Source organism: Pseudomonas sp. MWU13-3659 (assembly GCF_023757525.1).
Lineage (GTDB): Bacteria > Pseudomonadota > Gammaproteobacteria > Pseudomonadales > Pseudomonadaceae > Aquipseudomonas > Aquipseudomonas entomophila_E.
In genome coordinates, this window is record NZ_JAMSHW010000022.1 from 1 (window position 1) to 56867 (window position 56867).

At 63.0% G+C, this 56867-nt stretch carries 51 protein-coding genes, 1 tRNA gene and 3 pseudogenes (1 of these 55 running past the window's edge); 21 read left to right on the forward strand and 34 right to left on the reverse strand.

All coding sequences use genetic code 11. The features are described 5' to 3' along the window. The 15 genes and pseudogenes from NGM28_RS21610 to NGM28_RS21685 all read right to left on the reverse strand — a co-directional run. Positions 1-237 (reverse strand): annotated as a pseudogene (locus NGM28_RS21610) (IS256 family transposase); the annotation flags it as partial. 15 nt (positions 238-252) lie between these two features. Then, entirely contained in the window at positions 253-864 is a 612-nt protein-coding gene (locus NGM28_RS21615; protein ID WP_252091357.1) for a prepilin peptidase, read from the reverse strand. Between the two features lie 4 nt (positions 865-868). After that, complete coding sequence (locus NGM28_RS21620; protein ID WP_252091358.1) at positions 869-2176, reverse strand: STY4528 family pathogenicity island replication protein; 1308 nt, start codon at positions 2174-2176, stop codon at positions 869-871. Further along, positions 2173-2868, reverse strand: a complete 696-nt coding sequence (locus tag NGM28_RS21625; RefSeq protein WP_252091359.1) for a DUF2857 domain-containing protein — start codon at positions 2866-2868, stop codon at positions 2173-2175. Before NGM28_RS21625 ends, NGM28_RS21620 begins: the two co-directional genes overlap by 4 nt. A 31-nt stretch (positions 2869-2899) precedes the next feature. After that, entirely contained in the window at positions 2900-4603 is a 1704-nt protein-coding gene (locus NGM28_RS21630; RefSeq protein WP_252091360.1) for a ParB family protein, read from the reverse strand. A 1-nt stretch (position 4604) separates the two neighbouring features. Then, a complete protein-coding gene (locus NGM28_RS21635) occupies positions 4605-4940 on the reverse strand; it encodes an Arc family DNA-binding protein (protein WP_252091361.1) in 336 nt (111 codons plus the stop codon). 10 nt (positions 4941-4950) lie between these two features. After that, the gene (gene yejK / locus NGM28_RS21640; protein ID WP_252091362.1) at positions 4951-5955 is read right to left on the reverse strand and encodes a nucleoid-associated protein YejK; all 1005 of its coding nucleotides are present in this window, start codon (positions 5953-5955) and stop codon (positions 4951-4953) included. Between the two features lie 225 nt (positions 5956-6180). Continuing rightward, the gene (locus tag NGM28_RS21650) at positions 6181-6708 is read right to left on the reverse strand and encodes a hypothetical protein (protein WP_252091364.1); all 528 of its coding nucleotides are present in this window, start codon (positions 6706-6708) and stop codon (positions 6181-6183) included. Next, entirely contained in the window at positions 6698-6886 is a 189-nt protein-coding gene (locus tag NGM28_RS21655) for a hypothetical protein (RefSeq protein ID WP_252091365.1), read from the reverse strand. The genes NGM28_RS21650 and NGM28_RS21655 overlap by 11 nt, the downstream gene beginning before the upstream one ends. After that, positions 6883-8229 (reverse strand): replicative DNA helicase, encoded by a 1347-nt coding sequence (dnaB, locus tag NGM28_RS21660; protein ID WP_252091366.1) that lies wholly within the window; start codon positions 8227-8229, stop codon positions 6883-6885. The genes NGM28_RS21655 and dnaB overlap by 4 nt, the downstream gene beginning before the upstream one ends. Continuing rightward, entirely contained in the window at positions 8226-8924 is a 699-nt protein-coding gene (locus tag NGM28_RS21665; RefSeq protein ID WP_252091367.1) for a DUF2786 domain-containing protein, read from the reverse strand. The genes dnaB and NGM28_RS21665 overlap by 4 nt, the downstream gene beginning before the upstream one ends. Positions 8925-9162: 238 nt before the next feature. Further along, entirely contained in the window at positions 9163-9534 is a 372-nt protein-coding gene (locus tag NGM28_RS21670; RefSeq protein WP_252091368.1) for a hypothetical protein, read from the reverse strand. Beyond that, complete coding sequence (locus NGM28_RS21675; protein ID WP_252091369.1) at positions 9531-10280, reverse strand: hypothetical protein; 750 nt, start codon at positions 10278-10280, stop codon at positions 9531-9533. The genes NGM28_RS21670 and NGM28_RS21675 overlap by 4 nt, the downstream gene beginning before the upstream one ends. Further along, entirely contained in the window at positions 10273-11160 is an 888-nt protein-coding gene (locus tag NGM28_RS21680) for a ParA family protein (protein WP_252091371.1), read from the reverse strand. Before NGM28_RS21680 ends, NGM28_RS21675 begins: the two co-directional genes overlap by 8 nt. Positions 11161-11434: 274 nt before the next feature. Beyond that, positions 11435-11632 carry a hypothetical protein gene (locus NGM28_RS21685; RefSeq protein WP_240063765.1) on the reverse strand — a complete coding sequence of 66 codons (198 nt, stop codon included), beginning with the start codon at positions 11630-11632 and terminating at the stop codon, positions 11435-11437. A gap of 252 nt (positions 11633-11884) precedes the next feature. Between NGM28_RS21685 and NGM28_RS21690 the strand changes: the two genes are divergently transcribed. From NGM28_RS21690 to NGM28_RS21710, 5 genes are all read left to right on the forward strand, one after another. Further along, positions 11885-13141, forward strand: coding sequence for an HlyD family secretion protein (locus NGM28_RS21690; protein ID WP_252091373.1), 1257 nt, complete (start codon positions 11885-11887; stop codon positions 13139-13141). Continuing rightward, positions 13138-15264 (forward strand): peptidase domain-containing ABC transporter, encoded by a 2127-nt coding sequence (locus NGM28_RS21695; RefSeq protein ID WP_252091375.1) that lies wholly within the window; start codon positions 13138-13140, stop codon positions 15262-15264. The genes NGM28_RS21690 and NGM28_RS21695 overlap by 4 nt, the downstream gene beginning before the upstream one ends. Next, positions 15261-16610 carry a TolC family protein gene (locus NGM28_RS21700; RefSeq protein ID WP_252091377.1) on the forward strand — a complete coding sequence of 450 codons (1350 nt, stop codon included), beginning with the start codon at positions 15261-15263 and terminating at the stop codon, positions 16608-16610. The genes NGM28_RS21695 and NGM28_RS21700 overlap by 4 nt, the downstream gene beginning before the upstream one ends. 159 nt (positions 16611-16769) lie before the next feature. Further along, entirely contained in the window at positions 16770-17654 is an 885-nt protein-coding gene (locus NGM28_RS21705) for a glycosyltransferase family 2 protein (protein ID WP_240063761.1), read from the forward strand. Positions 17655-17742: 88 nt separating this feature from the next. Then, the gene (locus tag NGM28_RS21710) at positions 17743-18321 is read left to right on the forward strand and encodes a CatB-related O-acetyltransferase (RefSeq protein ID WP_252091424.1); all 579 of its coding nucleotides are present in this window, start codon (positions 17743-17745) and stop codon (positions 18319-18321) included. A gap of 90 nt (positions 18322-18411) precedes the next feature. Here the strand turns inward: NGM28_RS21710 and NGM28_RS21715 are convergent, their stop codons facing one another. The 4 genes and pseudogenes from NGM28_RS21715 to NGM28_RS21725 form a co-directional block, all read right to left on the reverse strand. Beyond that, on the reverse strand, positions 18412-20178 hold the full coding sequence (locus tag NGM28_RS21715) for a phosphoethanolamine transferase CptA (RefSeq protein ID WP_252091379.1): 1767 nt from the start codon (positions 20176-20178) through the stop codon (positions 18412-18414). Between the two features lie 229 nt (positions 20179-20407). Beyond that, positions 20408-20950 (reverse strand): annotated as a pseudogene (locus NGM28_RS29040) (methyl-accepting chemotaxis protein); the annotation flags it as partial. A 315-nt stretch (positions 20951-21265) separates the two neighbouring features. Beyond that, positions 21266-22474: pseudogene (locus tag NGM28_RS29045) on the reverse strand (cache domain-containing protein); the annotation flags it as partial. A gap of 66 nt (positions 22475-22540) precedes the next feature. Beyond that, positions 22541-23893 carry an APC family permease gene (locus NGM28_RS21725; protein WP_240063758.1) on the reverse strand — a complete coding sequence of 451 codons (1353 nt, stop codon included), beginning with the start codon at positions 23891-23893 and terminating at the stop codon, positions 22541-22543. Between the two features lie 669 nt (positions 23894-24562). On the opposite strand from NGM28_RS21725, the gene NGM28_RS21730 reads away from it, so the two are divergent. Both NGM28_RS21730 and nadA read left to right on the forward strand, forming a co-directional pair. Next, positions 24563-26074, forward strand: coding sequence for a YdgA family protein (locus tag NGM28_RS21730; protein WP_252091383.1), 1512 nt, complete (start codon positions 24563-24565; stop codon positions 26072-26074). Between the two features lie 253 nt (positions 26075-26327). Then, a complete protein-coding gene (nadA, locus tag NGM28_RS21735; RefSeq protein WP_252091385.1) occupies positions 26328-27386 on the forward strand; it encodes a quinolinate synthase NadA in 1059 nt (352 codons plus the stop codon). A gap of 112 nt (positions 27387-27498) precedes the next feature. Here the strand turns inward: nadA and NGM28_RS21740 are convergent, their stop codons facing one another. Then, positions 27499-28935, reverse strand: coding sequence for a M48 family metalloprotease (locus NGM28_RS21740; RefSeq protein ID WP_240063755.1), 1437 nt, complete (start codon positions 28933-28935; stop codon positions 27499-27501). A gap of 106 nt (positions 28936-29041) precedes the next feature. Here NGM28_RS21740 and NGM28_RS21745 point away from each other — a divergent pair, with 106 nt between their 5' ends. Next, on the forward strand, positions 29042-29281 hold the full coding sequence (locus NGM28_RS21745; RefSeq protein WP_240063754.1) for a sulfurtransferase TusA family protein: 240 nt from the start codon (positions 29042-29044) through the stop codon (positions 29279-29281). Positions 29282-29302: 21 nt separating this feature from the next. After that, positions 29303-30373, forward strand: a complete 1071-nt coding sequence (locus tag NGM28_RS21750) for an AI-2E family transporter (RefSeq protein WP_252091387.1) — start codon at positions 29303-29305, stop codon at positions 30371-30373. A 129-nt stretch (positions 30374-30502) separates the two neighbouring features. Here the strand turns inward: NGM28_RS21750 and NGM28_RS21755 are convergent, their stop codons facing one another. Continuing rightward, positions 30503-30976, reverse strand: a complete 474-nt coding sequence (locus NGM28_RS21755) for a peroxiredoxin (protein ID WP_240063752.1) — start codon at positions 30974-30976, stop codon at positions 30503-30505. A 10-nt stretch (positions 30977-30986) separates the two neighbouring features. Beyond that, positions 30987-31547, reverse strand: coding sequence for a glycine cleavage system transcriptional repressor (locus NGM28_RS21760; RefSeq protein WP_011535133.1), 561 nt, complete (start codon positions 31545-31547; stop codon positions 30987-30989). Between the two features lie 259 nt (positions 31548-31806). Here NGM28_RS21760 and dapA point away from each other — a divergent pair, with 259 nt between their 5' ends. The 5 genes from dapA to NGM28_RS21785 all read left to right on the forward strand — a co-directional run bounded on the left by dapA (position 31807) and on the right by NGM28_RS21785 (position 35507). Then, positions 31807-32694, forward strand: coding sequence for a 4-hydroxy-tetrahydrodipicolinate synthase (gene dapA / locus NGM28_RS21765; protein WP_011535132.1), 888 nt, complete (start codon positions 31807-31809; stop codon positions 32692-32694). 17 nt (positions 32695-32711) lie between these two features. Beyond that, positions 32712-33827 (forward strand): NlpB/DapX family lipoprotein, encoded by a 1116-nt coding sequence (gene bamC / locus NGM28_RS21770; RefSeq protein WP_252091389.1) that lies wholly within the window; start codon positions 32712-32714, stop codon positions 33825-33827. Continuing rightward, complete coding sequence (locus tag NGM28_RS21775; protein ID WP_240063750.1) at positions 33828-34586, forward strand: MBL fold metallo-hydrolase; 759 nt, start codon at positions 33828-33830, stop codon at positions 34584-34586. Positions 34587-34615: 29 nt separating this feature from the next. Further along, on the forward strand, positions 34616-35326 hold the full coding sequence (gene purC, locus NGM28_RS21780) for a phosphoribosylaminoimidazolesuccinocarboxamide synthase (protein ID WP_011535129.1): 711 nt from the start codon (positions 34616-34618) through the stop codon (positions 35324-35326). Positions 35327-35417: 91 nt separating this feature from the next. After that, positions 35418-35507: transfer RNA gene (locus NGM28_RS21785), tRNA-Ser, on the forward strand. Between the two features lie 99 nt (positions 35508-35606). Here the strand turns inward: NGM28_RS21785 and NGM28_RS21790 are convergent. Both NGM28_RS21790 and NGM28_RS21795 read right to left on the reverse strand, forming a co-directional pair. Beyond that, complete coding sequence (locus NGM28_RS21790) at positions 35607-36089, reverse strand: hypothetical protein (RefSeq protein WP_252091391.1); 483 nt, start codon at positions 36087-36089, stop codon at positions 35607-35609. A 339-nt stretch (positions 36090-36428) separates the two neighbouring features. Next, positions 36429-36719, reverse strand: a complete 291-nt coding sequence (locus tag NGM28_RS21795) for a DUF3077 domain-containing protein (RefSeq protein WP_252091393.1) — start codon at positions 36717-36719, stop codon at positions 36429-36431. Positions 36720-37712: 993 nt separating this feature from the next. On the opposite strand from NGM28_RS21795, the gene NGM28_RS21800 reads away from it, so the two are divergent. After that, complete coding sequence (locus NGM28_RS21800) at positions 37713-37904, forward strand: DUF4223 family protein (protein WP_023630554.1); 192 nt, start codon at positions 37713-37715, stop codon at positions 37902-37904. A 347-nt stretch (positions 37905-38251) separates the two neighbouring features. Further along, positions 38252-39889, forward strand: a complete 1638-nt coding sequence (mqo, locus tag NGM28_RS21805) for a malate dehydrogenase (quinone) (protein WP_240063704.1) — start codon at positions 38252-38254, stop codon at positions 39887-39889. A gap of 268 nt (positions 39890-40157) precedes the next feature. Here mqo and NGM28_RS21810 read toward each other — a convergent pair whose 3' ends face one another. Further along, positions 40158-40493: an ArsR/SmtB family transcription factor gene (locus NGM28_RS21810; RefSeq protein ID WP_213657902.1), complete on the reverse strand. Its 336-nt coding sequence runs from the start codon at positions 40491-40493 to the stop codon at positions 40158-40160. 51 nt (positions 40494-40544) lie between these two features. Here NGM28_RS21810 and xenA point away from each other — a divergent pair, with 51 nt between their 5' ends. Continuing rightward, positions 40545-41636, forward strand: a complete 1092-nt coding sequence (gene xenA / locus NGM28_RS21815) for an NADH:flavin oxidoreductase/NADH oxidase (RefSeq protein ID WP_240063703.1) — start codon at positions 40545-40547, stop codon at positions 41634-41636. A gap of 173 nt (positions 41637-41809) precedes the next feature. Here the strand turns inward: xenA and NGM28_RS21820 are convergent, their stop codons facing one another. From NGM28_RS21820 to NGM28_RS21840, 5 genes are all read right to left on the reverse strand, one after another. Then, complete coding sequence (locus tag NGM28_RS21820; protein ID WP_252091395.1) at positions 41810-43054, reverse strand: FAD-dependent oxidoreductase; 1245 nt, start codon at positions 43052-43054, stop codon at positions 41810-41812. Next, a complete protein-coding gene (locus NGM28_RS21825) occupies positions 43051-44631 on the reverse strand; it encodes an aldehyde dehydrogenase (NADP(+)) (protein ID WP_252091397.1) in 1581 nt (526 codons plus the stop codon). The genes NGM28_RS21820 and NGM28_RS21825 overlap by 4 nt, the downstream gene beginning before the upstream one ends. A 153-nt stretch (positions 44632-44784) precedes the next feature. Then, complete coding sequence (locus tag NGM28_RS21830; protein ID WP_240063700.1) at positions 44785-45732, reverse strand: dihydrodipicolinate synthase family protein; 948 nt, start codon at positions 45730-45732, stop codon at positions 44785-44787. 41 nt (positions 45733-45773) lie between these two features. Further along, the gene (locus NGM28_RS21835) at positions 45774-46700 is read right to left on the reverse strand and encodes a 4-hydroxyproline epimerase (protein ID WP_252091399.1); all 927 of its coding nucleotides are present in this window, start codon (positions 46698-46700) and stop codon (positions 45774-45776) included. A gap of 121 nt (positions 46701-46821) precedes the next feature. Continuing rightward, positions 46822-48438 (reverse strand): APC family permease, encoded by a 1617-nt coding sequence (locus tag NGM28_RS21840; protein ID WP_240063698.1) that lies wholly within the window; start codon positions 48436-48438, stop codon positions 46822-46824. A 378-nt stretch (positions 48439-48816) separates the two neighbouring features. Between NGM28_RS21840 and NGM28_RS21845 the strand changes: the two genes are divergently transcribed. Then, positions 48817-49599 carry an AraC family transcriptional regulator gene (locus tag NGM28_RS21845; RefSeq protein ID WP_240063697.1) on the forward strand — a complete coding sequence of 261 codons (783 nt, stop codon included), beginning with the start codon at positions 48817-48819 and terminating at the stop codon, positions 49597-49599. Here the strand turns inward: NGM28_RS21845 and NGM28_RS21850 are convergent. Continuing rightward, complete coding sequence (locus tag NGM28_RS21850; RefSeq protein WP_252091401.1) at positions 49587-50474, reverse strand: LysR family transcriptional regulator; 888 nt, start codon at positions 50472-50474, stop codon at positions 49587-49589. The genes NGM28_RS21845 and NGM28_RS21850 overlap by 13 nt on opposite strands. Before the next feature lie 203 nt (positions 50475-50677). Here NGM28_RS21850 and moaB point away from each other — a divergent pair, with 203 nt between their 5' ends. After that, a complete protein-coding gene (gene moaB / locus NGM28_RS21855; protein ID WP_011535114.1) occupies positions 50678-51217 on the forward strand; it encodes a molybdenum cofactor biosynthesis protein B in 540 nt (179 codons plus the stop codon). A gap of 102 nt (positions 51218-51319) precedes the next feature. On the opposite strand, the gene NGM28_RS21860 is transcribed toward moaB, so the two are convergent. Continuing rightward, positions 51320-52219, reverse strand: a complete 900-nt coding sequence (locus tag NGM28_RS21860; RefSeq protein WP_240063695.1) for a bestrophin family protein — start codon at positions 52217-52219, stop codon at positions 51320-51322. A 21-nt stretch (positions 52220-52240) separates the two neighbouring features. Then, the gene (moaA, locus tag NGM28_RS21865) at positions 52241-53245 is read right to left on the reverse strand and encodes a GTP 3',8-cyclase MoaA (protein WP_240063694.1); all 1005 of its coding nucleotides are present in this window, start codon (positions 53243-53245) and stop codon (positions 52241-52243) included. Between the two features lie 254 nt (positions 53246-53499). On the opposite strand from moaA, the gene NGM28_RS21870 reads away from it, so the two are divergent. Continuing rightward, positions 53500-55827 carry an FdhF/YdeP family oxidoreductase gene (locus tag NGM28_RS21870; RefSeq protein ID WP_252091403.1) on the forward strand — a complete coding sequence of 776 codons (2328 nt, stop codon included), beginning with the start codon at positions 53500-53502 and terminating at the stop codon, positions 55825-55827. Between the two features lie 147 nt (positions 55828-55974). On the opposite strand, the gene NGM28_RS21875 is transcribed toward NGM28_RS21870, so the two are convergent. Further along, entirely contained in the window at positions 55975-56433 is a 459-nt protein-coding gene (locus tag NGM28_RS21875) for an Lrp/AsnC family transcriptional regulator (protein ID WP_252091405.1), read from the reverse strand. 152 nt (positions 56434-56585) lie between these two features. Here NGM28_RS21875 and NGM28_RS21880 point away from each other — a divergent pair, with 152 nt between their 5' ends. Further along, positions 56586-56867, forward strand: partial view of a trans-sulfuration enzyme family protein gene (locus NGM28_RS21880; protein ID WP_252091407.1) — the beginning only. 894 nt of this gene lie beyond the right edge of the window; the window shows 282 of its 1176 coding nt (coding positions 1-282); its start codon is at positions 56586-56588; its stop codon lies off the right edge, out of view.

Sequence of the window (56867 nt, forward strand, 5' to 3'; positions counted from 1 at the left end):
TGTCTTTCCACTCTTGCCGTTACGCTGGTTGGTTTCATCCTCTGGGCGCTGCGCGCCCGGCGGATAACCCAGGTGGTGGCCGAGTTCGGCACTCAAAGCGCGTTCGATCAGGGCCTTCTTAAACGCCGCAGAAGCATCCTCGATAGCCTCTGCGGACATCAGGCCCTCACCGAACTGCTCCAGCAGCTCTTTGGGGATTTTGGGCAGGTCACGCAAGGGTTTCTTTTTGGTTGGCATACATGCACCTCTTACTCATGTTATGCCCGAACACAAAATTTCTGACACCCTCCAAATCAGTGTCCAGCCAAGTACCTGTATGCCGCCCCACGCGCCAATCAAAGCCAATAACTTAAAGTCACCTCTGCCTACGCACTCTCGTCCAGTGATTAGCCGGGTTAGTTGACCAGCTGACCAGAAGCTCCCAAAGCCAATGACACATCCCCATAGTGCGTCCTGCAGTGCCGTGAACAAACCGAAAGAGTTCAGGATTAGGCCGCCCCATAGTCCTGGCACCACCAGCGTGTCCGGCAGCAAGTGGTGCTCACTGTCGATCAAGCTCAAAGCTAGAAGGGACCAGGTGAACAGCAGGGCATAGAAGGCCTGCATAGTTGGACCAAAATGCAGCGTCACCATGAGCGACAATGCACCACAGCTGATCTGCGCGAGCCAGATTTTTCGCGGAGAAAATCTCGCCGGTCGAAGGTCATAAGGCTTGTCAACATCCAGCCCCAGTAGTTCCTGCGCCTCTCTCTGCCACTGGTTCTCAAGGAGCGCCGGCAGCCAGCAGGCGCTCCACGCGCATAGGCGGCCGGCAAGCATGCCAATCACGATAGAGCCAAACTTCAGGGCGAGCTCATAACCCATCCAATCACTCATTGGTGGAGTCCACGCGGCGTCGAGGGTCAAGCAAGGCTTGCAACGAGGACAGGGCGGAATTCGCTGTCTGCATCGCGTTCGCTGTCGGTGCAGGCTTGTGAGCTGGTGGCTGGGAAGGCCGTGCAACCGCACTTGCCGCCGGGGGAGTTGGGGTTGGCATCGGAGTTGGAGCGGGCGCTGAAGGGCTCCACTCGGCATTGAAGTCACCTCGTATGGCCTTGCCAGCAAGGCTCGTGAGGTATGCAAGGGGCTTGGCCACGCTCCCGCTTGTGCAGCGATGCTTCCATTGGTTGATCACCGCCTCTCGGAGACCCTCCGGTACCGGCCCCATGATCTCGCGTGCCTTGACACGGTCCTCTGGCTTGAGGAGTTCAAGGGCAAGCAACCAGTTCACACCTGCACTCTCGCGCGGTTGTACAGAGCTTTTAGATACAGACCTGTTTGTATTTGTATACGTACTAGCTGAGTTCGGACTCCGAACTGTGGGTGTACTCAGTGAGTTCAGGCTGAGTTCGGAGTCCGAACTGAGGGGGAGATCCCCTTGTTTCGCTGAGTCTGTGCTGAATTCGGAATCCGAACTCAGTTCATCCACGGCCAAGTCTTGCTGAGTTCGGATTCCGAACTCAGGCGCGGTCAGTGCATTTTGCTTGGTCTCGACCGCCCAGGTCTGGGCATTCAGACGATCGCTAATCGTGTCGATGCGAGAGGGAAGTCGTCGTCCTACGTCGGGATCGCTGGTGAATTCTCGCCAGGTGATCGCCGCGATGTCCCTGATTGCTTTGTTCTGATGATCCATAGACTGCATCAGCAAGGTCATGTAGTCCTTGTCGAACTCCAGGGCCTCAGCCGGCGTGACAGGCTCGTCGTGTAGGAGATAGACGTTCCCCTGAACCTGGCCGTTGATCTCATTGCGCACGGTTCGGCCAAGGCTTAACCAGCGGGTTATGCGGAGCACGGTCAAGGCTTTTGCCACGGTTTCTCTGGAGGCAGGCTTCCCTGGATTCATACCCAGATACGGCCGCAGTTGATCGTAGGTGGGGAACGCTGTGATCCCATCTTCGTTGACAAGCAGTCGAAAGACTTGCCAGCAATTGCGCTCCAGGGGGGTCAGCCGGTTGTCGAGCAGGAGTTTACGCGGGACCGTTTCATGCGGATTTCCGCTGAATATGATCCCGGCGTAGGGGGTAGCAGGCGCTGCAGTAGGGGCGGTGTCCTCAGCTCTCTTCTTCTGTACGTGGGCCTCGAGTTGCCCCGAGGCCGAATCTAGGAGCGTGGAAATCGGGAACCGTGTGAGCTTCATCTTCTATGATCGCCTTCTCCAAGATGGGTAGGGGCGACGCAGCTTTCATCGACACGACGTAGGCCGCCCTCGTCCAATAGAGTGAGCTGTCGTCGCTCAGTGGCTTGGGGCCGTTCCTTGCTGCTGGGATACAAGCCGTGTTCGACCCACTGGGTGATCCGAGACCAGATCTGCGCAAGTGTTAAGCCGTCTGTGCTCAGTTCCTCGGCAACCAGCATGGCCACGTCGAGCATGGCCATGCTGTCCTGGAGCTCGACGGCGTGTGCATCCATCAACTTGGTCCAGCGGTACCAAATATGGTGTTCCTGGTCCTCCGAGAGCTCTGGCCATCGGCCGCGCGGCGCGCGCACCCCAATGACGGTACGCTGCAAAGCGATCTCTTGAGGCGTGAGCCCGAAGAACTTGCCGAGCAGGCTGGTGGTGGCCCCCAGTCGGATCGCGCGCTCAATCAGTCGAGCTTCCTCTTCTGTGCGCGCAGCACCGGTCAGCAGCTTGAGGATCATCGAACTGTTGATTGACACATTGACCCATGAAACAGGTGTGTTGCGTAGCAAGCTGAGGACTGTTGGGTGCTGGATCTGGCCCAGCACCTCAGGTTCAACTCCCATCTCTACACAGCGCTGAAGTTGCCCATTACGCATGAGGTCAAGCAGCTGTGACAGGACCGCTTCGTTAAGTGTTGACTTGGACATTGAGACTCCTCCCGTTCATCTCATCGAGTGTTCAGTTGTCCTGGACTGGCGAGGACCGTCTGAACTCTTCGATTTCCAAGTCGATCAACCGACGAGCCAGCCGAATGATGCGGAACAGTTTGACCAGCGCACCGTCGCTCAAACGGCCTTCGTCAGCTGGTGCTTGTCCAGCGCTCATGGGCTGGCCCAGCAGCAGTTGGCCCAGGCCAGCTGCGAATTCAAATTCAGCCAATGCACTGGCAGGATCTGGTTGCTCGTTCAGCATCTTCAGAGCGATGGCCATGGCACCGCTCAATGACTGAAGCAGTGTCAGCGTGTGTTGAGCTGTTGCAGTAACTTCAACGTCGGTGTCCGGCTGTTTGTACTTGAACCCGATACCGCCATCGATCGCCTGGATATCGCCAGGTCCGTTGACGGATTCGAGAACCTCCACGGCCAGCTGGGCCACCTGTCTGCGCAACTCGCCAGGTTGGTCAATCTGGCGCTCGATGTACCAGAGGTCTGTGACGGGGTGCAGTCCACCGGCTTGCACGGGGATGGCGACCAAGCAGTTTGAGTTGAAATCGGGCAGCGTTTCCCCATTGATGGCGGCAACCTTCGCTTTGGTCTCGATCACCCGCTGGCTGAGGTTCGCAGGGGACGCAATATGCCCTGCAATCCGTTCCTGCTGTTGCTCTGGTGTGAGCGAAGCTTCCGGCGCTGGATTAACTGGCTGTGGGGGCGTCTGCGAAGCATGCTGCGACCGCCCCGTACCTTCAGATGGTTGTTGCGATGGTGGAGGGGTTGAGGGTGCCCCTGTGCCTGGCGCAGGCGCGGGCGGAAGAGCCGAACCAGTTATCGGCAATTCAACCACCGGCGTCGAGCGACGGAGCTTGTCTTGCTGCTGGGTGATCTCTAGCAGGATGTCCTCGTAGCCGAGCGGCAGCGACTTTTTCATCGTGCCGATAAGCTCGTCCTGGAAGCGCTGGAACAGGAACTCTTCTGCTTCGCCTTCGAACTGGGCAAGGACGTCCTGGAACAACATTTCGAAGTCGACGCCTTCACTCGTGTAGTGCTTGTCCCAGCAGGCCAGCGCGGACTTCCTTAAAGCAAGAATTTTCTCGATCTGTGGCTTGCCGAGTCCGTTGTAGAGGAGGGCCGGTACGGCTGGCAGCAGGTGCTGAACCGTGTCCAGCATCCTGCTGATATGAGATGGGGAAATTGGATATCCGTCTTTCGTCAGACGGCGAGAGAGTTCTCGAATCCCAATCTCTTCCCCGCCTTCGGACTCATACAGCGCTTTGGCATTACCCACGCCCACTGCACGTTCGATGAACTTGAGCTCACCTTTGAGATCCTCGGCCAGGTGGCCGGTCAACATGATGATCTCGCCGCGGGCTTGGTCCCAAGGGCGGAACAAGAAGTTGATCGTCTGGAACTTGGGATCACCAGTCTCCTGGAACAATTCCTTCAGAATCGTGAGTCGCGTGTTGCCACCGTTACGGATCCGGAACTTTTCCTCACCCGGACGGCGCGTAATCGGCGGAGGAGTGTCGAGGCCTCGATTGCGAATCGACTCTTTGAGCTCGTCGTACCGAGGGTTGCGGGTGGTCCGAGGGTTGTCCTCCCAAGGGAGGACAACGTCGATGCTTAGCACCATTGGTGTATCAGCGATAGGATCGCTCATGGTTACGGTGGAGCCAGTAGGGCTGAAGCCGGGAGCCAGGAGCTTGGATTTGAGGTCTATAGCGGCCATATCAAGCTCCAACTGCAGCGTGGGACTGAGCCAGAGGAGAGCGGCGAACCAGGTACAACACTTCCTGGATGTCGTCCTGGGTCGGAACGGCGTTTTGCAGCAGGCGATCAATGATTTTGTAGGCGCGAACCAGCTCGGCCTTCATGTGGTCATGAGCCGAGATCATCTGGCCGTCGTCATCGTGCTTATCGCTCAACAAGGTTTGCTCCAGGCGCTCGATGATTTCGCTGTTCATCGACCGATGGTTCTGGCGAGCGACTTCTGCGACACGCTCACGCATGCCGTCTGGCAGGCGAACCACGAATTTGTCTGCGGTGCGGGAATTGGTTGCGTTCATGATGTTCTCCTTACTGGCTGCGCTTGAGTTGGTCGGTTAGCTGAGTGGGCAGGTTCTTGATCGTCAGGGAGCCGGTGTCGGCGTCGTAGGTGACGTTGGAGCCGAGAAGGTGCGCTTCAAAGCTGATTGACAGACCCTCGGCGCGGCCGGTGAAACGGCGGAATTGATTGAGCGTGCGTTTGTCGGCCGGGATCTCGGATGACAAGCCGTAGTCGCTGTTGCGGATGTGGTCGTAGAACGCCTGGGGCCGATCTTCATCGAGAACCTCTGACAGTTCCTGCAGATGGATCGGCTGGCCGAGCTTCGTTTGAGTGGTGGCGTAATCGAGCAGTGCGTGGGTCTTCTCCCGCGCGCTTTCTTCAGGGAGGTCCTCTTTCTCGACGTACTCGGTGAATGCCTCCAGCAATGTGCGGGTTTCACCTGGGCCATCGACGCCTTCCTGGCACCCGACGAAGTCGCGGAAGTAGTCCGAGCTCTTCCTGCCGGTTTTGCCTTTGACGATGGAGATGTACTGCTTCGAGTTCGGATTGTTCCGCCACTCGCTCAGGTTGATCCGGGCTGCGCAGGAGATGTTGCTGGTGTCCAGGTAGTGCGAGACGACAACGTTGAGCTCACTGTCCAGGCCAACGGTCTTGATCTGCTGGAGGACAGCGATCATCAGGTATTCGGTCATACCCTGCTGGTAGTGGGTGAAGAGCACCTGACCACCGACGGATAGTTGGACTTCTTCCATCAGCTTCTGCAGATGTTCGACTGCCATACGGCTGAAGCTGGTGAAGTCTTGCTGCTCCTCCAGATACTGCTTCAACCAGCCGCTGAACGGGTAGGCTCCCGACTCCCCATGGAAGAAACCCCAAGCTTTGCCTTGCTTAGCGTTGTAGCTGTCGTTCAGATCGGCCTGTAGATTCTCGATGACATCGGTAGGCGGTAGCTCAGTGTCTCGGGCATGTAGAACGGCCGGGCTGCCATCAGGTTGCTTGTCGACCAGGTGAACAATCGCGTGACGAATGGGCATTACTGAATCCCCCGAGAGGAGCTGTTATGGGCTTCTGCACGGCGGAAAAGAGCCCGAGCATTACGCTCGGTGCGATGGTCGCTCGGTGTGCAAGAAGTAAAGATTGGTGTGAAACCAGCCTTGGTGAACTTCAGGTGGCCGCTATTGGAACGGGTAAGGCTCCAGCCTTCGGCCAAGGCGAACTCGGCGAGCCGGCGAACGCTGGCATGTGCTCCGCGAAGGAGATTACGCATTACTGACCTCCTGGGCGGGGCAAAGGGCGTTGCCAGCTTGAATGGCCACGATCTCCGGGCTGCAGCCTGGGTAGTGGGTGGCCAGGTCGGTGAGGAACTCACGAGCTGTCTCCCGCGATCCAGGAATACGGAACACGACGGTGCAGTGATGGGCATCGTCTCCTGCCATGCTCAGGCTTGGCGCCACGTTGACTTTCAAACTGCTGCTCAGCAGGTGGTGAGGAACCCAGACGGACCAGAAGTAACTCGTCAGCTGGGCCGGCTGGGAGAGGAGAGTCACAGCCAGCGTGCCGCTACCGCAGGGCTCGACTTCGAGGTACTGCAGCCGCGCGAGCTCATGCAGAGGCGCCACCAGCTCCTGGCTGGCCACGGTCTGGCCAAACTGAGCGAGCCTGGTGATCACCTGGCTTACGGCATCGAGCCAAACCGGGTTGAGACCAGATTGGTGCGCGAACGCCAGGGCCGAATGCTCGGTGCCGGCGATTGCCGGTATCGATGGATAGGTGCGCTCAGCGTCCACTGGCGACCTCCTCGAGCAACTCAATGTCGTAGCTGTTGCATACCGGGCACACCAGCACCTCGGCTTCACCCTCCGGGGTGTGCTCCGCAGGGTGCACCTGGCGAACCAGGTGCAGCGGGAAGTGACGGTCACAGCCGAGACAGATATGGGTAACTAACTGGGATTGCATGGGCGTCATGCGGCAACTCCTTGCCAATGGTCAGCAGTGAGGTTTGCGAAGCGCGTCTGGTTGGCGATGAAAGCCGCACGGACATAGCCCGTTGGGCCCTGCCGCTGCTTGCCGATAATCAGTTCGGCAACGCCCTTATGCTCGGTGTCCTGGTTGTAAACCTCGTCCCGATAGACGAAGAGGATCACGTCTGCGTCCTGTTCGATTGCGCCGCTATCGCGCAGGTCGGCGTTTACAGGCCGCTTGTTCTGCCGTTGCTCCAGCGCGCGATTCAGCTGGGAAAGCGCGACGAACGGGCAGTTGAACTCCTTCGCGATACCCTTGAGGGACCGGGAGATCTCGCTGATTTCATTGGCTCGGTTCTCTTGGCCAGGGCAGCGCATCAGTTGCAGGTAGTCCGCCATGATCAAGCACGGCTTACCGAAGCGGCGGGCAGCCCGGCGCACCTTCGCGCGCATCGCGGCAGGAGTGAGGTTCGCGCTGTCATCGATGACAAGGCGGTTGCCATATGCGTTCATTCGGTGGACGGCGGCGGACAGCTTGGGCCAGTCCTCATCCTGCAGCTGTCCTGATAGGAGCCTGCCCAGATCGATATGGCCCAGAATCGCCAGCATCCGGTAGATCAAGGCCTCGGTCGGCATCTCCATGCTGAATACCAGCACGATCTCGTCAGGGGCTTTGGTCAGCGCCGCGTCGACGATGCTCAAACAGAACGAGGTCTTGCCCATGGATGGGCGCGCGCCGACGATGATCAGATCAGCTGGCTGCAAACCTCGCGTCATGTCGTCGAGGTCGGTGATCCCTGTCGGTACGCCTGTCACGGTAACGTGGCCGTTGAAGTTGGCGTCGATCTTGTCGACTACAGAGAGCAGAGCCTCGGTCATGTCGGCGAACTCGCTAACGACACGACCTTCGCCCAGCTTAAACAGCCTCTGCTCGAGCGTGTCCTGGACCTCAGCTGCGTCAGCTGCGAGTTCAGCCGCATCCCGGGTACCCTGGAAACACAAGGACATGATGCGGCGGAGGTGAGCGCGGTTGCGCACTATCTCAGCATATGACTGGATATTCGCTACAGACGGAGTGTTCTTGGCCAGCTCTGCCAGGTAGGAAAGGCCACCTACTTCCTCGGGGATGGCCATTGCCTCGAAAACCGTCACTACATCGAATGGGCTGTTTTTCTCTGACAGGTCCTGAATGGCAGTGAAGATCAGCTTGTGTTCAGACCGAAAGAAATCGTCCGCCTGCAGCAGATCACCGACCAGATCCCAGGCTTCGTTGTCCAGCATCAGCCCGCCCAGAACGCCTTGTTCGGCCTCGATGGAGTGAGGAGGGGAAAGGTTCAGATCGGTCATCTGGCACCTCCATGGGCAATGCTTGGCTGTCCACTGCGGCCAACGCCTCGGTGGAGCTGGGCGTGCTGGCCTTGCTCAATCCCTGCGTACAGCGAGCTACGGTCGTAGCCTTTGGCTTCGCTCGGCGTGATGTCGAAGCGCTTCAACTCAGGGTGATGCAAGGTCAAGTAGGCAGCGATATCCGCCTGGATATCTGGTGCTAGGCCACCAGCGAACTCTCGAACTTTGTAGGCCACTGCCCCGATCCAGCCCTCGGCAAAGAGCTGACCGCGACGCCGTTTGGTTTTCAGCTGGCACCGTTTCTGCTGCGAGACGTGATCGCGACGTGCTTTCTGCAGCTGTAGAACGAGGCTGCTGTAGGCATAGGCAGCCAGATCCGGACCGATACCCCTGCCAAGGAACTTGAAGCTGTACCCCTTCACTGGGTGGTAGTAGGAGAGGTGGCTGCAGTCGAAGGCGGCTGCGCACGTCGCGGCCAGAGAGTGCAGCCAATCCGCTGGGGAGCGACGAGTACCCGTGGGGACACTTGCTTCAAGCACCAGGTTGGCTCGAAGCTCCTCCGACTCGATGTTGTACTGAGCCATGAGTGCGCGCGCCTGACGCAGGGCGGTTGCAGCCTCGTGTGTGTTCGCTCCGGGGCTATTGGCCAGGGCCATCAGCTTGGTGACTTTATCGAGGACCTTCTGCTTGTCCATCACGAGCCCTCCCCAAATCGGCGAGGTCGGCTTCGCAGTGCCGATGCGACCAGTGCCAGGAGGTTCAGCGCACCGACAGCGCACAGTGCGTAGGCTGAGTAGACCGCACCCTGCAGGCCAAGCTCGACATGTGGGGCTTTGAAGACAGAGCCCAACCCATAAGCAGTGGCCAATGCCACGCAGCAGTTCATGAGGTACAGGCAGAGCGAGCCTGCGAACTGGGAAATGGAGCCAGAGGTCATCGAGCACCTCCGGACTGCAGGTGAAGGGGATCGGCGCCGATGAAAACCTCGGCGGGCACATCTGGCCACTCCATACGGAGAGCCTCAAAGTTGCCCTCGTTCCAGCAGCGCAGGAACTCCATGGGAGACTCGCATGCATGTTCTAGGACATAGGCGATCGCAGCCACAGCAGCATCGGGAAGATTCAGCTCAAGCGCCAAACTGCCATCGTCGGTAACTGTGAAGTTGTTAGTGTTGAGCTGGAATGGCATTCCATTCAGCTCAACTTTCACGGGCACCCAAGTGGGGACTTGGTGCTGCTGACGGACCGTAGCCAGGCGATCCTGGAGCATGCCCAACGTGAATGTTTTGGGAAGTTGCCCTTTCATGAGGCTGCCCCCTGTGCATCATTTGGGAGCAGAGCCTCTTTCCAGAGGCGCAGCGTTTCACGCTCTTCCGTCGTCAATGGAGCTTGAGCTACCGCTTCGGCGACTTTTTCCTGCAGGAGCCGCAAGCGGTCTTCAACAGACGAGCCGTCGTCGTAGGCCAGATGGCTGGTTACCTCGTCAATCAGAGAGTAGCGGATGGACCTTACGTTTCCCGAGCGGTGCTGTTCCACAGACATCCCATAAAGCCGCTCTGGAACTTTGAGGTCATTTCTGAGGTAAAGATTGAATTCGAGGGGGTTGTACGAGGTGTAAAACTGCCGGGCGCGATTCAGGATGAGTGCAGCTTTGATCGTCTCCACCAGTTCTTCATGGGTTTCCGTGGGCAATGGGAATGTGCGGGCAATCAGCTGCTTCGCCAGTGCGTCCCGCGCATCTTGTCGGCGTTTCGTTTCCTTCTCGGTCCGAACCCGTTTTTCTTTTGCATGGGTCACGTTATGGCCGATCGATTCAATGAGTTGTGCGGTATTACGCAGTAACTCGCGCTGTTCATGGTTCAGAAGGTCACCGAGCGAACCGAGTAAGCCGCTACCCACTTTCCAACCGTTGGCCAGCTTGTGCAGCTCTCCAGACGTTGACGTCAGCTTTTTCTGGACACCGCGTAATTCATTCGAGCTGTAAAGTTTGCCGATCCTGAGGACTTCATCAGCAGTGATCCCGGCAGCGTCGGTAATCGCGTGTTTACTCATCGCGGCGAGCCTCCTTCACGATCTCGGCTACACGCTCTTCGGTCATCGCTTCGAAGCGGTCTGTCCACTCAGGGAAGGCCTCGATAGCCAGACTACGGATGACGCTCAGCGCCGATGGAGACTTGCGGTTCGATGGTTGACGGTATTCAAGTCGATGGGCCGGCACACCTTGGCTGGCGGCCTTCTTGAAGATGACGGCGTCAGGAATGATCGATTGCAGGACGGTGTAGTCCGGGTTTCCATCGAAGATTTCACGCACGGTGCGATGGATCTCACGTGCGTCAGCGGTCTCATCCAGGCCGTTGATGATGATGTTGATGTGGGGAATGGTGAGGCCGAAACGCGCGTAACTGCGCAGCCCATCCATCATATGGAGGGTTCCACGGCTGAATTCGCGCGCGGCCAACATGTTCGGGGGGAGAGGGGAGAGGATGACGTCGGAGGCAAGTACGACCATCTCCAGCATCGCGGAGCGGGCACCCTGGGTGTCGAACAGGATGAGGTCGTACTCGGCATCGAGTGCCGACATCAGATTTGCTAGTCGCAGTCTTCCGTCCGGAGCCTGCAGTATGAGGTTGTTCAGCTGGTTGTTGGAGTCGTTCGAGATGATGACGTCCAGGTTCTTGATCGAGGTGCGGGAGATGATCTTGTCCCGGTCGGTCTCGTTCTGGGACAGCAGCTCGAAAATTCCGCCCGGGGCGGTGTATTCGAGAGGGTAGTAGGAGGATGCCGAGGGCTGGACGGGGTCCAGATCGATGAGGAGAGTGCGGAGGCCTGCGTCAGCGACGAATGCTCCCAGATTGGTAGACCCGGTGGATTTGCCGGTGCCGCCTTTGGTGGAAACCTGACCTGCGCGTTTTGCTTTTTTCGGGTGTGTCATTGCGATGCCTCTAATGTGGATTTCATTAGAGGCTGCGTGTCTAGGCGCGGAAATGGTGCTTAAAACCCCTCCCTAGATGGAAATTTCGGCCTAGATCCCAATTGTCTTTTAACCAATTGGTCGTAGGTTCGAATCCTACACGACCCACCATATGCAGTATGAAAAACCCCGCTTCCAGCAATGGAGCGGGGTTTTTCGTTTTCACCGTCCAGCCCGCCCAAGGCTGTCGAGCCTCTGGCGGTGGTGTTTCAGGCGAATGTCCGACAGCGGCACGTCACTGCGCGCACAGCTGGAACTCCCTGAAGTTGTAGGAGCCGCCCGAGCCCCAGCTGACATGCAGGATGTCACCCTGGCCATAGTTCACGACGTCGGCGCCGACATGGTAGCCAAAGGCTTCGACCGAGAAGCCGCCGCTGACCTGGTCCAGTTCGTCGGTGCTGAGGGTGCGGAGTTTTTCTTGTTCGGTGTTCATCGAGAGCTTCCTCATTTCTCGTTGGTGTTGTTCCGTCTGAGGTACGCCCTGAGGTCCAGGGCATGGCGAAATACTTTCCCGCCCCACCTGTTTCCGGCAATAGCACGGGTGACCTAATGTCGTGATGCCACTGCCATGGCGCCCTCCAGCTGACCTCCATGAGCTTCGCGCAATAGTCCACCTGTACTAGTGCCGACGGGTTTCTGCCTGTTTAGGCTGGCAGTACAGGTTTGCCGGAATCGTGGTCAGGGAATGCTATTTCGAAAGGAAGCGTTGCACGCAGGCAGGAACAAGGAGCTGGGCAACGTGGTGCTGGTTTCACCGCCGTCGTTGCGGCTGGCGGGTGCCGGCGCGGTGCTGTTCTGCATCCTGCTGGCGCTGTTCCTCGGCCTTGCCAGCTACACCCGGCGTGAGGCCGTCACGGGTGTGCTGGTGCCTGAAGGGGGGCTGGTCAAGGTATTCGCCCCCCAGGTGGGTGTGGTCCAGGACCTGGCTGTCAGCGAAGGTCAACAGGTACAGGCGGGGGCGGCGTTGCTGACCCTGGTCAGCGACACCCATAACGGCGATGCCGATGCGAACCAGGTCGCCATCAGCCGCCTGATCCAGCGCCGCAACAGCAGCTTGGCCGATGAAATCGCCGAAACCAAGGTGCTGCACCAGCAGGAGCGCGAGGGCAAGCAGCGGCGCCTGGCGATGTTGCAGGGCGAGCAGGACAAGGTTGCCGCGCAGATTGCCCTGACTACTCAACGCTTGGCCCTGGCCCAGGGCATCGCCGAACGCTACACGGAATTGCAGCGCCAGGACTTCGTTTCCCGCGACCTGCTGCAAGCCAAGCAGGATGCGGTGCTCGAAGTGCGCCTGCGGGCCGAAGAGCTGAACCGCTCGCTGCTGGCCCTGCGAAACGACAGCGCCGCCCTGCGCGCCGAGCTTGCCGAACTGCCCTTCAACCAGACCAAGCAACTGGCCGACCTCGACCGACGATTGCTGGAGAGCCAGAGCAGCCTGCTGGAAAGCGAGGTCAAGCGGCAGGTCGTCATCACCGCGCCGGCTGCCGGGGAGGTGACCGCCATCGGCGTGGTCAACGGTGCCCGCGCCGACGTCAGCCGCCCACTGTTCAGCCTGGTGCCCCAGAACAGCCAACTCTATGCCGAACTGTACGTGCCCAGCCGCTCAGCCGGTTTCGTGCGGCCCGGACACGCCGTGATGCTGCGTTATCAGGCCTATCCCTACCAGCACTTCGGCCTGGCCCGGGGAACGGTGGCCTCGGTGTCGCGCAGTGCATTGCCCGCCGATGAAATCATGACTGTCGGTGCGGCCTCCGAAGCGTTGCGCGAGCAGGGGCCGTTGTACCGGGTGCGGGTCACTCTGGAGCGGCAGAACCTGTTCGCCCGCGGGCGCGAAGAACGCCTGCGTTCGGGGATGCAATTGGACGCCGACATCATGCTGGAAAACCTGCCGCTCTATGAATGGCTGCTCGAACCGCTGCGCGGCATAGGAAAACGACTGTGAGCATCGCCCAATCCTTGAATTTTGGTGTCGGCCGCAAGTTGCCGGTCATCCTCCAGGTCGAGGCGGCCGAGTGCGGCCAGGCCTGCCTGGCGATGGTCGCGGCTTTCCACGGACAGGTGCACGACCTGCCATCGCTGCGTCAAAAACTGTCGCCCTCGATGAAGGGCGCGACCCTCAAGCAACTCATGGCCATGGCGGCACAGCTGGGCCTGGCCAGCCGGCCGCTGCGCCTGGAGCTGGAGGCGCTGGAACGGCTCAAGCTGCCCTGCATCCTGCATTGGAACTTCAACCACTTCGTGGTGCTCAAGGAGGTCGGCCCCCGTTGGGTGACGCTGCACGACCCGGCGCGTGGCGTTTGCCGGCTGACCCGCCAGGCGGTGTCCGAGGCCTTTACCGGCGTCGCCCTCGAGCTGTGGCCGCACACCGATTTCCAGCCCGGTGAGACGAAGACTCCGTTGCCGCTTCGGCGTTTGCTTGGTCGGGTGCAGGGCTTTGGCGGGGTGCTGGGGCATGTGCTGGCATTGGGCGCGGCGCTGGAAGTGTGCATGATCCTCACGCCGTTCTTCCTGCAAACTGTAATCGACAAGGTACTGGTCAGTGCCGACCGCGACCTGCTGGCGGTGCTGGCACTCGGTTTCGGCCTGCTGCTGGTGGCCCAGCAGGCCCTGTCGCTGGCGCGGTCCTGGGCGTTGATGTACCTCGGCACGCTGTTGGGTAGCCAGTGGCAGATCAATGTGTTCAACCACCTGATACGTTTGCCGGTGGCTTACTTCGAGCGCCGCCACCTGGGCGATATCGTCTCGCGCTTCGGCTCGCTCAAGGCGATCCAGCGCACCTTGACCACGTCGTTCATCGAGGCCTTGCTCGACGGGGTGATGACGGTGGTGACCCTGGCCTTGATGTTCCTCTACAGCCCGCCGCTGGCCTTGATCGCAGTCGCCGCCATGCTGCTCTATGCATTGGCGCGTTGGGCCTGGTTCGGCCCATTGCGGCGGGCCAGCGAGGAGGAGCTGGTGCGTGCCGCCCGGCAGCAGAGCTACTTCCTGGAAACCATGCGCGGGGTGCGCACACTCAAGCTGTTCGCTCGCCAGGAGCAGCGTGCCACGGCCTGGGGTGGCCTGTTGGTGGACGAGATCAATGCCGGGCTGCGTCCGCAGAAACTGCAATTGTTGTACCGCGCGTTCAACGGTCTGCTGTTCGGCACGGTGACGCTGCTGGTGATCTGGCTGGGTGCCAGGCAGGTGATCGAGGGGGTGTTCAGCGCCGGCATGCTGATCGCCTTCAATGCCTACAAGGACCAGTTCAATGGCCGGGTGGCGGGCCTGATCGACAAGCTGGTGGATGTGGTGATGCTGCGCCTGCATGGCGAGCGCCTGGCAGACATCGTGCTGCAGCAGGCCGAGGGGCGGGGAGGGCTGGTGGATGTGCCTCCGGACGGCCCGGTGCCGCGGCTGGAAGTGCGTCAGTTGCGGTTTCGTTATTCGGACCATGAACCCTGGGTGCTCGATGGCCTCTCGCTGACCGTCGAGCCGGGCGAGTCGCTGGCCATTGTCGGGCCCTCCGGGTGCGGCAAGACCACCTTGCTCAACGTCATGCTTGGCATCCTGCCACCGGTCGAGGGGCAGGTGCTGCTCGACGGTGAGCCGGTGGACGCGAACAACCTCGAGCGGCTGCGGGCCATCAGCGCCACGGTGCTGCAGGACGACGTGCTGTTCGCCGGTTCCATCGGCGACAACATCAGCTTCTTCGCCAGTGACGTCGATCAGGCCTGGGTCGAGCAATGCGCCCGGCTGGCCGCAGTGCATGAGGATATCGTGCGCATGCCGATGGCCTACAACACCCTGGTCGGGGACATGGGCACGGTGCTGTCGGGTGGGCAGAAGCAACGCATCCTGCTGGCGCGCGCGCTCTATCGCAAACCCCGGTTGCTGTTTCTCGACGAAGCCACCAGCCACCTGGACATCCAGCGTGAGAACGCGGTGAACCAGGCCCTGCAAGCGTTGAACATCACGCGGGTGATCGTTGCCCATCGACCAGACACCATACGTTCGGCCCAGCGCGTGGTGGTCTTGGTCAACGGTCGTTTGGCTGGCAATGGTCCTCGGCAAGACGCCGCGCCATGAGCCCGGGGCGCCGCTTGGCCGCAGTGCTTGCGCTGTCGAGCTTGCCGTGCCTGGCCGCTGGGTCGTCATTGCAGGCGTGCCCCGGGGCTTTGCGGGCGGGCGAGGCGCTGGGGCTGTCGCGGGCGGTGGCCATGGCCCTGTGCGCCGACCCTGAAATCGAGGCGGCCTGGCGCACGCAGCTCAGCAGCCAGGCCAGCATGGAGGCCGAGCAGTCTGCCTACTGGCCGACACTGCAGGGCGTCGCCAGCAGTGGCAGGGCCAACCGCAAGACCCGTTACGAGGGGTTTTCCGACGCCAATTCCACGCTGGATGCGCGTACCAGCAGCTATGGGGTGAACCTCAATTGGGTGCTGTACGATTTCGGCCTGCGCGAAGCCAAGGTGGAAAGTGCCCGGCAACTGCTCAATGCAGCCAGCAGCAGCCGGGTGGCGAAGATCCAGCAGGTGGTGCTCGACACCAGCAAGGCGTTCTACCAGGTGCAGGCCAATGGCGCATTGCTCGAGGCACGTCGCAGTATCGAGGCGCTGGCCGCCGACAGCCTCAAGGTGACAACCGCCAAGCACCAGGCTGGTGCAGGCGAGCAGGCCGACCGCCTGCAGGCGCAGACCACCTATGAGCAGGCCCGGCTGGAGCGGGTGCTGGCCGAGGGGGACCTGGCCGAGACCGAGGGGGCGCTTGCCAGTGCGCTGAGCCTTTCACCCTCCACGCCGTTGCAGCTCGAGGCCCTGGATGAGCCCGAGGGGCAGGAGGCCGCCTTCATGGCCAACGTCGATGCGCTGATGGAGCAAGCCAGGCTCAACCACCCGTCCGTGGCGAAGGCCCGTGCCGAATGGTCGTCGAGCCTGGCCAGGGCCGACGCCGAGCGCGCCCAGGGGCGCCCGAAGATCGCTCTGTACAGCAGCTATCGGCATGACGACACGCCAGTGGAACAGGTGGCGTCGCGCCAGCAGATCGAGACCTGGACGGTGGGCGTTCAGGTTACCGTACCGATTTTTGACGGTTTCCTCGCCCGTCGCCGGGCCCGCGCCGCCGAATATGAAGCCGGCGCGCGCGAGCAAGACCTGCAGCAAACTGAGCGCAGCGTTGCCCTGAATGTGTGGCGTAGTCGCCAGGCCCTCGAGGCGCGCACCCAGGCCCTGGTCATCAGTCGGCGCCTGGTCGGGAGTGCCAGCCAGTCGCATCGGGTGGCATTGGGGCGCTACAAGGCCGGAGTCGGAAGCATCATCGAGCTGCTGAATGCGCAGAATGACCTGGCGAGCGCGCAACAGCGCCGGGTCAGTTCGGTGGTCGAATGGTATACCGCCAGGCTGCAGTTGGCGGCGGACCTGGGGCAGCTGGGACAGTGACGGCTCACTCAGTCAGGCTGGATGCCCGTGGGCGGCATTGCATATGCCGGCTTTGTCGTGTTCACTATCTGATCGCGTATAATCTCGTTCGCCCGGCGCAACACTGCCATGTTGCCCGTCGGGAGGCCATTCCACCGCGGCCAGAGGCGCCTCAGATCAATGACACATGGAAGCGAGCACCACAGAGAGACCCAGCCCCCGCTGATCTCCGTCGTGGCACCCTGCTATAACGCCGAGAAGTACTTGCAGGAGGCCCTGCAGAGTATCTTTGCTCAGGATTACCCGAACTTCGAAGTCATCATCGTCGATGATGGCTCGAGCGACCGCAGCGTGGAAATGCTGCGCGAGTTGCAGAAAACCTACGACTTCACGCTCCTCACCCAGGCCAACCAGGGCGTCAGCGGCGCACTCAACACTGGGCTTGCCCATGCCCGTGGCGTCTATGTGTCGACGCCGGACCTGGACGACATCATGCTGCCGCATTCGCTCAGCGTGCGTGCCCGTTATCTGGACGAGCACCCGCAAGTCGGGTGCGTGGGGGCGCTGATCACCTACATGGATATGGACGGCCGCGACACCAAGGTGCAGCAACGCAGCGAGATCAAGACCTTCAGCTTCGAGCAGATCCTGCGTGAGGCCGTGGTGATCGGCGCGCCGGCCTCGTTGTACCGCATGGAAGCGATGCGGGCGGCGAAGTTCTATGATCCGGCGATCAGGGTCCAGGACTTCCAGATGACCCTGCGTATCGCCTCGCAGGGCTACGAAATCCACGAGCTTCCGGTATGCGTCACGCGTTATCGGCGCCACCCCAACAACCTGTCGCGAAAGTTCAAGGTGCTGCTCGAGGCCGACCTCAAGACCATCGCCCCGTATCGCGAACATCCGGCTTACGCCTGGGGGCGTTCGGTGCTGGTGCACAAGGCCTTGAAGTATGCGGTGGTCTCGGACAAGGGCTATGCCTGGGAACTGCTGCGTGGCATTCCACTGCGCCATTACAACAAGACTACCTTCCGGCGTATCAAGCGCCTGTTGTTCCACCGTTGATGGCTCCTTCCAACCTCGCCCCTGGATACTTTTCTTGAACCTCTGGCAGAAACTGATCAATCGCCGGGAGCGCAAGCGTCTGCGCGCCATGGACAAACTCGACCGGGCAGCGGAGAAAATCCGTTTGAGCTACCCCCGCGCCAGTGTGGGCGTGGGCAGCTATGGCACGCCGGTGGTCACCGAGTTCGGTGACGATGCGGTGCTGCGTATCGGCAACTACACCTCGATTGCCGCGGGGGTGCAGGTCTTGCTGGGTGGTGAGCACCGCACCGACTGGCTGACCACCTATCCGTTTCCGGCCATGATCAAGGGCCTGGACGATATCAAGGACTATGCCCCGAGCAAGGGCGATGTGGTGATCGGCAGCGACTGCTGGATCTGCACCAATGCGATGATTCTCTCCGGGGTCACCATCGGCCATGGCGCGATCGTTGCCGCCGGTGCCATGGTCACGCGCGACGTGCCGCCTTACGCGGTGGTGGGCGGAAACCCATGCAAGTTCATCCGCTGGCGCTTCGACGAGCCCGTGCGCGAGGCGCTGCTCGAGGCGGCCTGGTGGGACTGGCCGGTCGATGAGGTGAAGGCGGTGGCGCGCATGCTCAGCAGTGGCGACCTGGACGCCTTCCTCGACTACGCGCGCAAGCGCCAGGCAATCACCACGCCTTGATGAAAGGCATTGCGCCAACCCCGTAGGAGCCAGCCTTGCTGGCGAACACCGGCAAAGCCGGTGCCAGGCTCCTCGTCACTTACTTCCTGCTCATATCTTGCCAGGCTTGGGTATGTCACTGCTGACCGTCTGCTGCTTGTCGGCCTTGCCGGTGGGCAATTTATCGAAGTCATGCAGGCCATTCTTCGCGTAGGGGTTGCCGATCCAGCGCGGTGTGGCGACGAACTGATCGCTGACCACACTCTTGGCCGGCTCGTAAAGGTCGTAGCTGAGGCCGGCCAGGTCGGACAGCGTATGGATCAGGTGCGCGCTGCTGTATGGGCGAGCGGCCGCCGCCTGCAGGTCGCGTGGGTGGCTGGCCTGCCAGCTCGGTGACGTCCAGAGCAGGAACGGAATGGTGTACATCGGCCGGGTCGGATCGCCTTCGTTGCGGCCCAGGCGGTCATGGTTGCCGGAGCTGTAGACGTCCTCGCCATGGTCGGACAGGTACAGCAGGAAGCCGTTCGGGGTGCTCGCCGAATAGCGCTTGATCAGGCTCGACACCACAAAGTCGTTGTAGCGCACCGCGTTGTCGTAGAAGTTGTAGGTTTCGACCTGGTCTGGCGTCAGCGCCGCAGGCGCCCCCTGGTTGTCCTTGAAGTGCTCGTACTGCGCCGGGTAACGGTAGCGGTAGTCCATGTGCGTACCGAGCAAATGAACAATGATGAGCTTCTTCGGCGCCGGGTCCTGCAAGGCCTTTTCAAACGGGGGCAGCACCACGTCGTCGTACTGGCTGGCATTCTGGTTGCGCTGGTTGTTCAGGTACACCGGCTCGTCCGTCTGCTGGGAGAAGGTGGTGAGCATGGTGTTGCGCTTGGTCATGGTCTGCTGGTTGGTGATCCAGAAGGTCTTGTAGCCCGCCTGTTTCATCAGGTTGATCAGCGACGGGTCGGTGAGGAAGCGATCAGGGTGCTCTTCGTCGCCGAAGGTCAGGATCTGCTGCATCACTTCGATGGTGTAGGGGCGCGGCGAGACGACGTTGCGGAAGACTGTCAGGCCCTTGTCGCTGGCGGCCAGGGCGTCGAGGTTGGGCGTGGTGTCGCGGTTGTAGCCATACAGGTGCATGTGCTCGCGGGTGGTGGATTCGCCCAGTACCAGCACCAGGGTGCGCGGCGTGTCGCCGTTGCTGTCCTTCAGGCCTTGCAGCGGCGGCAGCGCGGCGTTCTGGTCAAGCAGTTCCTGCATGTTGTCCAGTTGCTGGCGGTACTGCCGATAGCCGACCACCAGTTGCCACGGCACGGCGGGTTCCATGCGCTGTTCGACCTTTTCCCGGGCATCGGCGAACGAGCGTTCCTGGGTGACCATTTGCTTGTAGAAGGGGTAGACCAGGAGTGCGGCCAGCAGTGCGACGACCAGTGGCAGGCGAGTGTGCAGGGGCAGGGTGACTGGTCGGATGCGTCGCCACAGCCATACGGCAACGGCCGTATAGAGCAGCAGTGCCAGGCACAGCGTGACACTGAAGTACTGGCTGAAGTATTCACTGGCTTCGGCGGTGTTCGATTCGAACATCACGAAGATGACGCTCTGCGAGAACTCCTGGCGATAGATGCCGAAGTAGCTCAGGCCCACCAATGATGAAGCCCACAGCACCAACCCGATCAGCGCGGACAGCGGGCGGGTCAGGCGCGGCAACAGCAGAACCGGGGCGAGCCACAGGCTGCTGAGGATGAAGGCGTCACGAAAGCCGGCGAAGCCGGTGGTGCCGCTGAACAGCAGCAGTGCCTGGGTGACGCCGGAGAAGTACCAGAAGAACAGCAGCAGCCAGCCTAGGCCGGCCCAGTCCACGCGTTTGCGAGTAGGGGAAGAAGAAGTCGACACGTATGCCTCGTTGCACCTGAAATGGCCGGATCTGGCGAGCGGCGGGTAAGGGAGGCGACGCTAATGCAGGCAGCGTGAAAAGAACGTCAACACGACATGAAAGTCTTGGAGGGGCATCGACCCTGTAGGAGCGGCTTCAGCCGCGATGCAGGCGACGCGGCGTCTGGCACCCGCTGTGCGGGTGATCGCGGCTGAAGCCGCTCCTACAGGGGGGGCCATGAGCGTCGGCTTATACCCGGAACTGCTCCATCAGCGCCTGCTGCTGGTTGGCCAGGCGATTCAGTGCCTGGCTGATCCGCGCCGACTCGTCGGCCTGGCCCGACAGTGACTCGGTCACATCGCGGATCCCAGCCACGTTGCGGTTCACCTCTTCGGCTACCGCGCTCTGCTCCTCGGCCGCCGAAGCAATCTGCAGGTTCATGTCGGTGATCACCGTCACCGCCTCGCCAATACGTTGCAGGGCGGGAAGGGTCTGCTCCATCTGTGTGGCGCTGTCCTGGGCCTGGCGCTGGCCGCCGTGCATGGCCTCGACCACGTCCCGGGTACCCTGTTGCAGGCCTTCGATCACCTGGCGGATCTCTTCCACCGACACCTGGGTGCGCTGCGCCAGGTTGCGCACCTCGTCGGCGACCACGGCAAAACCACGCCCGGCCTCGCCGGCGCGGGCAGCCTCGATGGCGGCATTGAGGGCCAGCAGGTTGGTCTGCTCGGCGATGGCGCGGATCACCTCCAGCACCGAACCGATCTGCTCGCTGCGGCTTTCCAGTGCGCGTGCCTCCTGCATCGCGGTGTCCATGCCGTTGGCCAGCCGGCCGATGGCTTGGCGATTGGCGTCGACCAGCGCCAGCCCTTCGCGGGCGGCCTGGTCGGCACCACGGGCGGCTTGGGCGGCTTGCGAGGCATTGTGGGCGACGTCCTGGGCGGTGGCGCTCATCTCGTTGGCGGCGGTGGCCACCTGTTCGATCTCGCGGTGCTGTTGCTGCATGCCGGCGCTGGTCTGGCTGGCGATGACCGCCGATTGATCGGCGGTGCCACGGGCTTCCTGCAGCGAGCCCTTGACCTGGGCGATCACCGGCTGGAGCTTGTCGAGGAAGCGGTTGAACCAGCCGGTCAACTGGCCCAGTTCATCGTCGCGGGCGTAGTCCAGGCGCCGGGTCAGGTCGCCTTCGCCGCTGGCGATATCCTCCAGCCGCGCAGCCACGGCGAGGATCGGCCGGGTCACGCCGCGGGCGGTCAGCCAGACCAGCAGCAGGCCGGCGACCGCCGCGCCCAGGCCGATCAGCAGGCTGCTCAGGTTGGCGCTCTGGTTGTGGGCGTCCAGGCGCTGGTTGAGGGCCACCGCCGGTGCCTGCAGCACCTGCTCGGGCAGTTCCAGCAGGACCTGCCAGGGCGCGGCGTCGGGGATTGGGGTGAACGGTCGGGCGACGCGCAGCAGGCCGTCAGCCACGGTCTGTTCCAGGGGCTTGGCCAGCTTGCCGGCGTCACGGCTGTTGCCGGCCAGTAGCCCGGCAGGGCTGACGATGCTGACTTGGCCCTGGCCGTCGAACAGTTCCTGGCGGCCGTCCAGGCTCAGTTGCTGGAGGTTGTCCAGGCCGATGTCCAGGCCGAGTACACCGACCACCTTGCCGCCTTCGAGCAGCGGCAGAGCGATGCTGGTCATCAGTACCTGGCGACCGTTGACCTCGTCGAAGTACGGGTCGAGCACGCAGGCCTTGGCGGTCTGTTGCGGGCAGGTCAGCCAGCGGTTATAGGGGGAGCCGTTGGCGCCGAGCGTGGTGTCGGCGAGCATCGACTCGGGCATGGCTTCGGCTTGCAGCGCGCCAGGGCTCGATTGCGACCAGTACAGCGAGAAGCGCCCGCTGTCGTTGCTGCCCAGCTCGGCCTGGGCGACGAAGCGGCTGTCTTGGTGGTCCAGGGCATTGGGTTCGAAGACCAGGTACAGGCCGGTCAGGTTCGGGTTGCCCGCCAAGGCGCTGCGGGCCTGGGCGGTGAGTGCCGCACGCAGGTCGCTGTCGCCGCGTGCCTTGAGTACCTGCACCAGGCGCGCGAAGCCGTTGCCGTACTGGTAGGCATCCATGAAGTAGCGCTGGATGCGCAACGCCTGGGTCTCGGCGTGGGCCTGCAGGCGCAGGCGCGCGCTGTGCTCGAGCATCTCGGCGTTGGCCTGGCTGACCAGCGCCGCGCTGCGCCTGGCCTGGGTGAGCGAGGTGGCGACCAGCAGGGCGACGATGGCCAGCAGGCACAGGCCGGCCAGCAAGGTGATCTTCCACTGGATGGAGAGGCGACGCAGCGGCATGGTGACGTTCCTTTTGGTTCAAGCACAACGCCCGCGATCAGGCGCGGGCGTTGTCGTGGGCGGGTGTCATTCAGCGACGTAGTTGGGCGGTGCGACCCGGAAGGCCTTGGTCAGCCAGGCCAGGTACAGCACCCCGAGCGCGGCCCAGATCCCGCCGAACAGCAGCGAGTTCTGGTTCAGGTCCAGCCACAGCGAGACGATGATGCAGAAGCCTATCGTCGGCGCCACCAGATACTTGAGGTTGTTCGTCAGGCCCTTGTTCTGGCCCTCGCGGATATAGCAGTGGTTGATCACCGACAGGTTGACGAAGCTGAACGCCACCAGGGCGCCGAAGTTGATGATCGAGGTGGCGGTAACCAGGTCGAAGAAGATCGCCGACAGCGAGATCAGGCCGACCACCGCGATGTTCATCACCGGGGTCTTGTAGCGCGAATGCAGGCGGGCGAACACGCTGGCCGGGATCACGTTGTCGCGGCCCATCACGTACAGCAGGCGCGAGACGCTGGTCTGCGAGGCCAGGCCAGAGGCGATGGTGTTGATCACCGTGCAGGCGATGAACACCGACTGGAACAGCTTGCCGCCGACGTACAGGGCGATTTCCGGCAGGGCTGCTTCCTGGTCGTGGAAGCGCGCCATGGTCGGGAAGTAGGCCTGGATGAAGTACGACACCAGGATGAACACCGCGCCACCGATCAGGGCAGTGAGGAAGATCGCCCGGGGGATGGTCTTGCCCGGATTGCGGGTCTCTTCCGACAGGCAGGTCACTGCGTCGAAGCCCAGGAACGAGAAGCACAGGATGGTCGCGCCGGCGGCCAGCGCGGCGAACTGGGTCTGGTCATCGGCGAACGGCACCAGGCTCCAGGCGGTGCCCAGCCCTTCGCCGTGGCCCAGGCCACGCCAGCAAAGGTAGAGGAACACGGTAATGATCGCTACCTGCACGACGACGAACAGCAGGTTGAAATGCGCCACCAGGTTGACGCTGCGCATGTTGATCAGGCTGATCAGGGTGACGAACCCGGTCACCCATACCCAGCCCGGCACCTCGGGGAACATCGCCGACAGGTAGAGCTTGGCCAGCAGTGCATTGACCATGGGCAGCAACAGGTAGTCCAGCAGCGACGACCAGCCGACCAGGAAACCCACATGCGGGTTGATGGCGCGCTGGGTGTAGGTGTAGGCCGAGCCGGATTGCGGGAAGCGTCGCACCAGGGTGCCGTAGCTCACTGCGGTGAACAGGATGCCCAGCAGCGCCAGGATGTAGGCGCTGGGCACATGCCCGGCAGTAATGCCCGAGACGATGCCGAAGGTATCGAACACGGTCATTGGCGTGAGGTACGCCAGGCCGATGATCACCACGTGCCAGAGGCGCAGGGATTTGCGGAATTGGCCGTTGCCGGGGGCGCTGTGGTCAGGCTGCATGCGGGCGGCGCTCCTGATCCTGGACAATGGGCACGGCGTGCGGCGGGCACGGCAAGGTCGAGCGGACAGGCTCCATGTTGTTCACCTTTTATGTTGGAGCGAGGGAGTGCGCGGGGTGGGCGCGGGTATCAGGGCAGGCAGTGCCGTGACGAGGAAGGCGGCGCTTGAGGGCTGGGGCGATTGGGCATCATGGCGGCGCTTTTTTCTTCTTCGTGAGTGGGGCGCGTGCAAGGTGGGGGAAATAAAAACGATGGGGGATCGAGTGTCAAGTTAAACATGACAAAGGGATAGATGACCCTTATTGGTATCGGGTTTTTTGGTCGCGTTTTGCTTTATTTTTGTCGTTTCAGGGAGCGTAAGTCGATTTCGGTGTTCGTAAAAATTGACAATCTCTTGATCATGTCCGTTTCCTGTGGGAGCGGCCTTGCGCCGCGAAAGGGCTGCTTGGCAGCCCCAGGAATTCAGCGTTGCCGCAAAGATCGCGGGGCCGCTTTGCGGCCCTTTCGCGGCGCAAGGCCGCTCCTACGCGGTTCACGCTAGTCTTGGGCAGACAGAAAACCCAGTGAAAGCGCCGCGTTCCCGGGCCGTCAGTGATATTCTTGCTCCCTTGCGCAGCCACCTCCCTGGGCCGCGTATTCGCCCTCCTATGGACAGCAATCGGTTCTATTCATGAAGAAATCAGTAGGCATCCTCGGCCTGGCCGTCGCCATCGCCGCCGCAACCACCGCAGGCGCCTGGTACACCGGCAAGCAGTTGCCAGCGGAGCTGGAACGCTCCGTCGCGCGCGGTAACGAAGAACTCAAGAAGGCCCTGGCCGGCAACGGCGGCAGCATGACCATCGAGCTGGCCTCGCTGGAGCAGCACTTCTTCACCAGCACCGCGCACTACCGCCTCAAGGCCCAGAACGTGCAGCTCGGCGAGGCCGAGGCACTGAACTTCGACGTGGGTGTGGTCGACCAGATCGAGCACGGCCCATTCCCTTGGTCGCGGGTCAAGGCATTCAAGCTGATGCCGGTGATGGCCACCAGTAACAGCGCGCTGGAGAAGGATGACTTCACCGCCGGCTGGTTCACCGCCGCTGGCGACAAGGCGCCGGTCACCGCCCAGGTCAGCCTGGGCTATGACGGCGGCATCGACAGCGACATCCGCCTGGCCCCGGTCAAGCTCGAGCAGGACGGCGACAAGGTCCTGGACTTCTCCGGTCTGCAACTGCTGATGGGCAGCGACCGCGACGGCAAGGCGGTCACGATCCACGGTAACGCCGAGCGCCTGGAGCTGAACTTCGCCGACGAGCAGCAGGCACCAGTCAAGATCCTGCTCAATGGCTTCAAGATCGGTGGCAAGCTCACCGAGACCGACCACGACATGATCTACGTCGGCAACCTCGACATGGCCCTGGGCGACGCCCAGATCACCAGCGGGCCGAAGCAGGAAGTGCTGGTGCTCAAGGGGTTGCAGCAGAACAACCTGTACAACGCCGAGGGCGAAGCGAAGGACAAGCTGTTCGGCCGCCTGGAGTACAAGGTCGCCGATATCAGCTACGCTGGGCGCAAGGTGGGCAGCGGCGAGATGGTCTTCACCATGAAGTCCATCGACATCCCGGCCATGCAGGCTTTGATGGAGTGGTACCAGACCAAGCTGCCGGAGGTCCAGCAGGCCGCCGCCGAGGGTGAAGCCATGCCGTCCTTCGACATGACCCCCGAAGAGCAGGCGAAGGTGCAGGGCGACTTGCAGAAGATGCTCGCCGGCAAGCCTCAGCTGGCGCTGGAGAGCCTGGCGTTCAAGACCGCCAATGGCGAAAGCCGCTTCAGCCTGTCGATGGACTTCGCCAACCCAAGCTCGTTCGACCTTCCGCCGGACCAGTTGGGCAAGCAGCTGATCTCGCAGCTGCATGGCAAGCTGAGCGTGTCCAAGCCGATGATCGGTGACCTGGCTACCTTGCAGGCACTGCTCGAAGGCGAAACCGATGCCCAGGCCATCGCCCAGCAGTCCGGCCAGGCCGGTGAAATGGTCGGCATGATGGCCGTGCAGAGCGGCATGGCCACGGTACAAGGCAGCGATGTGGTGGCCAGCCTGCAGTACGCCGATGGCATGGTCGACTTCAACGGCAAGAAGATGACCGTCGAAGAGTTCGCCATGCTGATCAGCGCTCACCTGGCGGCGCTGTCGCCGCAAGGCTGACCTCGCAAGTGCAAGCCCGCCCACCGATCGTGGGGGCGGGCTTGCGCCGCGATCGGTGCAACGCCGATCGCCCAGCCTGCCTGCGCAAAAACCCCTTTTGCATCGCCCCGATTGCCTGTAGCCTTCGCGTCCGATAATAATCCGCGCCCGCAGAGGGGCCGTGACGCTGGCCGTCCGGCACCGTTAGCCGATCTGCCAGGGCCGGGTGATACACTCGACTGACGCGCCCACGCGCCCCGCAGGTCCAGCGATCATGACCCAGATTTCCGAACGCCTTTTGGTTCAGGCCCACCTTGACGCCAAGCAGCCCAATCCGCTGACGCCCGAGCAGGAAGCCGACTACCGTGCGGCCATCGCCGCGGAGCTGAAGCGGCAGAACGCCGTGCTGGTCGCCCACTACTACTGCGATCCGGTGATCCAGGCACTGGCCGAGGAAACGGGCGGCTGCGTGTCCGACTCGTTGGAAATGGCCCGCTTCGGCAAGAACCACCCGGCTGAGACCGTGATAGTGGCTGGTGTGCGCTTCATGGGCGAGACCGCGAAGATTCTCACCCCGGAAAAGCGCGTGCTGATGCCCACCCTCGAGGCGACCTGCTCCCTTGACCTGGGCTGCCCGGTGGAAGCCTTCTCCGCCTTCTGCGACCAGCATCCCGAGCGCACCGTGGTGGTCTACGCCAACACTTCCGCTGCGGTGAAGGCGCGGGCCGACTGGGTGGTGACCTCCAGCTGCGCGTTGGAGATCGTCGAGAGCCTGATGGACAACGGCGAGACCATCATCTGGGGCCCGGACCAGCACCTGGGGCGCTACATCCAGAAGCAAACCGGTGCCGACATGCTGCTGTGGGACGGTGCCTGCATCGTCCACGAAGAGTTCAAGTCGCGCCAGCTGGCCGACATGAAGGCGCTTTACCCGGACGCGGCCATCCTGGTTCACCCGGAGTCTCCGGAAGCGGTGATCGACCTGGCCGATGCGGTGGGTTCCACCAGCCAGTTGATCAAGGCGGCGCAGACCCTGCCCAACAAGACCTTCATCGTCGCCACCGACCGCGGCATCTTCTACAAGATGCAGCAGCTGTGCCCGGATAAAGAATTCGTCGAGGCGCCGACCGCCGGCAACGGCGCGGCCTGCCGCAGCTGTGCGCACTGCCCGTGGATGGCCATGAACACGCTGGAGCGGGTATTGGATTGCCTGCGTCAGGGCAGCAACGAGATCTTCGTCGAGCCGGCGCTGATTCCCAAGGCGATCAAGCCGCTGAATCGCATGCTGGATTTCACCCAGGCAGCGCGCCTGAAGTTGTCCGGTAACGCCTGACGCAATCTCTGTAGGAGCGGCTTCAGCCGCGATGCAGGCACCGCGGTGTCTGTTACCCGCTTCGCGGGTGATCGCAGCTGACGCCGCTCCTACAGGATGATCGGTGCCGAACCTAGCGCCCCATCATCTCCTTGACCATACGCTGCTGCTCCATGATCTCGCGCTGGCGCTGGTCGATCTGCGAGGCCAGCGGGAAGTTGCTGCCGGCACGGCGTTTCGCGTAGTCAAGCTGCTGGATTGCCTGGTCGAAGTCGCCGACCAGGGTGAAGTACTCGGCACGGGCGCGGTGCAGGCCGATGGTATTGCCCGACAGGCCACGCACTTCGGCCACGTCGTACCACACGTCCGGGTCGTCCGGTCGGCTCTTGACCAGGTCATCCAGCACCTTTTCCGCCTCGGCCGGCTTGCCCTGCTTGATCAGCAGGTCGGCGCGTACCTGTTTCAACGGATAGTTGCCCGGATACAGCCCCTGCAGGCGCTGTGCCCGCTGCTGGGCGTCGGCCAGGCGGTTGTTGGTGATGTCCAGGTCGATCTGCGCCAGGTTGTAGGTGATGTCGTTGGGCGCCTTTACCAGCAGCGGCTTGAGGTTTTCCCGCGCTTCGTTGAGCTGGCCACCCTTGATCTGCGCCAGGGCCAGGCCATAGCGCGCGGCGTCCATTTGCGGGTTCTCGTCGAGCTGGGCGCGGAAGCGCTTGGCGGCAAGGCCCGGGGTGCCTTCATAGGTCAGTGCCACGCGAGCGCGGATCAACTGATAGCGCAAGGTATCCTCGGTGCCATCCTTGCGGGCTTGTTCGGCGCGGTTGCGGGTGTCGGCGATCCGCGATTCGGTGACCGGGTGGGTCAGCAGGAATTCCGGCGGCTTGGCGTCGTAGCGATACTGGCGTGCCAGGCGCTCGAACATGTTGGGCATGTTGCGTGGATCGTAGCCAGCTTTTTCCAGATTGAGGATGCCGATGCGATCGGCCTCCTGCTCGTTCTGCCGGGAGAAGCGACGCTGCTCCTGGATCGCCGCAGCCTGGGTGCCGGCAATCACGCCGATACCCGCATCGCCACCGCCGCCCGCGGCCAGCACGATGCCGGCCAGCAACGCTGCCATCATCGGCAACTGCATGCGTTGCTGGGCTTCGACGCCCCGGGCGAAGTGGCGTTGCGACAAGTGCGCCAGTTCGTGGGCCAGTACCGAGGCATACTCGCCTTCGGTCTGGGCGTTGAGGAACAGGCCGCCGTTGACCCCGATGATGCCGCCGGGGGCGGCGAAGGCGTTGAGTTCCTTGCTGTCGATGAGGATGAACTCGAGGCGGCGGTCCTGTACCTGGCTGGTCTCGGCCAGCTTGTACACGGTGGTCTCGACGTAATCCTTGAGCTGCGGGTCGTTCAACTGGTTGACCTGGCCCCGCAGCAGGCTCAGCCAGGCGCGGCCGAGCTGGTGTTCCTGTTGCGGCGAAACGATCGCGGAACTGGCGTCGCCCAGTGACGGCAGGTCATCGGCGTGGCCGGGCAGGGCCATCAGGCAGGCCAGCGTCAACAGGGTGGGGCGCAGTAGATTCATGCAGAAGCTCGCGTCGATCAAAAGGCTTACTGTAGCCGGGTCGCGCGATGCCGACCAGTGGCGCTATCCTACGGGACTTTTTTGCCCCGCCCCGGAGACGTACCTGATGAGCGATACCCCGACCTGCGATGCCGAGCTCGACGCCAGCGGACTGAACTGCCCCTTGCCGCTGCTCAAGGCCAAGATGGAGCTCAACCGCCTGGCCAGCGGCGCGGTGCTCAAGGTGATCGCTACCGACGCCGGTTCGCAACGCGACTTCCGCACTTTCGCCCAGCTTGCCGGTCATACGCTGCTGCATGAAACGGCTGGAGCCGGGGTGTACACCTACTGGCTGCGCAAGGCCTGAGTCTTTTTCCAAGGATCGTCAATGTTCAAAGTGCTACGCGACTGGATGCAGCGCTACTTCTCCGACGAGGAGGCAGTGGTGCTGGCGGTCCTGCTGTTCCTGGCCTTCACCGTGGTGCTGACGTTGGGCGGCATGCTCGCGCCGGTGTTGGCGGGCATGGTGCTGGCGTTCCTGATGCAGGGGCTGGTCAACGCCCTGGAGCGGCTGAAGGTGCCGAGCCGGTTGGCGGTTTGGCTGGTGTTCACCTTGTTCATGGGCGCCCTGGCGGTGTTCATGCTGGTGCTGGTGCCGCTGCTCTGGCATCAGTTGATCACCTTGTTCAACGAATTGCCGGGCATGCTCGGCAAATGGCAGTCGCTGCTGCTGTTGCTGCCGGAACGCTACCCGCACCTGGTGTCTGACGAGCAGGTACTGCGCGCCATCGAGTCGGTGCGTGGCGAGATCGGCAAGTTCGGCCAGTGGGCGCTGACCTTCTCGTTGTCGAGCCTGCCGCTGCTGGTCAACGCCATGATCTACCTGGTGCTGGTGCCGATCCTGGTGTTCTTCTTCCTCAAGGACCGTGAGCTGATCGGTCGCTGGGTCAGCGGCTATCTGCCGCGCCAGCGCACGCTGCTCAATCGGGTGGGGGAGGAGATGAACCGGCAGATCGCCAACTACATCCGTGGCAAGGGTATCGAGATCCTGATCTGCGGCATCGCCACCTACATCGCCTTCATCAGCCTGGGGCTCAATTATGCGGCCTTGCTGGCACTGCTGGTGGGGTTGTCGGTGGTGGTGCCCTACGTGGGGGCGGTGGTGGTGACCGTGCCGGTGACGCTGATCGCGCTGTTCCAGTGGGGCTGGGGCGACCAGTTCATCTACCTGATGGCGGTGTACGCGATCATCCAGGCGCTCGATGGCAACGTGCTGGTGCCGTTGCTGTTCTCCGAGGCGGTGAGCCTGCACCCGGTGGCGATCATTTGCGCGGTGCTGTTGTTCGGCGGGTTGTGGGGCTTCTGGGGGATCTTCTTTGCGATCCCACTGGCGACGCTGTTCAAGGCGGTGCTGGATGCCTGGCCGCGGCAGGAGTCGTCGGTCGCGCCGATGTTGTGAGGATAGCTGCAAGCTACAAGCTACAAGCTACAAGCTGCAAGCTGCAAGCTGCAAGCTGCAAGTAAGAGCAGATCGCGCTGATACTGCGATCAGCTTGGAGCTTGGAGCTTGGAGCTTGGAGCTTGCAGCTCAGATCCGATTGAGGGTCTGCGCCGCCGCCAGCACGGCATCCACATGCCCGGGCACCTTCACCCCACGCCATTCCTGGCGCAGCACACCGTCCTTGTCGATCAGGAAGGTGCTGCGGTCGACGCCCATGTATTCCTTGCCATACAGCTTCTTCAGCTTGATCACGTCGAACAGCTGGCACAGCGCCTCGTCCTTGTCGCTGATCAGCTCGAAGGGGAAAGCCTGCTTGGCCTTGAAGTTCTCGTGCGACTTGATGCCATCGCGCGACACGCCGAACACCACGGTGTTGGCCGCCTGGAACGCCGCGTACTGGTCGCGGAAGCCCTGGCCCTCGGTGGTGCAGCCCGGAGTGCTGTCCTTGGGGTAGAAGTACAGCACCACCTGCTGACCCTTGAGCGCGGCGAGGCTGACGGCCTGGCCACTGGTGGCCTGGGCCTGGAAATCGGCAACGGGTTGGTCGAGTGCTACGGCCATGGGAGCTTCCTTACACAGGGTTCTGTGGGCGCCACGGTTCGATCAACGCGTCCAGGTTCAGGGCGTCGGCGAAGTCGAGGAACTGGTCGCGCAGCCAGCTGATCTGGGTGCCGGCCGGCAGGATCACGGTGAACTGGGCGTTGAGCATGCTGCTGCCGGTCTGCGGGGCGAGGTAGGTGTCGCAGGTCATCGCCTCCAGCTCGACGCGGTGGTCGAGGAAGAACTGGCACAGCTCGTTGATGATGTCCGGGCGATAGGCGGCGCTGACATAGGCGACGTACGGCAGGGCTTGCGGGCGCACCTCCTGGTCGGCGCTGCGCACCACGTCCAGCGTGAGGCCATGCTTCTTGCCCAGGCCAGGCAGGGTGGCCTCCAGGCGTGCCAGGGCATCCCAGCTGCCGCCGACCTGCAGCACCAGGGCGCTGGTTTCGCCGTGACGGGTCAGGCGCGAGGTGACCACCGCGCAGCGGTTGTCGAAGGCTGCGCGGCTCAGGACGTTGGCCAGCTCCATGGGGTTGGGGCCCAAGGCGCTGATGACGAGGAATTGTTCGCGAACGGTGGGGGTGGACATGCAGCATTCCTAAAGCGATGAGCGGTCGATGCAGGACGGGGGCAAGCCTCCTGTATCAGCGGGCCCCGGCCAGTTTCTATGGCTGTGGACGCAGGCGAGGCGCACTGTCGACGGCCCGGCGGGCCGCGCTGCAACGATCAAAGGATCAAGGGTAGCGAAAAGCGGCGCGAAGGGGAATGCTCCGCCCGCCTGCTTCGCTTGTGCAAGGCCGATGGCGCCAGTACCATTACCGCTCTCTTTTTCCGGCAGGAGCAGTTACATGATTGCGGGCAGTATGGTGGCATTGGTCACACCCATGGATGCACAAGGGCGTCTTGATTGGGACAGCCTCGACAAACTTGTAGACTTCCACCTGGAAAATGGCACCCACGCGATCGTCGCTGTCGGCACCACCGGTGAATCCGCAACACTGGACGTCGAAGAGCACATCCTGGTCATCAAGCATGTGGTCGAGCGCGTCAAGCACAGCAACAAGCGCATCCCGGTGATCGCCGGTACCGGTGCCAACTCCACTGCCGAAGCCGTGCACCTGACCAAGAACGCCAAGAATGCCGGCGCCGACGCCTGCCTGCTCGTCGTGCCGTACTACAACAAGCCAACGCAAGAAGGCCTGTACCAGCACTTCAAGCACATCGCCGAAGCCGTCGACATCCCGCAGATCCTCTACAACGTGCCCGGCCGCACCTCCTGCGACATGCAGGCCGACACCGTGATCCGCCTGTCGAAGGTCAAGAACATCATCGGCATCAAGGAAGCCACCGGCGACCTGCAGCGTGCCAAGGCCATCCTGGATGGCGTCGACAAGGACTTCATCGTCCTGTCCGGCGACGATCCGACCGCCGTCGAGCTCATCCTGATGGGCGGTAAAGGCAACATCTCCGTCACCGCCAACGTCGCCCCGCGCGAAATGGCCGACCTGTGCGAGGCCGCCCTTGAGGGCAATGCCGAGAAGGCCCGCGCAATCAACGAAAAACTCATGCCGCTGCACAAGGACCTGTTCTGCGAGGCCAACCCGATTCCGGTGAAATGGGCGCTCGTCGAAATGGGCCTGATGCAGAAGGGTATCCGCCTGCCGCTGACCTGGCTGAGCGAAGGCTGTCACGAAAAAGTCCGTACTGCCTTGCGCCAGTCCGGCGTACTGGTTTAATCGAGGAAGTACACCGCATGAAGCGACTGGCTGGTCTTTCCACGCTCGCCCTGATCATTTCCAGCACCAGTGGGTGTGGCTGGCTGTGGGGCGAGGATGGCTATTTCCGCGACCGCGGCAGCGACTACCTGCAGGCGCACCCCACCGCGCCGATGCAGCTGCCGCCGGACGCCAGCAACGTCAAGCGCATGGACCCGCTGCTGCCGATCCCGCGCAACGTTGCCGACGATCGCGCCACCGGCGAGTTCGAAGTGCCGCGCCCGCAACCGCTGTCGGCCACCGCCGAAGTCAGCGATTTCAGCCTGCAGCGCAGCGGCAGCAGCCGCTGGGTGCTGGCCCAGCGCTCGCCGGCCGAAGTCTGGCCGGTGACCCGCCAGTTCTTCGAGGACAACGGTTTCCGTATCGCCGAAGAGCGTCCGCAGACCGGTGAATTCAGCACCACCTGGCAGCGTTTCGACGAGCTGTCCGCCTCCCTCGGCCAGCGTCTGGCCAGCGCCTCCAGCAGCTCGGACAGCGAAGTCCGTGTGCGTGTGCGCATGGAGCCGGGCGTGCAGCGCAACACCTCCGAAGTGTACGTGGTCAGCGTTGAGCGCCCGGCCGGCAGCACGGCTGAACCGAGCTTCCCGTCCACCTCCAGCAATACCGGCGCCGACGCACTGCTGGTCGACGAGATGCTCGCCAGCATGAACCGCAACGCCGAGAAGGGCGGTTCGGTATCGCTGCTCGCCGCGCGCGACTTCGACGCCCCGAGCCAGGTCAGCCTGAGCGAGGACGGCAGCGGCAACCCGGTGCTGTACCTGGGTTCCGACCTCGACCGTGCCTGGTCCGGCGTGGGCCGTGCCCTGGAGCAGGGCGAGTGGCGCGTCGAGGACATCAACCGCAGCCTGGGCCTGTACTACATCAACCTGTCCGAAAAGCCCGACGACAAGCAGAAGGAGCCTGGCTTCTTCAGCCGCCTGTTCGGCAGCGAGCCGAGCAAGGAAGAGCGTGAAGCCCGTGCCGAGCGTTATCAGGTACGCCTGAGCAAGGTGGGTGAGAACGTTCAGGTCACCGTCGAGAAGAACATCAACACCGTGGCCCCGGCCGATGTAGCCCGCCGCGTGCTGAGCGCGATCCAGGACCACCTGGGTTAAGTGCGCTTCGCGGTTCTTGGAAGCGGTAGCCAGGGAAACGGCACGCTGATCGCCAGTGGTGATACGTTCATCCTGGTGGACTGCGGCTTCTCGCTACGGGAAACCGAGCGGCGCCTGGCGCTGCTCGGGGTGTCGGCCTCGCAACTGAGCGCGGTGCTGGTGACCCACGAACATGCCGACCACGTGCATGGGGTGGGGTTGCTGTCGCGCCGCTACAATGTACCGGTCTACATGAGCCAAGGCACGTTGCGCGGGTTGCGCAAGCCGGTGGAAGTGGCCGGCTTTCTCGGGTGTGGTGATGTACTGCCGGTCGGCGACCTGCAGGTCAGCGCCACACGGGTCGAGCACGACGCCTACGAACCCTTGCAGTACGTGATCAGCGATGGCCGCCGGCGTTTCGGCATGCTTACCGACCTGGGCAGCTACGACTACCACCTGTTGTCGCGCTACCAGGGGCTGGACGCACTGCTGATCGAGGCCAATCATTGCCGTGACCTGCTGGCCCGCGGTCATTACCCGAACTTTCTCAAGTTGCGGGTCGGCGGCAGCCAGGGACATTTGAACAACCACCAGGCCGCCAGCCTGGTGGCCGAGCTGGGCTGGCAGCACCTGCAGCACCTGGTGCTGGCCCATCTCAGCAGCAAGAACAACCTGCCACATCTGGCCCGCCAGTGCTTTGTCGACACCCTAGGGTGCGACCCGGACTGGCTCCAGGTGGCCAACCAGGACCATGGGCTCGACTGGCGCCAGATCGCCTAGCCCACCTACTCAAGCAAGCGGAGCCCATCATGGAAAAACGCGACGAACTCTACCGCGGCAAGGCCAAATCGGTTTACAAGACCGACGACGCCGACCGCTTGATCCTGCTGTTCCGTAACGACACCTCGGCGTTCGACGGCAAGCGCATCGAGCAGTTGGACCGCAAGGGCATGGTGAACAACAAGTTCAACGCCTTCATCATGCAGAAGCTTGAAGAAGCGGGCGTGCCGACCCAGTTCGACAAGCTGCTGGGCGACAACGAGTGCCTGGTGAAGAAGCTCGACATGATCCCGGTCGAATGTGTGGTGCGTAACTATGCCGCCGGCAGCCTGGTCAAGCGCCTGGGCGTGGAGGAGGGCATCAAGCTGGAGCCGTCCACCTTCGAGCTGTTCCTGAAGAACGACGAGAAGGGCGATCCCTTCATCAACGAATCCCACGTCGTCGCTTTCGGCTGGGGCACCGCCGAGCAGCTGGTCGAGATGAAGAAGCTGTCGCTGAAAGTCAACGAAGTGCTGAGCAAGCTGTTCGATGACGCAGGCCTGCTGCTGGTCGACTTCAAGCTGGAGTTCGGCGTGTTCCACGGCCAGATCGTCCTGGGCGACGAGTTCAGCCCGGACGGCTGCCGCCTGTGGGACAAAGAGACCCGCAAGAAGATGGACAAGGACCGCTTCCGCCAGGGCTTGGGCGACGTGATCGAAGCCTACGAAGAAGTTGCCAAACGCCTGGGCGTGCCGCTGTAAGCGGCGCGTTCACGCAAGCGCCTGATACCACGCGAATTTTTTTCAAAAAAGGTTTGCCAGAAACGAAAACGCTGGTATGATGCGCGCCATTGGAGAGATGCCGGAGTGGTCGAACGGGACGGATTCGAAATCCGTTGTACTGGCAACAGTACCTAGGGTTCAAATCCCTATCTCTCCGCCATACGCGAAGTAGTCGAAGCCCCCGAAAACGTTGAGTTTTCGGGGGCTTCGTCGTTATGGAGGCGGGTAAGCTCAGGGAGAAGCTCGCTGCGGCGTGTTTCTACGCGTCGGGTGTAGCGTGGTCCAAGGCGGGGGCCTGTATCGCGGATGACGACTGAGGCAGGATGCCGATGTCGCCTTTACCTGTTTGATAGAGCGTCACGCTCAGTGCCGCCACCGCTACACCAAGCGCAACAGCGGTCAGCGTGGCGCCCCAGATGTTCAGCTTCAGGTTCCCTAGTCGAACAATGTCTCGACGCACACCTGCAATCGAGTCATCCAGACGCTTGTCGCGCTCTGTCTGGGCGCCGAGAAAACCGTCGATTTTCGAAGCGATGGCTTCTACCCGCGTATCGATCTTGATCTCGATGGTCTCGAACTTGGCATTGAGTTCTTCTCGGGTCAGGTCATTTATGCTTGCAGCATCAACCCACTCTGCTGGCTTGTCACGTCCACCCAAGCCCATGCCTGCTGCATGAAGCCGCTGAAGAGGGTTGGCCCAAGGTTTTCGCGGCCCACCGCCTGTTGTGTCTTTTTTAGCCATCTGCGGCCTCCACTACGAATAGCTCTTGAAGCACCATGATCTGTTGGTCTAGGGCTCCGACGAGGGAGAGCCTAGAGCAGCACCCAGCCAGCGGCAATACGTTGGCGGGCCTGAACGCTCGATTCGGAAATGGACTACCGGCTATTAGGCAAGGCGTTGATGCGGCTAAGTGCCACTGTTTGAGTATCTGTCGCGCCTTGAAGAGAATCGCCCCTTTCGCTCGAAAGAATGCGTGCAATGAAGTTCGAAATGATTTCAATGCATAGGGGCACGGGATCAAGATCCCCGTCCTGCCTCTTGGTGGAGAGCCCCGTAGTTCGCACTGCGGGGCTTTTTTCATTAAACAGAAGGGGTGTTCGTAACTGCGTGGGAGACATCTTGCGACAGTGCTTTGGCCATGCTGGTGAGATAGTGTGCGGCGGCTAACAATGTAGGGGCGTTCTTCAAGTCCTGCGTCAGCGCGATATCGCTCAGGGTGTAGGCACAAGTCATCAATGTTGTGGATTGTTCCAGTACGTAGTCCAAGGCGTGACCGGGTACGACTCGAAACAGCGGTTGTTCGTTGTTGATTTCACCGCTTTCGCCAAAACTGCCGATGCCGAGAGTGGTAATGGGCCTTTCGTTGCTCATGCCGATTCTCCTTGTTCGCGGGGTGACGCGATCAATGCCTTGCCTGTACACGGCTCAAGGCCATCTCGACCAAAGTGCGTGCGCTGTCGATTTCGTGGACGGCGGTCAATGCCATGACCTGGCCGGGTGGTTTGGTGTGGATCATCGCGGCGTGCTAGGCGGCGGTGAGGGCGCAGACAAGGTATTCAGCAATTTGAACCAGCAAGTCTTCGATCTGGTGCGGGGAGTTGCCAAGGTGTGTCGGCGGATCTGGAACCATCTTGCGCATATGCATCTCCGGAGTCGGTGGTGGTGCAACAAGCTTGCTGTCAAACAAGAGGGTGGCAGCGGTACGTGGGTTGACAGACCGAGGACTCCGAGACCCGGCGCACACGAGGTGCCCCACGTACTGCCGCCATGAGGGGCGCACGTGCTCGGAGAGATTCGGCCTGTCAAAGCCGGTCGTTGAGTTGGCAACGACGGACCGAGACTAGGCCGCGCATCGTGCGGCTGCAATGGCTTGAAAGGGGCAGAAGTGTGCTTCGGAAATGGACTACATGTAATCAGGAAAGTCTGATGATGGTCTTGTAGGACGGTTAGGGAATAACCAGCCAAGTTGATCTTTGCAGTCAGCTTTATCTGCCTTGGCAGCTCTCGATACTTTGCGGGTAAACGCGCGCTCATGGAGCACAACATATTTCTTTGATTTGGCGCGACCTCTGTAGGAGCGGCTTTAGCCGCGATCACCCGCGAAGCGGGTGCCAGAACCGCGTTGCCTGCATCGCGGCTAAAGCCGCTCCTACAGAGGACCCTATTGCAAATCGATCGCCTACAGATTCATGCCCAATTAGGCTGCCTGTAACGATTTAGCAGGCTTAGTTGCAGCGTTGAAAACTGGCTAGTTTATGGCCTGCAACTAGTGCAGGTGTGCTAATCCTTTCATTCAACCGCTATTTTCCCGTATGATCCGCGCGCCATCAGCATGATGGTGGATCATGGACTTAAAGGATTTTTATGAAAAAGCTGATCAAAGCTACTGTTGCTGTCGCTGTCGTTTCGGGCGTTGCCCTGCTGTCCGGTTGCACTGGCCAAGTCTACAACCAGCCGAAGAACTGCTCGTACGACTACCTGTTCCACCCATCGGTTTCCATCTCCAAGATCATCGGCGGCTGCGGCCCGATCGATAAACTGCCTCAGCAGCAGTAATCCTGGGATACCCCTGATCAGGCCGATTACGGCTTGATCCAAGACCCCCGACCAAGGACTTGGCCGGGGGTTTTTGTTTTCTGGCGATGCGCTTCGCCACCGGCCTGCGTGGCGCCTTGTCGCGTGGCAACCTGTCGTATTGACGCCCCGGCCCGCGTTTGTTTGTGCTGGCAATTCGGTTACAATCCGTAAATCGTTTCAGCCTTGTCGGTCAATCCGACCAAAGGCTGGCGCGTCCAATGTCTCTCTGGCTGCTGAACAATGATCACAACAAGCCTGCGCTGAAGAACATGGAAACCAGGGCCAGCCACAGGCCCACCCTCCGTTCTACTGACTGGAATCGATCAATGTTCAAGAAAGCTGGCAAGACCTTGCTGGGTCTGGCAGTCGCGGCGAGCTTCATGCAAGCGCACGCCGCAGACACCAAGAAAGTCGACGTGCTGCTGGTCGGCGGCGGCATCATGAGTTCCACCCTGGCTGTCTGGCTCAACGAGCTGGAACCAAGCTGGTCGATGGAAATGGTCGAGCGCATGGACGGCGTCGCCGAAGAAAGCTCCAACGGCTGGAACAACGCCGGTACCGGCCACTCCGCGCTGGCCGAGCTCAACTACACCCCGCTGGACAAAGACGGCAAGGTCAACATCACCAAGGCCATCGAGATCAACGAGTCGTTCCAGATCTCCCGTCAGTTCTGGGCCTGGCAGGTGCGCCAGGGCGTGCTGCAGAACCCGCACTCGTTCATCAACACCACCCCGCACATGAGCTTCGTCTGGGGCGATGACAACATCAAGTTCCTGAAGCAGCGCTACGAGGCCCTGCAGGCCAGCCCGCTGTTCCGTTCGATGCAGTACTCCGAAGACCACGCGCAGATCGCCAAGTGGGTGCCGCTGATGATGGAAGGGCGCGACCCGAACCAGAAGCTGGCCGTGACCTGGACGCCGATCGGCACCGACGTCAACTTCGGTGAGATCACCCGCCAGTTCGTCGGTCACCTGAAGACCAAAGAGAACTTCGACCTGAAGCTGTCCAGCGAAGTGCAGGACATCACCCGCAACGAAGACGGCTCCTGGCACGTCGAGTACAAGAACCTGAAGGACGGTACCGAATCGGCCACCGACGCCAAGTTCCTGTTCATCGGTGCCGGCGGCGGCGCGCTGAAGCTGCTGCAGAAATCGGGCATCCCGGAAGCCAAGGAATACGCAGGCTTCCCGGTGGGCGGCTCGTTCCTGGTAACCGAGAACCCGACCGTTGCCATGCAGCACATGGCCAAGGCCTACGGCATCGCTTCGACCGGCGCGCCACCCATGTCGGTACCGCACCTGGACACCCGCGTGCTCGATGGCAAGCGCGTGATCCTGTTCGGGCCATTCGCCACCTTCTCGACCAAGTTCCTGAAGAACGGCTCGTACCTGGACCTGCTGAGCAGCACCACCACCCACAACATGTGGCCGATGGCGCGCGTCGGTATCGACCAGTACCCGCTGGTGGAATACCTCGCCGGCCAGCTGATGCAGTCTGACGACGACCGTTTCGCCGCCCTGCAGACCTACTTCCCGAACGCCAAGAAGGAAGACTGGAAACTGTGGCAGGCCGGCCAGCGCGTGCAGATCATCAAGCGTGACGAAGAGAAGGGCGGCGTGCTGAAGCTGGGCACCGAAGTCGTCGCTTCCCAGGACCGCACCATCGCCGGCCTGCTGGGCGCCTCGCCAGGTGCCTCGACCGCCGCGCCGATCATGCTCAACGTGCTGGAAACCGTGTTCAAGGAGAAGGTCGCCACCCCTGAGTGGCAGGCCAAGATCAAGGAGATCGTCCCGAGCTACGGTACCAAGCTGAACGATTCGGCCGCCGCCACCCAAAAAGAGTGGAACTACACCGCCGAAGTGCTGCAGCTGGAAAAACCGCCGGTGATCGACCAGAGCGTCGGCACCACCGTTGTGCCGAGCGCACCAGTCGAAAGCAAGCCTGCGAACGACATGGCGCTGTAAGGCCAGACGGTTTGCCGGGCTTGCCCGGCAACACCCACCACGAGCGTCGCCCCTGGCGACCTCGTGGTTTTTTTATGCCCGAGAATCGGGCAAGGGATTTACGCCTACCCCTGTAGGAGCGGCCTTGTGCCGCGAAAGGGCTGCGTAGCGGCCCCCGCATTTCGATGTTGAGCAACGATCGCCGGGGCCGCAATGCGGCCCTTTCGCGGCACAAGGCCGCTCCTACAGGGATCGCGCAAGGCTCGAGATTGGCGTGGACGGGTGTGACTTAGCGCTGCCCGAGAATACTGCCGAGCAAACCAGGAAAACGCGTCTCCAGCTCTTCACCACGCAATGAATTCATATGCGTGGTGCCGATATTGCGGGTATACACCAGCCCCGCTTCGCGCAGCACGCGGAAATGGTGGGACATGCTGGACTTCGGCCGGCCACCGTCGAGTTCGCCGCAACTGGCTTCAGGCACGCCAGCCAGGTGGCGGACGATTTCCATGCGCACAGGGTCGCTCAGGGCGTAGAGCAGGCGCTCGAGGGTGAGGTCTTCGGGGTTGGGGTGGGAGTAGGCTCGCATGCTCGACATGATAACGGGGGTTTCATAAATTGCCATAGTTCGAATATGATCGAACTACCGTAATTGAATCTCCCCCGGAGAATTGCCATGTCAGCCCTGTTCCAACCCTACACCCTCAAGGACGTCACCCTGCGCAACCGCATCGCCATCCCGCCGATGTGCCAGTACATGGCCGAGGATGGCCTGATCAACGAATGGCACCATGTGCACCTGGCGGGCCTGGCCCGTGGCGGCGCCGGCCTGGTGGTGGTCGAGGCCACCGCGGTATCGCCGGAAGGGCGCATCACCCCCGGTTGCGCCGGCATCTGGAGCGACGCCCATGCCCAGGCCTTCGTGCCGGTGGTGCAGGCGATCAAGGCCGCAGGCTCCGTGCCGGGCATCCAGATCGCCCACGCCGGGCGCAAGGCCAGCGCCAACCGCCCATGGGAAGGCGACGACCATATCGCCGCCGATGACGCCCGTGGCTGGCAGACTATCGCCCCTTCGGCCATTGCCTTTGGCGCGCATCTGCCGAAAGTGCCGCAAGCCATGACCCTGGATGACATCGCCCGGGTCCGCCAGGACTTCGTCGATGCCGCCCGTCGTGCCCGAGACGCGGGCTTCGAGTGGATCGAGCTGCACTTCGCCCATGGCTACCTGGGCCAGAGCTTCTTCTCCGAGCATTCCAACCAGCGTACCGATGCCTACGGTGGCAGTTTCGACAACCGTAGCCGCTTCCTCCTGGAAACCCTGGCCGCAGTGCGTGAAGTCTGGCCGGAGCACTTGCCGCTGACGGCGCGTTTCGGTGTGCTGGAGTACGACGGGCGTGACGAACAGACGCTGGAAGAGTCCATCGAGCTGGCGCGTCGTTTCAAGGCGGGCGGCCTTGACCTTCTGAGTGTCAGTGTCGGTTTCACCATTCCTGAGACGAACATTCCCTGGGGGCCGGCGTTCATGGGGCCGATCGCCGAGCGCGTACGCCGTGAAGCAGGTATTCCAGTGACCTCGGCGTGGGGCTTCGGTACGCCAGAGCTGGCCGAGGGGGCTCTAAAGGCCGACCAGCTCGACCTGGTGTCGGTGGGGCGTGCGCACCTGGCCGATCCGCATTGGCCGTACTTCGCCGCCAAGACGCTGGGCGTGGACAAGGCATCCTGGACCTTGCCGGCGCCTTACGCCCACTGGCTTGAGCGCTATCGCTGAGGCCGGCAATCTGAACTGGCCTGATGATATGGCACCACCTCTGTAGGAGCGGCTTCAGCCGCGATCACCCGCAATGCGGGTGCCAGAGACCAGGTTGCCGGCATCGCGGCTAAAGCCGCTCCTACGGGAATGTTGTCGACCCCGTAGGAGCCGGCTTGCCGGCGAACCCGCCGTCAAAACCGATCCACCCTGTACGCGTCCAAATGCGCATCCCGAGGGCCCTGCGCCAACCGCCCAATCCATTGCGCGGTCACCGCCGCCTGGGTCAACCCCAGGTGCTGATGCCCGAATGCCAACAGCACCCTGCCATCCGCCACCCGGTCGATCACTGGCAGGGAATCAGGCAGCGATGGCCTGAAGCCCATCCACGGCGTCGCCCCTTCGGCATCCAGGTCACGTTGGAACAAGCCTTGGCTCAAGCGGTGCAACTGCCACGCCCGCTGCATGCTCGGCGGCGCGTCCAGCCCCGCGAACTCCACCGTGCCGGCCAGGCGTAGGCCGTCGGCCATGGGCGTCATGATGAACTTGCGCTCCAGCGAAGTGACCGCGAACGGCAGCCGCTGCTGTTCGTTGGGCAGCATCAGGTGGTAGCCGCGCTCGGTGTCCAGGGGCACCCGGGTGCCGGTCAGATTTTCAACCAGTTTCGCCGAATGGGCGCCACAGGCGATCAGCACCTGCCGGGCCTGCAGTTCACCCTGGTTGCTGCGCAAGGCTACGCCATCACTGTGCAGCCGACTGCCGTGGATGTCCTGATTGGCAAAGCGTACACCTGCCGCCTTGGCGGCATCGAACAATGCGTTGACTACCCGGTACGGATCGATGAAGTGTCCGGTGCGGGGGAAGAACAGGCCCCCCTGGATCTGTGTGCTCAACTGCGGCGCCGCATGCCGCACCGCCCGGGCCGACCAGCAGTCGACCGGCACCGCCTGCTGTTGCAGGCGAGCCTGCAACGCCTCCAACGCCGGGCGTGACGCCGGGCGTTCGAACACCAGCAACGAGCCGTCCTCCCGGAGCAAGTCATCGCGCCCGAGGCTGCCGAGCAGGTGCTGCCAGGCACCGAGGCTGGCCTCGTTCAGGGCGCGTAGGCCAGCCACGCTGCGCTGGAACGGCGCCGGGCGCAGGTTGAGCAGCAGGCGGGTGAACCAGGGGATGGCCTGGGGCAGGTACTTCCAGTCCAGGCGCAACGGCCCCATCGGGTCCATCAGCATGGCTGGCAGGCGCTTGAGGATCGACAGGTCGGCGATCGGGAAGACCTGCTCGGTGGCCAGGTGCCCGGCGTTGCCGTAGGAGGCGCCATGGCCAGGTGCCTGGCGATCGATCAGCAGCACCCGCTTGCCTTGGCGGGCCAGTTGCAAGGCGCAGGCGATGCCGATGATGCCGGCGCCGACCACGGCGATGTCGGTGTCGGTACTGCTCATGCGCCTTCCCGCTTGCCGTCGAGCAATCGGCGCAAGTGCAGGGGGTTATCGTGTTTCAACGCCTCGGGCAGCAGCGCGTCGGGGAAGTCCTGGTAGCACACCGGGCGCAGGAAACGCAGGATCGCCGCAGTGCCCACCGAAGTGCCGCGGGTATCGGACGTGGCCGGGAACGGCCCTCCGTGGACCATCGCATCGCACACCTCGACCCCGGTCGGCCAGCCGTTGACCAGGATGCGCCCAGCCTTGCGTTCGAGGGTGGGCAGCAGCCGGCGCGCGTCGGGCAGGTCGGCGGCGTCCAGGTGCAGCGTGGCCGTCAACTGACCCTCCAGGTGCTCGGTGACCTGGCGTATTTCCTCGTCGCTGTCGCAGGCCACCACCAGCGAGGCGGCGCCGAACACTTCGGCCTGCAGGGCCGGGTCAGCAAGAAACGCTTGGGCCTGGGTGACGAACACCTGCGCCTGGCACTGGTTCGGGCCTTGTAGGGGCAGGCCGCTGGCAACTGCCTGGGCATTGCTGTTGTCACCCAGCGCCGCGACACCGCTTGCATAGGCGCTGGCAATGCCGGGGGTGAGCATGGTTTGCGCCGCCGCTTGTTGGACGTGATCGCGGGTGGCGGCAATGAACCGTTCAAGCGCGGGCCCTTGGCGGGCGATCACCAGCCCCGGGTTGGTACAGAACTGGCCGGCCCCCTGGGTCAGCGAGGTGACGAAGCCCTGGGCTAATGCCTCGGCGCGGGCCCCCAAGGCGGCGGCGAAGAAGAACACGGGGTTGATCGAGCTCATTTCGGCATATACCGGAATCGGTTCGGGGCGCGCCTGGGCTACCTGGCACAAGGCGATACCGCCACTGCGCGATCCGGTGAAACCGACGGCCTTGATGCGTGGGTCGCTGACCAGGGCGATGCCGATTTCACGGCCGGCGCCATACAGCAGCGAGAACACGCCTTCGGGCAGCTCGCACAACTTGACCGCCCAGGCCACGGCCTGGCCGACCAGTTCGCTGGTGCCGGGGTGAGCGCCATGGGCCTTGACCACCACCGGGCATCCCGCAGCCAGTGCCGAGGCGGTGTCGCCGCCGGCCACCGAGAACGCCAGGGGGAAGTTGCTGGCGCCGAACACCGCCACCGGGCCCAGGGCCACCTGACGCTGGCGCAGGTCCGGGCGTGGCAGCGGCTGGCGCTCGGGCAGGGCGCGGTCGACGCGCACGTCGAGCCATTCGCCGGCACGTACCACGCGGGCGAAGGTCCGCAGCTGGGTGCAGGTGCGGGCGCGCTCGCCTTGCAGGCGACCCTTGGGCAGGCCGGTTTCGGCATGGGCTCGGTCGATCAGCAGGTCACCCAGGGCTTCGATCTGCTCGGCGATCGTTTCGAGAAAGCGAGCGCGTTGCTCGAGCGAGGTTTCGCGGTATTCATCGAATGCCGCCCAGGCTAGGGTGCAGGCCTGGGCCACGTGTTCACCGGTGGCGCCAGCATAGGCGGGCTCGAGTGCCTGGTTGGTGGCCGGGTCGATGGCGCGGATAGCTTTGCGGCTGCCGGGAACGCGGGTCTGGCCAATCAGCAGGTTACCTGTAAGGGGCATGTGGCTTCCTTCGCAGTTTTGTGGATGCGCTGTGGCGTTTGTAGGAGCGGCTTTAGCCGCGATGCAGGCACCGCAGTGTGTGGCACCCGCGTCGCGGGTGATCGCGGCTGAAGCCGCTCCTACAGAGGTCACGCCAAATCAATGGGGTATGCGTCAGGCCAGGTTCTGCTCGGCCGACCAGCTGGCGTACCAGGTGCGGAACAGCGCGTACTGCTGCTCGGCGTAGTGGCGCTGGGCATCGGTCAGGGCGTCGGTTTCGTTGAAGTGCAGGCTGTACTCGCGGTCGCCGTTGAGCACCATCAGGTGCTTGTAGTACAGCACCAGGTCGCAGCCCTCATCGAACGACGACAGCACCGCCAGCGCCGACTCCAGCTCCCGGGCCAGGCGCCTGGCCTTGGCGTCGCCCTTGGCGGCGCGCTTGCTCAGGCCGACCAGTTGCAGCACTTCACGGGGCAGGGCGTTGCCGATGCCGGTGATGGCGCCGGTGGCGTTGCAGTTGACGAAACCATGCACCACCTGGGTGTCGACACCCACCATCAGGGTCACCGCGTCATCCTGGGAGGTGATGTGCTCGGCGGCGTAGCGCAGGTCGGCGCCGCCGCCGAACTCCTTGAAACCGATCAGGTTGGGGTAGGCGCGGCGCAGTTCGAAGAACAGGTCGGCGCGGGTGGCGAAACCGTAGTAGGGGCTGTTGTAGATCACCGCCGGCAGTTTCGGCGCAGCCGCGAGGATCGCCGAGAAGTGATGCTTCTGGGCAATCAGCGAGGCGCCGCGGGACAGCACCCGGGGGATGACCATCAGGCCGGCGGCGCCGACCTTGGCGGCGTGGGCGGCATGGGACACCGCTTCACGGGTGTTCACCGCGCCGGTGCCGACAATGGTCGGGATGCCTGCAGCTACCAGGCGCGCGACGCCTTCCTGGCGCTCGGCCTCGGTCAGCAGCGGCCAGTCGCCCATCGAGCCGCAGTACACCACCGCGCTCATGCCGGCGTCGATCAGTTCGCGGCCCTTGCGCACCAGGGCGTCGAAGTCGGGCTTGCGCTCGGCGGTGCAGGGGGTCATCAGGGCGGGCATGACGCCGGTGAAAATGTTGTCGGTCATTGATGTCACTCCTAGCGGTATTCAGTTAAAGGAAAACGGGGTCAGATGCCCCAGGCGAAGGGGTCTTGTTCGTCGATCAGCAGGGTGCTGTCGGCGGTCATGTGGGCACGGCCGGTGATGAACGGGCGGATGTGATCGCCCTCGCGTTCGTAACGGCCCTGGAACTGGCTGCCGGTGATGCTGGCCTGGGTCCAGACTTGGTCTTGCGTGAGCTTGCCGTCGGCGGCCAGGCACGCCAGCTTGGCGCTGGTGCCGGTGCCGCAGGGCGAGCGGTCGTAGGCCTTGCCGGGGCACATGACGAAGTTGCGGCTGTCGGCGTGGGCGTCGTCGGCGAACAGTTCGATGTGGTCGATCGGCGCGCCGTGCTCGCCGGTGATTCCCTGGGCTTCGAGGGCCTTGAGCATGGCCCAGGTGTAGTCGGTGAGGGTTTCGACATTGTTCAGTTCGATGCGCTGGCCATGTTGGTTGACCAGGAAGAACCAGTTGCCGCCCCAGGCGATGTCGCCGTGCACCACGCCGTGGCCAGGCACCTCGACCGCCACCCGCTGGCGGTAGCGGTAGGCGGGTACGTTGCCGACGGTTACCGCGCCGTCTTCATGCAGTGTGGCGCTGACCTGGCCGACCGGCGTGTCGATCTTGTGCATGCCGGGTTCGATCAGCCCCAGGTGCCGGAGCGAGGCGACCAGGCCGATGGTGCCGTGCCCACACATGTTCAGGTAACCGGCGTTGTTGAAGAAAATCACCCCGCAGGTGGCATCGGGAGAGACCGGTGGGCAGTACAGCGCGCCGACCAGCACATCGTTGCCGCGTGGTTCCAGCAGGCAGGCGCGGCGCCAGTGGTCGTGCAGCTCGCGCAGCTCGTCGCGCTGCTCGGCCATGCTGCGGCCAGTGAGTGCCGGGAAGCCTTTCATCACCAGGCGGGTGGGTTCGCCGCCGGTGTGGGAGTCGATGACATGAACCTGTTTCATGAGAGTGTCCATTTGGAATTGAGCTATGTCTTGCGCTGTCTGTTCGGGCCCGTTCGCGGCTGAAGCCGCTCCTACAGGCCTTTGTAGGAGCCGGCTTGCCGGCGAACAGGGCCAACACCTTTCATGAAGCAGTCACTGCGGGGCGATGGGCTGCTTGAGGCTGAGCACTGGTCTCGCTCTCATCCTCCCCATCCAGCCGCACCAACCGCGCTGGCACGCCAGTGGCCGCGCCCCAGTAGTAGATCCCCAGTGCGCTGGTAGCCACGACCAAGGTGTCGAACGGGTGCCCGATCACACCCAGGCCACCGAAGCTGCCCAGCCAGGAGAGGAAAATGGTCACGGCATAGAAGCCGATAAGCCACGCCGACGAGCGCACCTGCTGGCCCAGCGACAAGTGTTCGGTGGGCACGAAGCGGCGGCACAGCAGGTACAGCACGAACATCACGATCTGCAGGGCCAGCAGCCAGGACACGGTGTTCCAGCCCGACCAGTAGACGATCAGCGCGGCGATGATGAACGACAGTGGCCCGAGCACACCCATGCCTTTCACCCGGAACGGCCGGGCCATGTCCGGTGCGCTGCGACGCAGGGCCGCGACCGACACCGGGGCCACGGCATAGCTCAGCACCAGGGCGGCCGACACCACATTGATCAGGGCTTCCCAGGAGGGGAACGGCAGGGTCCAGAACACCGCCAGGCCGAAGGTCAGCCACAGCGCCGGACGCGGGATGCCGGACTGCTCGTCGATGCGGGTGAAGTACTTGAAGAAGGTGCCGGTCTGCGCCCAGCCATAGACCACGCGTGGGGTGGCGTTCATGTAGATGTTGCCGCAGCCGCTGGGCGAGATCACCGCGTCCGCCACCACCAGGTAGGCCAGCCAGCCGACCCCCAGGGCCAGGGCGATGTCACGGTAGGGCAGGGCCAGTTCCTTGGTCACCCCGGCCCAGCCGTTTGCCAGCATCTCGGTCGGGATGCTGCCGAGGAAGGCCAGTTGCAGCAGGGCGTAGATGGCGGTGGAGAGCAGCACCGAGAGAATCAGCGCGATGGGGATGGTGCGCTGCGGGTTCTTCACTTCGCTGGCCACCGAGATGATCGGCGTGAGGCCCAGGTAGGCGAAGATGATGCCGCCGGCCGATACGGCCATTTCCACGCCGGACAGACCGAACGGAGCGAAACCCTGGACCGAGAAGTTCTCCGGTTTGAAGAAGGTGAACAGCACGCCGATCACCAGCAGCGGCACGATGAACTTGAACACGCTGACCAGGTTGTTGGCCTTGGCGAAGGTCTTCACGCTGCGGTAGTTGAGCACGAAGAACAGCAACAGCAGGGCGAACTGCACCAGCCAGCCGAGCACCGTCGGGTCGCTGGAGCCGGCTTTGGTCAGCCCGGGAAACCAGGCCGCGGCGTATTGGCGCGAGGCGACCACTTCGATGGCGATCAGGCTGGAGAAGGCGATCAACGTGATGAAGCCCATCAGGTAGCCCAGCAATGGGCCGTGGGAGTACACCGGGTAGCGCACCACGCCACCGGCGCGGGGCAGGGCGGCGCCCAGTTCGCAGTAGACGATGCCCAGCAACAGCACGGCGAAGCCGCCGAGGAACCAGGAGAGGATGCCGGCGGGGCCGGCGATGGCCGAGACGTGGCTGGCGGCGAACAGCCAGCCGGAGCCGAAGATGGCACCAAGGCCGATGAAGGTGAGGTCCAGCAATGACAGCTGTTTCTTGAATTTGCCTGACATGGGGTCGCCTTTTTGTAGGTTTTGGATAGGCAGGTCTGATGTCACGATGCGGCTTGGTCGGCCGCGCTCTTGTAGGTCATGGGGCGGCTTGCATGGGGCATAGAGTGGGCTGATCGGGGCGTTGGTTCTTGATGGTTTTCTGCAGAGAGAGTGACGAAATCGGCACAGTTGAAGAAAAGGCTGGCGGATTGGGGGGGCGGCTGGATAGGCTGGGTTGCATGCCCGGCAAGGGCTGGAGAGATGCAGTGGCAGCGCTGGCCCTTTCGCGGGGCAAGCCCGCTCCTACAGGTACGGCGCTTGCCTCGAGATCGCCGCGATCCCTGTAGGAGGGGGCTTGCCCCGCGAAAGGGCCGGTACCGCCACCGGAGAACTGATTCAATGTCACGCGACTCACTGGCAACCCTGTACCAGACCCTCGACCAGCACCGCCCCGAATCCCTGGAGGCTTTGCTCAATGGCGTGGTCTGGCTGTTGCCGATGCTCGATGTGATCACCAACGCGGCGATCTTCATCAAGGACGACCAGGCCCGCTATGTGCTGGCCAACCGCACGCTGGTCCAGCGCTGCGGCCTCAAGCGATTGCAACCCTTGCTGGGCAAGACCAGCGCCGAGGTATTTCCGGCACGCCTGGGCCCTGGCTACACCGAGCAGGATCGCCGTGTGCTGGAGCAGGGCCTGGTGCTGGAGGATCAACTGGAGCTGCACTTGTACGGCAGTCGCGAACCAGGCTGGTGCCTGACCCACAAGCGCCCGTTGCATGACCCAAGTGGCAGGATCATCGGTTTGGTGGGCATTTCCATCGACCTGCAATCAGCCGCCGACACCCACCCCGCCTACCAGCGCCTGGCCGCCGTGGATGCGCATATCCGCGCGCACTTCCACCAGCCGATCAGCATGGGCGAGCTGACACGTCTCGCCGGGATCTCGGTGGCGCAGCTGGAGCGTTACTGCAAGCGGGTATTCCACCTCACGCCCCGACAGATGATCCACAAGGCTCGCCTGGAGCACGCCCACCAACTGCTGCACAGCGACCTGCCGATCATTGAAGTGGCGCTGCGTTGCGGCTACACCGACCACAGCGCGTTCAGCCGGCAGTTCAAGCAACTGACCGGCTTCACCCCCAGGCAGTACCGGCAGGCTACGACAGGTCAGGAAGCCTGAAAGAGTGCGCGAGCTTCGTCGAAGCACTGCTCGGCAATCGCCGACTGAGGTTCGCTGCGGCGCAGCAACAGGCCGACCGGGCTGTGGATGCTGGCGTCGGCCACGGGGATGATGCGCATGTGCTCGCTGAGTTCCTCCAGCCCGCAATCCAGGGGCATGATCGCGCAGCACACACCGGTGTTGATGGCCTGGATCAGCTGGAAGGTCGAGTCGCTTTCCAGCACCGCGTTGGGCTCCAGGCCACGGCTGCGGAAACTCAGGTCCAGGGACTGGCGGTAGTGCATGCCCTTGCTCAGCAAGCCCAGGGGGATCTCGCCGAGTTCATCCCAGCGCAGCGTGTCGGTGTCGAAACCGAAGTGCCGGGTGTCGTGCAGCAGGCCCATGGTGGTGGTGCTCAGCTCGATCACTTCGAAGAAGCTGGCATTGACCTGGTCGAGGTAGCAGATGCCCAGGTCGAGCTGGTTGCGGCTCAGGCCGTCGATGATCTGTTCGGAGCTCAGCGACGAGAGCTGGAAGTTCAGCTCGGGGTATTTCGCGCGCAGGGGCATCAGCAATTGCATGGGGTTGAAGCTGGCCAGCGGCACGGTGCCCAGGCGCAGGCTGCCGACCACCTGGCCGCGGCAACTGGCGGCCTCGGCCTGCAGCCCGTCGTGGGCGGCGAGCAGGGTGCGGGCCCAGGCCAGGATGCGCTCGCCGGCTTCGGTGAAACCCTCGAAGCGTTGGCCGCGCTTGACCAGCACCAGGTCAAGCTCATCCTCCAGGTTGCGCAGGCGCATGGACAGCGTGGGCTGGGTGATGTGGCACAGCGCCGCGGCCTGGCCGAAGTGGCGGGTCTGGTCGAGGGCGATGAGGAACTTGAGCTGCTTGATGTCCATGGGGCGGCCTGGCGAGCGGGGTGGGCGGGTTCCGCGACCTTAACCAACTCCGCGCGGGCTGGCCAATCTTTAATGGTGACCGCTTGATAGAGGGCGTTGATCATGCGGTGATAGAGCCCCTTGATCATGTGGTTCGTCCTATCGATTGGACGCTGCCGGGGCTTGGTTCTAACGTGGTGCGTTGACCATCCAGGAGCAGACCCATGAGTGTGAAACCGGATGCGGTGTTCGTGCCGCTCAACATTGCCGTGCTGACCGTCAGCGATACCCGTACGTTTGACAACGACACCTCCGGCGAGCTGCTGGCCACGCGCTCGGTGCAGATCGGCCACCGCCTGGTCGACCGGGTGCTGCTCAAGGACGACCTGTACAAGATTCGCGCCCAGGTCGCCACCTGGATCGCCGACGAGCAGGTACAGGTGGTGCTGATCACCGGCGGCACCGGCTTTACCGGGCGCGACAGCACGCCCGAGGCGGTGGATTGCCTGCTGGACAAGCGTATCGATGGGTTTGGCGAATTGTTCCGCGCACTGTCGATTCTCGATATCGGCACTTCGACCGTGCAGAGCCGGGCGTTGGCCGGGTTGGCCAACGGTACCCTGGTGTGCTGCCTGCCGGGTTCGACCGGGGCTTGTCGCACGGCCTGGGAAGGGATCCTGGCCGAGCAGCTGGATGCGCGGCACCGGCCGTGCAATTTCGTGGCGCACCTGAAGCCGATCGCGGCCTGCGAGAGCCGCGGCTGACCTCTGTAGGAGCGGCTTCAGCCGCGATGCAGACAACGCGGTGCCTGCTACCCGCTTCACGGGTAATCGCGGCTAAAGCCGCTCCTACAGCGAATGGCTGCATCAACTCAGCACATGATCCACCGGCACCAGCGCCGGTGGCAGCGGCTCATGCCCCAGCGCCGCCAGCACATCGCGCTCGATGGTGCGCACCATGGCGTCGGTCGGCAAGTCGTTCTCGTCGCGCCCGAAGGGGTCTTCCAGCTCGTTGCCGATCGCATCCAGGCCGAAGAACGTGTAGCTGACGATGGTGGTGAACAACGGCGCCAGCCAGCCCAGCGGCTCGGCCAGGGCGAACGGCAGCAGCAGGCAGAAGATATAGATGGTGCGATGCAGCAGCAGGGTGTAGGGGAACGGCAGCGGCGTGCCCTTGATCCGCTCGCAGGTGGCCTGGACGTCCGACAGGCCGGTCAGGCGCTGTTCCAGCACGGTGTAGCGGAACTCGCTGATCGCACCCTCCTTTGCCAGCCGTGAGCACTGCGCGCCGATGTCGCGCAGGATGCCGTCGCAGACATTGTGCGCGGTGGCCTGCGCGTCCTCGGCCAACCAGGTGCGGGCCAGGGGCAGTTCTTCTTCGTTGCGCAGCCGGGCGTTGAGGGCATGGGCGAAGCCACACAGGCTGCGCAACATCCGCGCACGCAACTGCTCGTCCTCGATCACCACGCTTTCACGCACGAACGACCGCACCTCGATGATCATCCTGCCCCAGGCCTTGCGCCCCTCCCACCAGCGGTCGTAGCAGGCGTTGTTGCGAAAGCTCATGAAGATCGAAAGCGACAGGCCGAGCAGGGTGAAGGGCGTGGCGCTGACCGGGTAGAACAGCGCCGGGTAGTGGCGTTCGATGAGCACGATCAGCGCCGCCAGCAGGGTCACCGCCAGGCAGCGCAGGGCGATACGCTGGACGATCGAACCCTTGAGGGTGAACAGCACGCGCAGCATGTCGGGGCGTGGGTGGACGATCAAGGCGGTTCCAGAGGCGGCCGATCAGCCGCCGGTCATGTTCATGAAACGCAGGATCTGCACCTCGCCGCCCACTTCGAAATGGTGGCGGTAGGGCTTGAGCTGCATGGCGTCGCGGATGGCCTTTTCCAGGCGCGCGGTGTCGCCGGGGTGCTGGCGCAGGACCTGCTTGAGGTCCACGGAATGCTCGTTGCCCAGGCACAGCAGCAGGCGGCCTTCGACCGTCAGGCGCACGCGGTTGCAGGTGGCGCAGAAGTTGTGGCTGTGGGGCGAAATGAAGCCGACCCGGGTATTGGCGGCTTCGGCCAGGCGCCAGTAACGGGCCGGGCCCTGGGAGGATTCGGCTGATTCGATCAGGGTGAAGTGCTCGGCCAGGCGGTTGCGCACGTCATCGCTGGAGCAAAAGGATTCCCCACGCTCATGCTCGCTGATCACGCCAAGCGGCATTTCCTCGATGAAAGAGATGTCCAGCTCGCGGTCGATGGCGAAACGCACCAGGTCGACGATCTCGTCGTCGTTGCGGCCCTTGAGCACCACCGCGTTGAGTTTGGTGCGGCGGAAACCGGCGGCACGGGCGGCGTCGATGCCGGCGATCACTTGCTTGAGGTCGCCGGTGCGGGTGAGGGCGCGGAAGCGGTCGGGGTCAAGGCTGTCGAGGCTGATGTTCAGCCTGGAGACGCCGGCATCGAACAGCGGTTGTGCCAAGCGTGGCAGTTGCGAGCCGTTGCTGGTCAGGCACAGTTCACGCAGGCCGGGCAGGGCGGCGATGCGCCCGCACAGGTCGACGATGCCCTGGCGCACCAGCGGCTCGCCACCGGTCAGGCGGATCTTGCGGGTACCCAGGGCCACGAAACGTTCGGCGACTTGGTACAGCTCTTCGAGCGAAAGGATCTGCTGGCGCGGCAGGAACTGCATGTCCTCGGCCATGCAATAGACGCAGCGGAAGTCGCAGCGGTCGGTAACCGACATCCGCAGGTAATCGACTTTGCGGTTGAAACCGTCGACCAGGGCCTGGGGGTTCTTTTCCACGTTCGCGCTCGGCTGTGAGGGAGTTGGGGCGGCGCAAAGCCGCAGACAAGGTTCAAGCTATTACTTGCGTCCCCTGGCGTCAAATGGCTTTCCCCGACCATTCGATCAGTCTCCTCTATCACGGCTCCAGGCCCTGAAAACCGTGGCTTTGGCGCGGTGATCGAGACGGTTTATCACGCCTTCACTTATTTCGATTGGACGCACCCGAGGTGCGTTCTTAGGCTGGAAAAAACACCGCGCGGAACACACAGCACATGAGCCAGGACGAACACATCAGGGACTACAAGGGGCCGGCCGCCGGCTGGGGCGCGCTCAAGAGCGTGACCAAGAGCTGGCTGGGCAGCGAGAACGCCTTCAAGAACCTGCGGGCCATGCTCAAGACCAACCAGAACGGCGGCTTCGACTGCCCCGGCTGCGCCTGGGGCGAGTCGCCGGAAAGCGACATGGTCAAGTTCTGCGAGAACGGCGCCAAGGCCGTTAACTGGGAAGCCACCGGCCGCTCGGTAGACCCGGCGTTCTTCGCCAAGTACAGCGTCAGCGCCCTGCTCGAACAGACCGACTACTGGCTGGAGTACCAGGGCCGCCTGACCCACCCGATGCGCTACGACGCCGCCACCGACCACTACGTCGAAACCAGCTGGGGCGAGGCCTTCGCCTTGGTCGCCAAGCACCTGAACGGCCTGGCGTCGCCCGACCAGGCCGAGTTCTACACCTCCGGCCGGGCCAGCAACGAGGCGGCGTTCCTCTACCAGCTGTTCGTGCGCGCCTACGGCACCAACAACTTCCCCGACTGCTCGAACATGTGCCACGAGGCCAGTGGCGTGGGCATGGCCGAAACCCTGGGCGTGGGCAAGGGCACCGTGGTGTTTCACGACCTGGAACTGGCCGACGCGATCTTCGTCATCGGCCAGAACCCTGGCACCAACCACCCGCGCATGCTCGAACCGCTGCGCGAGGCGGTCAAGCGCGGTGCCCAGGTGGTCTGTTTCAACCCGCTCAAGGAGCGTGGCCTGGAGCGTTTCCAGCACCCGCAGCACCCGTTCGAGATGCTCAGCAACGGCTCCGAACCGACCAACACCGCCTACTTCCGCCCGGCCCTGGGCGGCGACATGGCGGCCATGCGCGGCATCGCCAAGTACCTCCTGCAGTGGGAGCGCGAGGCGCAACTGAACAACGAGCCAGCGGTGTTCGACCATGCTTTCATCGCCGAGCACACCAGCGGTGTCGAGGCCTATCTGGCTGTGGTCGATGCCACGCCCTGGGCGCATATCGTCGAGCAGTCCGGCCTGAGCAAGGCCGAGATCGAGCTGGCCGCGCGCATGTACCGCAAGGCCGAGCGGGTGATCATGTGCTGGGCCATGGGCGTCACCCAGCACCGCCACTCGGTGCCGACCGTGCAGGAGATCGTCAACCTGCAACTGCTGCGCGGCAATGTCGGCAAGCCGGGCGCGGGTCTTTCGCCGGTGCGTGGCCACAGCAACGTGCAGGGCGACCGCACCATGGGCATCGACGAGAAGCCAAAGGCGCATCTGCTCGACGCCATCGAGAAACGGTTCCAGTTCAAGGTGCCGCGCGAGCACGGCCACAATGCCGTGCTGGCGATCAAGGCCATGGAGGAGGGGCGGGCCAGGGTGTTCATCGGGCTGGGTGGCAACTTCGCCCAGGCCACGCCGGATACCCCGCGCACCCACGCGGCGCTGCGCAACTGTGAGCTGACCGTGCAGATCTCCACCAAGCTCAACCGTTCGCACCTGGTTACCGGGCGTGATGCACTGATCCTGCCGTGCCTGGGCCGCACCGAGATCGATATCCAGGCTGAAGGCCCGCAAGGCGTGACGGTGGAGGACACCTTCAGCATGGTGCACATCTCCCACGGCCAGTTGAAACCGCGCTCACCCCACCTGCGTTCAGAGCCGGCGATCGTCGCCGGCATGGCCAAGGCCACCCTGGGCAACAAGCCGATCGATTGGGAATACGCCATTGCCGACTACGGTCGCATCCGCAGCATGATCGCCGACGTCATCCCGGGCTTCAGCGAATTCAACGAGCGCCTGCAGCATCCCGGCGGCTTCCACCTGGGCAACAACGCCGCTGATCGCAACTTCCGCACCGCCACCGGCAAGGCACGTTTCACGCCCAGCCCGTTGCCGGAGCAACTGGTCAACGCGCAGGTACTGGCCCGTGGCGACAAGCCCGACCTGATCCTGCAGACCCTGCGCTCCCACGACCAGTACAACACCACGCTGTACGGGCTGGATGACCGTTATCGCGGTGTGTTCGGCCTGCGCGAGGTGGTGTTCGTCAACGAGGCGGATATTCGCCGGCTGGGCTTCGAGCCGGGCGAGCAGGTGGACCTGGTGTCGTTGTGGGAGGATGGCCGCGAGCGGCGGGTGTCGGGGTTCCGCCTGGTGGCCTATGACGTGCCTGAAGGCCAGGCAGCGGCCTACTACCCGGAGACCAATCCGCTGGTGCCGCTGGAGAGCTATGGCGAGGGCACCTACACGCCGACCTCGAAGTTCGTCGCGATCAAGCTGGAGAAATCCAAGGCCGGAAACCTGATCCAGGCGTCATCCACGGACTGAACGCCTTCTCCTGTAGGAGCCGGCCTTGCCGGCGAATGGCCGGTACCGACAACACAAGATTGTCGCCTTGAGCGCGGGTCTGTTCGCCGGCAAGCCGGCTCCTACCTTTGTCCCGTAGGAGCCGGCTTGCCGGCGAACAGGTCCATTTCAGCGATACACCGGATACGCCGTGGTGTATTTCATCTGCTCCATGGCAAAGCTCGAGGTGATGTTCGACAACCCATCGGTGCTGGTGATCAGCTTCTTGTAGAAGCGGTCATACGCCGCGATGTCGCCCACCACCACCCGCAGCATGTAGTCCCAGTCGCCGGACATCCGATACACCTCCATCACTTCCTCGAACGCCGTCACTGTCGCCGCGAACTGCTCCAGCCAGGCACTGTCATGGCGCTGGGTCTTGAGCTGGACGAACACGGTCAGGCCCAGCCCCAGGCGCTCGGGGTCGAGCAGGGCAACGCGGCTACGGATGTAGCCTTCTTCCTCCAGGCGCTTGACCCGTTTCCAGCAGGGGGTGGTCGACAGGTTGACCGCCTCGGCCAGGTCCTTGAGCGAAATCGAGGCGTCGCGCTGCAGCAGGGTGAGGATGTGCTGGTCGAAACTGTCCATGGCGTGATGGGGCTCGAATCGGGAAAAAGTTTCCACAGATTAGCGGTTAGGCGAATGCATTGGAACCTGATCGCTTTCCGGGATGAAATGACTGTTCCCGGCGGCGCCTGCCAGCCACGGATATGAGATAGTGGCGGTTTTCCACTCAGTCAATGGACCCGACCATGTCCGACAAACCGCGCAATTTCGCCACCCGCACCATCCACGCTGGCGAGCAGTCCAGCGTCGCCGACAATGCCATCTTCCCGGCCATCGTCACCTCCAGCTCGTTCATCAAGCGCGGCCTGGACGACAACCCCGAATACGCCTACAGCCGCGTCAGCAACCCGACCCGGCACGCCTATGAAACCTGCGTCGCCGCACTGGAGGAGGGCGTCGGCGCGGTCGCCTGCGCCTCGGGCGTCAGCGCCACCGCCACAGTGCTGGAACTGCTG

Coding starts and splice junctions, on each gene's coding strand:
- NGM28_RS21615 (WP_252091357.1), bottom strand. CDS start 864: ATGGGTTATGAGCTCGCCCTGAAGTTTGGCTCTATCGTGATTGGCATG.
- NGM28_RS21620 (WP_252091358.1), bottom strand. CDS start 2,176: ATGAAGCTCACACGGTTCCCGATTTCCACGCTCCTAGATTCGGCCTCG.
- NGM28_RS21625 (WP_252091359.1), bottom strand. CDS start 2,868: ATGTCCAAGTCAACACTTAACGAAGCGGTCCTGTCACAGCTGCTTGAC.
- NGM28_RS21630 (WP_252091360.1), bottom strand. CDS start 4,603: ATGGCCGCTATAGACCTCAAATCCAAGCTCCTGGCTCCCGGCTTCAGC.
- NGM28_RS21635 (WP_252091361.1), bottom strand. CDS start 4,940: ATGAACGCAACCAATTCCCGCACCGCAGACAAATTCGTGGTTCGCCTG.
- yejK (WP_252091362.1), bottom strand. CDS start 5,955: ATGCCCATTCGTCACGCGATTGTTCACCTGGTCGACAAGCAACCTGAT.
- NGM28_RS21655 (WP_252091365.1), bottom strand. CDS start 6,886: ATGACGCCCATGCAATCCCAGTTAGTTACCCATATCTGTCTCGGCTGT.
- dnaB (WP_252091366.1), bottom strand. CDS start 8,229: ATGACCGATCTGAACCTTTCCCCTCCTCACTCCATCGAGGCCGAACAA.
- NGM28_RS21665 (WP_252091367.1), bottom strand. CDS start 8,924: ATGGACAAGCAGAAGGTCCTCGATAAAGTCACCAAGCTGATGGCCCTG.
- NGM28_RS21670 (WP_252091368.1), bottom strand. CDS start 9,534: ATGAAAGGGCAACTTCCCAAAACATTCACGTTGGGCATGCTCCAGGAT.
- NGM28_RS21675 (WP_252091369.1), bottom strand. CDS start 10,280: ATGAGTAAACACGCGATTACCGACGCTGCCGGGATCACTGCTGATGAA.
- NGM28_RS21680 (WP_252091371.1), bottom strand. CDS start 11,160: ATGACACACCCGAAAAAAGCAAAACGCGCAGGTCAGGTTTCCACCAAA.
- NGM28_RS21685 (WP_240063765.1), bottom strand. CDS start 11,632: ATGAACACCGAACAAGAAAAACTCCGCACCCTCAGCACCGACGAACTG.
- NGM28_RS21690 (WP_252091373.1), top strand. CDS start 11,885: ATGCTATTTCGAAAGGAAGCGTTGCACGCAGGCAGGAACAAGGAGCTG.
- NGM28_RS21700 (WP_252091377.1), top strand. CDS start 15,261: ATGAGCCCGGGGCGCCGCTTGGCCGCAGTGCTTGCGCTGTCGAGCTTG.
- NGM28_RS21705 (WP_240063761.1), top strand. CDS start 16,770: ATGACACATGGAAGCGAGCACCACAGAGAGACCCAGCCCCCGCTGATC.
- NGM28_RS21710 (WP_252091424.1), top strand. CDS start 17,743: ATGGACAAACTCGACCGGGCAGCGGAGAAAATCCGTTTGAGCTACCCC.
- NGM28_RS21725 (WP_240063758.1), bottom strand. CDS start 23,893: ATGCAGCCTGACCACAGCGCCCCCGGCAACGGCCAATTCCGCAAATCC.
- NGM28_RS21730 (WP_252091383.1), top strand. CDS start 24,563: ATGAAGAAATCAGTAGGCATCCTCGGCCTGGCCGTCGCCATCGCCGCC.
- nadA (WP_252091385.1), top strand. CDS start 26,328: ATGACCCAGATTTCCGAACGCCTTTTGGTTCAGGCCCACCTTGACGCC.
- NGM28_RS21740 (WP_240063755.1), bottom strand. CDS start 28,935: ATGAATCTACTGCGCCCCACCCTGTTGACGCTGGCCTGCCTGATGGCC.
- NGM28_RS21745 (WP_240063754.1), top strand. CDS start 29,042: ATGAGCGATACCCCGACCTGCGATGCCGAGCTCGACGCCAGCGGACTG.
- NGM28_RS21750 (WP_252091387.1), top strand. CDS start 29,303: ATGTTCAAAGTGCTACGCGACTGGATGCAGCGCTACTTCTCCGACGAG.
- NGM28_RS21755 (WP_240063752.1), bottom strand. CDS start 30,976: ATGGCCGTAGCACTCGACCAACCCGTTGCCGATTTCCAGGCCCAGGCC.
- NGM28_RS21760 (WP_011535133.1), bottom strand. CDS start 31,547: ATGTCCACCCCCACCGTTCGCGAACAATTCCTCGTCATCAGCGCCTTG.
- dapA (WP_011535132.1), top strand. CDS start 31,807: ATGATTGCGGGCAGTATGGTGGCATTGGTCACACCCATGGATGCACAA.
- bamC (WP_252091389.1), top strand. CDS start 32,712: ATGAAGCGACTGGCTGGTCTTTCCACGCTCGCCCTGATCATTTCCAGC.
- purC (WP_011535129.1), top strand. CDS start 34,616: ATGGAAAAACGCGACGAACTCTACCGCGGCAAGGCCAAATCGGTTTAC.
- NGM28_RS21790 (WP_252091391.1), bottom strand. CDS start 36,089: ATGGCTAAAAAAGACACAACAGGCGGTGGGCCGCGAAAACCTTGGGCC.
- NGM28_RS21795 (WP_252091393.1), bottom strand. CDS start 36,719: ATGAGCAACGAAAGGCCCATTACCACTCTCGGCATCGGCAGTTTTGGC.
- NGM28_RS21800 (WP_023630554.1), top strand. CDS start 37,713: ATGAAAAAGCTGATCAAAGCTACTGTTGCTGTCGCTGTCGTTTCGGGC.
- mqo (WP_240063704.1), top strand. CDS start 38,252: ATGTTCAAGAAAGCTGGCAAGACCTTGCTGGGTCTGGCAGTCGCGGCG.
- NGM28_RS21810 (WP_213657902.1), bottom strand. CDS start 40,493: ATGGCAATTTATGAAACCCCCGTTATCATGTCGAGCATGCGAGCCTAC.
- xenA (WP_240063703.1), top strand. CDS start 40,545: ATGTCAGCCCTGTTCCAACCCTACACCCTCAAGGACGTCACCCTGCGC.
- NGM28_RS21820 (WP_252091395.1), bottom strand. CDS start 43,054: ATGAGCAGTACCGACACCGACATCGCCGTGGTCGGCGCCGGCATCATC.
- NGM28_RS21825 (WP_252091397.1), bottom strand. CDS start 44,631: ATGCCCCTTACAGGTAACCTGCTGATTGGCCAGACCCGCGTTCCCGGC.
- NGM28_RS21830 (WP_240063700.1), bottom strand. CDS start 45,732: ATGACCGACAACATTTTCACCGGCGTCATGCCCGCCCTGATGACCCCC.
- NGM28_RS21835 (WP_252091399.1), bottom strand. CDS start 46,700: ATGAAACAGGTTCATGTCATCGACTCCCACACCGGCGGCGAACCCACC.
- NGM28_RS21840 (WP_240063698.1), bottom strand. CDS start 48,438: ATGTCAGGCAAATTCAAGAAACAGCTGTCATTGCTGGACCTCACCTTC.
- NGM28_RS21845 (WP_240063697.1), top strand. CDS start 48,817: ATGTCACGCGACTCACTGGCAACCCTGTACCAGACCCTCGACCAGCAC.
- NGM28_RS21850 (WP_252091401.1), bottom strand. CDS start 50,474: ATGGACATCAAGCAGCTCAAGTTCCTCATCGCCCTCGACCAGACCCGC.
- moaB (WP_011535114.1), top strand. CDS start 50,678: ATGAGTGTGAAACCGGATGCGGTGTTCGTGCCGCTCAACATTGCCGTG.
- NGM28_RS21870 (WP_252091403.1), top strand. CDS start 53,500: ATGAGCCAGGACGAACACATCAGGGACTACAAGGGGCCGGCCGCCGGC.
- NGM28_RS21875 (WP_252091405.1), bottom strand. CDS start 56,433: ATGGACAGTTTCGACCAGCACATCCTCACCCTGCTGCAGCGCGACGCC.